This window comes from Kitasatospora sp. NPDC087315 (genome assembly GCF_044744345.1).
Lineage (GTDB): Bacteria > Actinomycetota > Actinomycetes > Streptomycetales > Streptomycetaceae > Kitasatospora.
Genome location: NZ_JBIUYD010000009.1, coordinates 227561 through 284347, shown reverse-complemented (window position 1 = coordinate 284347; position 56787 = coordinate 227561). Strand labels below are relative to the sequence as shown.

Annotated in this window: 49 protein-coding genes (2 of these 49 only partly in view); 34 read left to right on the top strand and 15 right to left on the bottom strand. The window is 73.7% G+C overall.

What is annotated here, in order from left to right:
* Nucleotides 1-781, top strand: the 3' portion of a protein-coding gene (locus ACIO5D_RS15720) for a (2Fe-2S)-binding protein (RefSeq protein ID WP_400795511.1). It extends 155 nt beyond the left edge of the window; 781 of the gene's 936 nt are visible here — the last part of the coding sequence; its start codon lies off the left edge, out of view; it ends in the stop codon at nt 779-781.
* A gap of 225 nt (nt 782-1006) precedes the next feature.
* Entirely contained in the window at nt 1007-2059 is a 1053-nt protein-coding gene (locus tag ACIO5D_RS15715) for a DUF2637 domain-containing protein (protein ID WP_400760661.1), read from the top strand.
* Between the two features lie 40 nt (nt 2060-2099).
* Here the strand turns inward: ACIO5D_RS15715 and ACIO5D_RS15710 are convergent, their stop codons facing one another.
* Nucleotides 2100-4139, bottom strand: coding sequence for a SpoIIE family protein phosphatase (locus tag ACIO5D_RS15710; protein WP_363614904.1), 2040 nt, complete (start codon nt 4137-4139; stop codon nt 2100-2102).
* Here ACIO5D_RS15710 and ACIO5D_RS15705 point away from each other — a divergent pair.
* A complete protein-coding gene (locus ACIO5D_RS15705; protein WP_363614902.1) occupies nt 4129-4464 on the top strand; it encodes a hypothetical protein in 336 nt (111 codons plus the stop codon). The genes ACIO5D_RS15710 and ACIO5D_RS15705 overlap by 11 nt on opposite strands.
* A gap of 218 nt (nt 4465-4682) precedes the next feature.
* Here ACIO5D_RS15705 and ACIO5D_RS15700 read toward each other — a convergent pair whose 3' ends face one another.
* Nucleotides 4683-5222 carry an ATP-binding protein gene (locus ACIO5D_RS15700; RefSeq protein ID WP_363614900.1) on the bottom strand — a complete coding sequence of 180 codons (540 nt, stop codon included), beginning with the start codon at nt 5220-5222 and terminating at the stop codon, nt 4683-4685.
* Nucleotides 5223-5625: 403 nt separating this feature from the next.
* On the opposite strand from ACIO5D_RS15700, the gene ureA reads away from it, so the two are divergent.
* The 4 genes from ureA to ACIO5D_RS15680 all read left to right on the top strand — a co-directional run bounded on the left by ureA (nt 5626) and on the right by ACIO5D_RS15680 (nt 9966).
* Complete coding sequence (gene ureA / locus ACIO5D_RS15695; RefSeq protein WP_400795509.1) at nt 5626-6336, top strand: urease subunit gamma; 711 nt, start codon at nt 5626-5628, stop codon at nt 6334-6336.
* Nucleotides 6337-6406: 70 nt separating this feature from the next.
* Entirely contained in the window at nt 6407-8128 is a 1722-nt protein-coding gene (locus ACIO5D_RS15690) for an urease subunit alpha (protein ID WP_363614897.1), read from the top strand.
* A gap of 28 nt (nt 8129-8156) precedes the next feature.
* A complete protein-coding gene (locus ACIO5D_RS15685) occupies nt 8157-9200 on the top strand; it encodes an agmatine/peptidylarginine deiminase (RefSeq protein WP_400657933.1) in 1044 nt (347 codons plus the stop codon).
* A 115-nt stretch (nt 9201-9315) separates the two neighbouring features.
* The gene (locus tag ACIO5D_RS15680) at nt 9316-9966 is read left to right on the top strand and encodes a TetR family transcriptional regulator C-terminal domain-containing protein (RefSeq protein WP_400795506.1); all 651 of its coding nucleotides are present in this window, start codon (nt 9316-9318) and stop codon (nt 9964-9966) included.
* A 13-nt stretch (nt 9967-9979) separates the two neighbouring features.
* Here ACIO5D_RS15680 and ACIO5D_RS15675 read toward each other — a convergent pair whose 3' ends face one another.
* Nucleotides 9980-11635 (bottom strand): hypothetical protein, encoded by a 1656-nt coding sequence (locus ACIO5D_RS15675; RefSeq protein ID WP_400795503.1) that lies wholly within the window; start codon nt 11633-11635, stop codon nt 9980-9982.
* A gap of 364 nt (nt 11636-11999) precedes the next feature.
* Here ACIO5D_RS15675 and ACIO5D_RS15670 point away from each other — a divergent pair, with 364 nt between their 5' ends.
* The 3 genes from ACIO5D_RS15670 (at nt 12000) to ACIO5D_RS15660 (ending at nt 13993) form a co-directional block, all read left to right on the top strand.
* A complete protein-coding gene (locus ACIO5D_RS15670; RefSeq protein ID WP_400795500.1) occupies nt 12000-12512 on the top strand; it encodes a hypothetical protein in 513 nt (170 codons plus the stop codon).
* 120 nt (nt 12513-12632) lie between these two features.
* A complete protein-coding gene (locus tag ACIO5D_RS15665; protein WP_363614887.1) occupies nt 12633-13298 on the top strand; it encodes a DUF3105 domain-containing protein in 666 nt (221 codons plus the stop codon).
* Nucleotides 13295-13993, top strand: a complete 699-nt coding sequence (locus tag ACIO5D_RS15660) for a DUF305 domain-containing protein (protein ID WP_400657941.1) — start codon at nt 13295-13297, stop codon at nt 13991-13993. The genes ACIO5D_RS15665 and ACIO5D_RS15660 overlap by 4 nt, the downstream gene beginning before the upstream one ends.
* 300 nt (nt 13994-14293) lie before the next feature.
* Here the strand turns inward: ACIO5D_RS15660 and ACIO5D_RS15655 are convergent, their stop codons facing one another.
* Entirely contained in the window at nt 14294-15799 is a 1506-nt protein-coding gene (locus tag ACIO5D_RS15655) for an MFS transporter (protein WP_400657944.1), read from the bottom strand.
* A 100-nt stretch (nt 15800-15899) separates the two neighbouring features.
* Between ACIO5D_RS15655 and ACIO5D_RS15650 the strand changes: the two genes are divergently transcribed.
* Entirely contained in the window at nt 15900-16493 is a 594-nt protein-coding gene (locus ACIO5D_RS15650) for a MarR family winged helix-turn-helix transcriptional regulator (protein ID WP_363609177.1), read from the top strand.
* Nucleotides 16494-16618: 125 nt separating this feature from the next.
* Here the strand turns inward: ACIO5D_RS15650 and ACIO5D_RS15645 are convergent, their stop codons facing one another.
* Nucleotides 16619-17173, bottom strand: coding sequence for a methylated-DNA--[protein]-cysteine S-methyltransferase (locus ACIO5D_RS15645; protein WP_363609179.1), 555 nt, complete (start codon nt 17171-17173; stop codon nt 16619-16621).
* Nucleotides 17170-18690: a DNA-3-methyladenine glycosylase 2 family protein gene (locus ACIO5D_RS15640; protein ID WP_400795497.1), complete on the bottom strand. Its 1521-nt coding sequence runs from the start codon at nt 18688-18690 to the stop codon at nt 17170-17172. Before ACIO5D_RS15640 ends, ACIO5D_RS15645 begins: the two co-directional genes overlap by 4 nt.
* Before the next feature lie 269 nt (nt 18691-18959).
* On the opposite strand from ACIO5D_RS15640, the gene ACIO5D_RS15635 reads away from it, so the two are divergent.
* A complete protein-coding gene (locus ACIO5D_RS15635; RefSeq protein WP_400795494.1) occupies nt 18960-19415 on the top strand; it encodes an ASCH domain-containing protein in 456 nt (151 codons plus the stop codon).
* 149 nt (nt 19416-19564) lie between these two features.
* Here the strand turns inward: ACIO5D_RS15635 and rsgA are convergent, their stop codons facing one another.
* Nucleotides 19565-20689 carry a ribosome small subunit-dependent GTPase A gene (gene rsgA / locus ACIO5D_RS15630; RefSeq protein ID WP_400657953.1) on the bottom strand — a complete coding sequence of 375 codons (1125 nt, stop codon included), beginning with the start codon at nt 20687-20689 and terminating at the stop codon, nt 19565-19567.
* A gap of 304 nt (nt 20690-20993) precedes the next feature.
* A complete protein-coding gene (locus ACIO5D_RS15625; protein WP_363609187.1) occupies nt 20994-22046 on the bottom strand; it encodes a cytochrome c oxidase assembly protein in 1053 nt (350 codons plus the stop codon).
* A 349-nt stretch (nt 22047-22395) separates the two neighbouring features.
* Between ACIO5D_RS15625 and ACIO5D_RS15620 the strand changes: the two genes are divergently transcribed.
* A complete protein-coding gene (locus ACIO5D_RS15620) occupies nt 22396-23814 on the top strand; it encodes an FtsW/RodA/SpoVE family cell cycle protein (RefSeq protein ID WP_400657957.1) in 1419 nt (472 codons plus the stop codon).
* Between the two features lie 34 nt (nt 23815-23848).
* Here ACIO5D_RS15620 and ACIO5D_RS15615 read toward each other — a convergent pair whose 3' ends face one another.
* Nucleotides 23849-25144 (bottom strand): YihY/virulence factor BrkB family protein, encoded by a 1296-nt coding sequence (locus ACIO5D_RS15615; protein WP_363609191.1) that lies wholly within the window; start codon nt 25142-25144, stop codon nt 23849-23851.
* 189 nt (nt 25145-25333) lie between these two features.
* On the opposite strand from ACIO5D_RS15615, the gene ACIO5D_RS15610 reads away from it, so the two are divergent.
* From ACIO5D_RS15610 to ACIO5D_RS15545, 14 genes are all read left to right on the top strand, one after another.
* Nucleotides 25334-25417 carry a putative leader peptide gene (locus ACIO5D_RS15610; protein WP_310593185.1) on the top strand — a complete coding sequence of 28 codons (84 nt, stop codon included), beginning with the start codon at nt 25334-25336 and terminating at the stop codon, nt 25415-25417.
* Between the two features lie 198 nt (nt 25418-25615).
* The gene (locus ACIO5D_RS15605; RefSeq protein ID WP_363609193.1) at nt 25616-27340 is read left to right on the top strand and encodes a nitrite/sulfite reductase; all 1725 of its coding nucleotides are present in this window, start codon (nt 25616-25618) and stop codon (nt 27338-27340) included.
* 34 nt (nt 27341-27374) lie between these two features.
* Nucleotides 27375-27554 carry a hypothetical protein gene (locus ACIO5D_RS15600; RefSeq protein ID WP_363609195.1) on the top strand — a complete coding sequence of 60 codons (180 nt, stop codon included), beginning with the start codon at nt 27375-27377 and terminating at the stop codon, nt 27552-27554.
* Nucleotides 27535-28236: a phosphoadenylyl-sulfate reductase gene (locus ACIO5D_RS15595; protein WP_363609197.1), complete on the top strand. Its 702-nt coding sequence runs from the start codon at nt 27535-27537 to the stop codon at nt 28234-28236. Before ACIO5D_RS15600 ends, ACIO5D_RS15595 begins: the two co-directional genes overlap by 20 nt.
* A 32-nt stretch (nt 28237-28268) precedes the next feature.
* A complete protein-coding gene (gene cysC / locus ACIO5D_RS15590) occupies nt 28269-28892 on the top strand; it encodes an adenylyl-sulfate kinase (RefSeq protein WP_400657962.1) in 624 nt (207 codons plus the stop codon).
* A complete protein-coding gene (gene cysD / locus ACIO5D_RS15585) occupies nt 28889-29836 on the top strand; it encodes a sulfate adenylyltransferase subunit CysD (protein ID WP_363609199.1) in 948 nt (315 codons plus the stop codon). The genes cysC and cysD overlap by 4 nt, the downstream gene beginning before the upstream one ends.
* A gap of 2 nt (nt 29837-29838) precedes the next feature.
* Nucleotides 29839-31155, top strand: coding sequence for a GTP-binding protein (locus ACIO5D_RS15580; RefSeq protein WP_363609201.1), 1317 nt, complete (start codon nt 29839-29841; stop codon nt 31153-31155).
* A gap of 272 nt (nt 31156-31427) precedes the next feature.
* Entirely contained in the window at nt 31428-32600 is a 1173-nt protein-coding gene (locus ACIO5D_RS15575) for an aliphatic sulfonate ABC transporter substrate-binding protein (protein WP_363609203.1), read from the top strand.
* A gap of 192 nt (nt 32601-32792) precedes the next feature.
* Nucleotides 32793-33623 carry an ABC transporter ATP-binding protein gene (locus ACIO5D_RS15570; RefSeq protein WP_400795490.1) on the top strand — a complete coding sequence of 277 codons (831 nt, stop codon included), beginning with the start codon at nt 32793-32795 and terminating at the stop codon, nt 33621-33623.
* Nucleotides 33610-34512: an ABC transporter permease gene (locus ACIO5D_RS15565; protein ID WP_363609205.1), complete on the top strand. Its 903-nt coding sequence runs from the start codon at nt 33610-33612 to the stop codon at nt 34510-34512. Before ACIO5D_RS15570 ends, ACIO5D_RS15565 begins: the two co-directional genes overlap by 14 nt.
* Nucleotides 34513-34523: 11 nt before the next feature.
* Entirely contained in the window at nt 34524-35315 is a 792-nt protein-coding gene (locus ACIO5D_RS15560) for a sirohydrochlorin chelatase (protein WP_400795487.1), read from the top strand.
* Nucleotides 35316-35356: 41 nt separating this feature from the next.
* Nucleotides 35357-35578 carry a hypothetical protein gene (locus tag ACIO5D_RS15555; RefSeq protein WP_400760622.1) on the top strand — a complete coding sequence of 74 codons (222 nt, stop codon included), beginning with the start codon at nt 35357-35359 and terminating at the stop codon, nt 35576-35578.
* Between the two features lie 243 nt (nt 35579-35821).
* Nucleotides 35822-36673 (top strand): helix-turn-helix domain-containing protein, encoded by an 852-nt coding sequence (locus ACIO5D_RS15550; protein WP_400795485.1) that lies wholly within the window; start codon nt 35822-35824, stop codon nt 36671-36673.
* Complete coding sequence (locus ACIO5D_RS15545) at nt 36655-36864, top strand: DUF397 domain-containing protein (RefSeq protein WP_363609213.1); 210 nt, start codon at nt 36655-36657, stop codon at nt 36862-36864. Before ACIO5D_RS15550 ends, ACIO5D_RS15545 begins: the two co-directional genes overlap by 19 nt.
* A 71-nt stretch (nt 36865-36935) precedes the next feature.
* Here ACIO5D_RS15545 and ACIO5D_RS15540 read toward each other — a convergent pair whose 3' ends face one another.
* From ACIO5D_RS15540 to ACIO5D_RS15530, 3 genes are all read right to left on the bottom strand, one after another.
* Nucleotides 36936-38600 carry a DEAD/DEAH box helicase gene (locus ACIO5D_RS15540; RefSeq protein WP_363609215.1) on the bottom strand — a complete coding sequence of 555 codons (1665 nt, stop codon included), beginning with the start codon at nt 38598-38600 and terminating at the stop codon, nt 36936-36938.
* Nucleotides 38601-38757: 157 nt separating this feature from the next.
* Nucleotides 38758-38961 (bottom strand): cold-shock protein, encoded by a 204-nt coding sequence (locus ACIO5D_RS15535; protein WP_363609217.1) that lies wholly within the window; start codon nt 38959-38961, stop codon nt 38758-38760.
* A 298-nt stretch (nt 38962-39259) separates the two neighbouring features.
* Complete coding sequence (locus ACIO5D_RS15530; RefSeq protein ID WP_400657978.1) at nt 39260-41440, bottom strand: MMPL family transporter; 2181 nt, start codon at nt 41438-41440, stop codon at nt 39260-39262.
* A gap of 477 nt (nt 41441-41917) precedes the next feature.
* Between ACIO5D_RS15530 and ACIO5D_RS15525 the strand changes: the two genes are divergently transcribed.
* From ACIO5D_RS15525 to ACIO5D_RS15510, 4 genes are all read left to right on the top strand, one after another.
* Nucleotides 41918-44224, top strand: coding sequence for an MMPL family transporter (locus tag ACIO5D_RS15525; RefSeq protein ID WP_400795540.1), 2307 nt, complete (start codon nt 41918-41920; stop codon nt 44222-44224).
* Nucleotides 44225-44383: 159 nt separating this feature from the next.
* Complete coding sequence (locus ACIO5D_RS15520) at nt 44384-45277, top strand: phosphotransferase enzyme family protein (protein WP_400795483.1); 894 nt, start codon at nt 44384-44386, stop codon at nt 45275-45277.
* Between the two features lie 115 nt (nt 45278-45392).
* A complete protein-coding gene (locus ACIO5D_RS15515; RefSeq protein WP_400795480.1) occupies nt 45393-46481 on the top strand; it encodes a polysaccharide deacetylase family protein in 1089 nt (362 codons plus the stop codon).
* 218 nt (nt 46482-46699) lie between these two features.
* A complete protein-coding gene (locus tag ACIO5D_RS15510; RefSeq protein WP_400795477.1) occupies nt 46700-47443 on the top strand; it encodes a hypothetical protein in 744 nt (247 codons plus the stop codon).
* A 10-nt stretch (nt 47444-47453) separates the two neighbouring features.
* Here ACIO5D_RS15510 and ACIO5D_RS15505 read toward each other — a convergent pair whose 3' ends face one another.
* The 3 genes from ACIO5D_RS15505 to ACIO5D_RS15495 all read right to left on the bottom strand — a co-directional run bounded on the left by ACIO5D_RS15505 (nt 47454) and on the right by ACIO5D_RS15495 (nt 50089).
* A complete protein-coding gene (locus ACIO5D_RS15505) occupies nt 47454-48155 on the bottom strand; it encodes an exonuclease domain-containing protein (protein WP_363609227.1) in 702 nt (233 codons plus the stop codon).
* A 105-nt stretch (nt 48156-48260) separates the two neighbouring features.
* Nucleotides 48261-48743, bottom strand: a complete 483-nt coding sequence (locus ACIO5D_RS15500) for a GNAT family N-acetyltransferase (protein ID WP_400657986.1) — start codon at nt 48741-48743, stop codon at nt 48261-48263.
* A gap of 68 nt (nt 48744-48811) precedes the next feature.
* Nucleotides 48812-50089: an SAV2148 family HEPN domain-containing protein gene (locus tag ACIO5D_RS15495; RefSeq protein WP_363609231.1), complete on the bottom strand. Its 1278-nt coding sequence runs from the start codon at nt 50087-50089 to the stop codon at nt 48812-48814.
* Nucleotides 50090-50517: 428 nt separating this feature from the next.
* On the opposite strand from ACIO5D_RS15495, the gene glgX reads away from it, so the two are divergent.
* The 3 genes from glgX to treZ form a co-directional block, all read left to right on the top strand.
* On the top strand, nt 50518-52635 hold the full coding sequence (gene glgX / locus ACIO5D_RS15490; RefSeq protein ID WP_400795474.1) for a glycogen debranching protein GlgX: 2118 nt from the start codon (nt 50518-50520) through the stop codon (nt 52633-52635).
* Nucleotides 52636-52704: 69 nt separating this feature from the next.
* Nucleotides 52705-55227 carry a malto-oligosyltrehalose synthase gene (treY, locus tag ACIO5D_RS15485; RefSeq protein ID WP_400760609.1) on the top strand — a complete coding sequence of 841 codons (2523 nt, stop codon included), beginning with the start codon at nt 52705-52707 and terminating at the stop codon, nt 55225-55227.
* A protein-coding gene (gene treZ, locus ACIO5D_RS15480; RefSeq protein ID WP_400760607.1) for a malto-oligosyltrehalose trehalohydrolase crosses the window boundary here: on the top strand, nt 55224-56787 show its 5' portion. The gene runs 167 nt beyond the window's last position; 1564 of the gene's 1731 nt are visible here — the first part of the coding sequence; it begins with the start codon at nt 55224-55226; its stop codon lies beyond the right edge, outside the window. The genes treY and treZ overlap by 4 nt, the downstream gene beginning before the upstream one ends.

Below are 56787 nucleotides of genomic sequence, written 5' to 3'. Positions count from 1 at the left end.
CCCGCCGCGCAGCGGCGACGGCTGGGTCTCCGGCGCCGATCTGCTCGCCCGCCCGGAGGCGCTGCGCGAGCTGATCGCCCATGACGCCCGGCAGGGCCTGGCCCGGTACGGCCGCCCGCTGCGCCCGGACGTGGCGGCCGGCTTCGGTCTGCACCGCTTCGTCTGGCCGGTTTCGGTGCTCGCCACCCTGCCGTGGTTCCTGGAGCGCCGGGTGCCGCTGCTCACCCCCGGGGACGTCTCGGTGCGCCGTGGCACCGGCGAGCTGACGGTCCGCCCGGAGGCCTTCCTCTGCCTGCCCGACGACCCCGCCGCCGGCCTGCGCGGCGCCCGGACGGTACCCGACGGGCCCGCGCTGGCCGCCGGGCTCCGGGCGGCCCTGGCCGACCTCCTGACGCCGGTGCTCGCCGCCTTCCGCCCGCAGGTACGGCGCGGCCCGCGCACGCTCTGGGCGATGGCGACGGACGCGGTGGTGGAGGGCCTCTGGTACGTCGGCCGGCTGCTCGGCGAGGAGGAGCGGGCCCGCGCCGAACTCTCCGCGCTGCTCACGCCGGAGCTCCCGGCGTGCGCACCGGGCGCGGGACGCTCGGGTACCGGCGCCCCCGCGCCCTTCACGCCCGGCGCGGGCTTCACCTCCGGAGCGCGCCCCGGCCCTGACGCCCCGAATGCCCAGGACACCCAGGACGCCCGGACCGCCGACCGGACCCGGGCGAGCTGCTGCCTCGTCTACACCGTCCGGCCCGAGGCCATGTGCGGCGGCTGCCCCCGGGTGGCACGGGGTTGACGCAAGGATGACCGAATACGCATCGGGGCAGAGTGCGCCAAGCCCGGAATTCCGGGAAATAACCACCCCAAATTAATGCGACAATGATATTGAATTTGCCCCAGAAATCCCCCTCACCAGCGCATTGAGGGCGAGTCAGTCATTCTCCGGCCGCTTATCCGTCATGATGGTCCCCACCGTCACGGCGGCGGAAAGCGACGCAGGAAAGCGAGGCTGGTCCAGGCGATGAAAATGTCCGACATACCGCTCGGTTGGGCCATCACCGCCGTCGCGGTGCTGCTGGTCACCGCCCTCCTGGTGGCCCTGGCCCGGAACCGGGGCGGCCCCACCACCTCCAGCGGCCCGGATTCCTGGGAGCGGTCCGAGGAACGGCGCCGGCGCAAGGAATCGCTCTACGGCGCCGCCTCGTACACCCTGCTGTTCTGCTGCGCCGCCGTCGCCGCCGCGCTCTCCTTCCACGGACTGGTCGGCTTCGGGATCCAGAACCTCAACCTCTCCGGGGGCTGGGAGTACCTGGTGCCGTTCGGCCTGGACGGCGCGGCGATGTTCTGCTCGGTGCTCGCCGTCCGCGAGGCCAGCCACGGTGACGCCGCGCTCGGCTCGCGCCTGCTGGTCTGGCTGTTCGCCGGCGCCTCCGCCTGGTTCAACTGGGTGCACGCCCCGCGCGGCTTCGGCCACGCCGGCGCCCCGCAGTTCTTCGCGGGGATGTCGCTCTCGGCGGCCGTCCTGTTCGACCGCGCGCTCAAGCAGACCCGCCGGGCCGCCCTGCGCGAGCAGGGTCTCGTCCCGCGCCCGCTGCCGCAGATCCGCATCGTCCGCTGGCTGCGCGCCCCGCGCGAGACCTACGCGGCCTGGTCGCTGATGCTGCTGGAGGGCGTCCGGAGCCTGGACGAGGCGGTCGACGAGGTCCGCGAGGACAAACGGGAGAAGAGCGCCGAGCGCGAGCGCCGCAAGCTGGCCGGCCGCCGCGAGCGGGCCGAGATCAGGGCCATCAACCGCACCAACAGCGTCTGGCGCCAGCGCGGCGGACCGGCCCGGCAGCTGGAGTCCGGCTCGGAGTCCGCCATAGCCGCCGGCCCCTCGACCGACCGGCCCGCCGTCGAGCCACCGGGGCCGGCCGCGGCGCCCGCCGCCGAGGGCACCGTGGTCAAGCCGGGCCTGCCGGCCCGACCTGACCGGCGCACCATCGACCTCACCGTGGAGGAGGACACCGTGGCACTGCCCCGGCTGGACTCGCTGGAGCGCAAGCTGAAGGACCTGGAGCAGCAGTTCGGCTGAGGTCGGCCCGGGGCCTGTCCGACAGGCCCCGGCCCCGGCCTCAGGCCGCGGGCGTCGCGGTGAGCTCGAACCACATCCGCTTGCCGGTGCCCCGCGGCTCCACGCCCCAGCCGTCCGCCAGCGCCTCGACCAGCATCAGCCCGCGGCCGGAGGACGCCTGCTCCCCCGGTGTCCGGCGGGTCGGCCAGAGGTCCGACTCGTCCTCCACCTCGACCCGGAGCCGGGCCCGGCCGCCGTCGGCCGTCGGCTCGCGGTAGAGCCGGGCGGTGAACATCGCATCCCGGTCGGTGTGCCGGATGGCGTTGGTGACCAGCTCGGACGCCAGCAGCTCGGCCGTGTCGACCAGCTCGGCCACACCCCAGCGGCGCAGCGCGTCGCACAGTTCGGCCCGCACCTCGGAGATCCGGGCGAGGTCGGCCTGCCCGATCCGGCGGCGGAGCTGCTGGGCGGCCAGTCCGCCCGCCGGGCCGTCCCAGCGCAGGAGCAGCAGCGCTATGTCGTCCTCGCGCTCGCTGGAGTCGGCGGCCTGGGAGGCGATCCGGTCCGCGAGGTCCTCCAACGGGTCACGGGCGCTCTCCTCCCCGGCCGCGACCGGGCCGGCGAGCGCCCGGGTGAGCCGGGCGATGCCGTCGTCGAGATCCATGCCGCGCGCCTCGACCAGGCCGTCGGTGCAGAGCAGCACCGTCTCGCCCGGGTCCAGGCTGAACCGGGTGACGCGGTACTCCTCGTCCGAGGCGATGCCCAGCGGCAGACCGCCCGCGACCGGCTGGACGGCGGCGGTGCCGTCGGCCCGGCGGACCACCGGGTCGAGGTGGCCGGCCCGGACGGCGTAGACCACGCCGTAGTCGACGTTCACCTCGGCGTAGGTGCAGGTGGCGAAGTGGTCGGTGTCCAGGTCGGCGAGGAAGCGCGAGGCGCGGGCCATCACGGCGGCCGGCGGGTGGCCCTCCGCGGCGTACGCCCGCAGGGCGATCCGCAGCTGGCCCATGATCCCGGCGGCGTGCACGTCGTGCCCCTGGACGTCGCCGATCACCAGGCCGACGTGCCCGCCGGGCAGCGGGACCACGTCGTACCAGTCGCCGCCGATCTGGAGCCCCGAACCGGCGGCCAGATAGCGGACGGCGGTGGTGACGCCGGGCACCGACGGCACGCTGCGCGGCAGCATCACCCGTTGCAGGCCGGCCGCCAGCTCGTGCTCGGCGTCGTGCAGCCGGGCCCGGGCCAGCGACTGGGCGACCAGGCCGCCCAGGGTGGAGAGCAGGGTGCGCTCGTCGGCGTCCAGCTGGCGGTCGTCGTCGAAGCTGACCAGGCAGACGCCGATCGCCCGGCCGCTGGCCACCAGCGGCAGGAACGCCCAGGAGCCGCGGCCGCTCCGGCTGGTCGACTCCCACACCTCCGGGTAGCGCTCGCGGTACTCCTCGCGGCCGGTGACGAAGACCGGCGCGCGGTTGCGCAGCGCCTCGGCCGCCGGGTGGGCGACGGGCAGCACCGAGCGGTCGTAACCGGAGATCTCCCCCGGCCGGTAGCCGGAGGCGCCGAGCACCCGGACCCGGCCCGCCTCGAAGGCGGCCAGCACCAGACCGTCCGGCGGCAGGCCGGGCAGCGGCAGCTCGGTGAAGACCCGGGCGACGTCGCGGACGGTGACGGCCTCGGAGAGCGCGCGGGCGGCCTCCTTGATGAACCGTGAGCGCTCCTCGCGCAGCAGGGCCAGCCGGTCGGCGCGGTCGCGCTTGTGCAGCTCGACGGTGGCGTCCCAGACGAAGCCGACCATCCGTGAGGCGCGGCCGAAGGCGTCCGCGAGCACCCGGCCGCGGAAGCGCACCGCCTTCATCGCCCCGCTCGGCCCGACCGTGCGGTAGTAGGCGCCGCACTGGCCCAGCTCGGCCACCGCGCGCTCGACCCGGCGGCGCACCACGGGGGCGTCCTCGGGGTGCAGCAGGGCCAGGAAGGAGGCGGAGGTGCGGTCGAAGCGGCTCTTGTCCGCGGCGTCCAGGCCGATGATGGCGCAGGCCCGCTGGTCGCCCTCCAGGACGTCGCGGCGGATGTCCCAGTCGAAGGAGCCGATGCCGTTGGCGGCCATCGCCGGCTCCAGCCAGTCCGGCGTGGAGTCCCCGGAGGAGATCGGCAGGCCGCCGGAGAGCATCGGCGCCAGCCGCCCGGCCGCCAGCCCCGGTGCCGTCCGCAGCGCGTGCCTGCGCGCCGCCTGGGCGGGTGGTCTCGCCCGCCCCGACCCGGCCGTGGACGAGCCGGGAGGAAGCGCCGGCCCCGGTGACTCGGGCTCAGTGGGCATGCTGCTCCTGCCGCTGCCGTGGTGGACCGCGCCGACCGTCCGGGCGGGCCGCATGGCGGTGTGGTGGGTGGTGCTGGATCGGACGGTGCCGACGGACGGTGGTCAGTCGAGGTGATGGCTCCCCGCTGCTTCCCGCACGCGGGCACACATTCCCACCATCCTGTCCAATGTTCGGCCGAGCGGCAATGGCAACGGGCCGGAAATCTTCCGCCCGGCCTTCCGTCACGGGCGCCGTTCGGCGGCGAACGACCTGATCTTCCAAGGCCGGCCCCGGCCCACCGGTCCGGGCCGGGCACGGCCGCCGGGGCGCCCGCCCGTCCGGGCCCGCCTCGGTCAGGGCGAGGCCAGCTCGAACCAGGTGACCTTGCCGTCCCCGCGCAGCTGCACCCCCCAGGAGTCGGCCAGCGCCTCGACCAGCAGCAGCCCGCGCCCCGAGGTGGCGTACTCGCCCTCCGGGTCGCGGCGGCGGGGCAGCCGGGTGGTGCCGTCCTGGACCTCGATCCGCAGCCGCAGGTCGGCGCCGAGCGCCGCGTCGAACGCCGCGCCCTGGCCGGTGTGCAGGAGCGCGTTGGTGACCAGCTCGGAGGAGAGCAGCTCGGCCGTGTCGGCCAGCTCGGGCACCCCCCAGATCCGCAGCGCGGACCTCAGCCGGCTGCGCACCGCCCCGACCGCGACCAGGTCGGCCGCCTCCAGCGTCAGATGCAGCCGGCGGTGCAGCGCGCAGCCGGGTGCCGGAGCACTCGGCAGTGCCGGGCCCGCCCGCCCGGTGGTGCCCGGCAGGCCGGACGCCCCGGGCCCGCCCCCCTGGGGCCTCGGCCGAAATGCGTCCCCCGAACTCGTCCGCTGCCGCGGGAATCGCGACTGACCGTCCATCAACACATGCCCCCGCCCTCAATCCGGGCTCCCGCTGCCGGATCCCCTGCCGACCGGGTGGCCCCCTCGTTCTGACCACTCATCCTCATGCCCAGCCTGCGGCGCTTTCAACAGTGTGCGTCCGATCACCTGGGGTGAAAGGGGCACGGGGTGGCCGGCGTGATCCAACTGCCCGGGCCGGACAGGTTTGCGATGCGTACAAGCCATTTTCGAAGCCGGGCCGCGGCCCGCCGCGCCCGCGTACGCCGCCCCCGGCCCGCCGCGGACCCGATGGCGGTGCCCGGCGAGCCGAACGTCCGGGGACGGGCAACGCTGGACAGGGCGGCCGGGTCCGGGTTCAATGACCCGAGATGTTTGAACGCCGTTCTAACGTCATTCCCCCGGCGATCGCGAGCGAGGAACCGTGCGACTGACCCCCACCGAGCGGGACCGGCTGCTGATCTTCACAGCAGCCGAGCTGGCCCGCGCCCGCCGCGCCCGGGGCGTACGCCTCAACATCCCGGAGGCGCACGCCCTGATCGCGGACACCGTCTGCGAGGCCGCCCGGGACGGCCGGCGCCTCGCCGAGGCGATCGAGGCCGGGCGCTCCGTGCTCGGCGCCGAGGACGTGCTGCCCGGTGTGGCGGACGTGGTCACCGTGGTCCAGGTCGAGGCGGTCTTCGAGGACGGCACCCGGCTGGCCGTGGTCAACGACCCGTTCAAGGGCGCGGGATCGCTCGACCACGAGGCCCCCGGCGGCACGCTGCTCGGTGACGGCGCGGGCTACGACCCGGTCGAGGAGACGGTGCTGCTGCCCGTCCACAACACCTCCGCGGTGCCGATCTCGGTCACCTCGCACTTCCACTTCTTCGAGTCCAACCCGCGCCTGGCCTTCGACCGCGCCGCCGCCTACGGCACCCGTCTGGCGGTACCGGCCGGCTCCTCGGTCCGCTTCGACCCGGGTGCCACCGTGGAGGTCGGCCTCGTCCCGATCGCCGGCGAGCGGGTCGCGATCGGCTTCGCCGGCCTGGTCGACGGCCCGCTGGACGCGCCCGGCGCGAAGGAGGCCGCCCTGGCGAAGGCGCGCGCCACCGGCTACCTGACCGGCTTCGACGACGCCGAGGTGCAGTCGTGAGCGGACGGAGCCGACAGATGGACACGGCCGCCGCGGGGACGCGGGCCGACGAGCGAAGCGAGGCCGGAGCATGAGTGCCATCACCCCCCACGACTACATCTCGGTGCACGGCCCGCGGGCCGGGGACCGGGTCCGGCTCGGGGACTCCGGACTGATCGTCCGGGTGGAGTCGGACTCGCAGGCGCCGGGTGAGGAGTTCCTGGCCGGCTTCGGCAAGACCGCCCGCGACGGCCTGCACCTCAAGGCCGCCGCCGTCCGCGACACCTGCGACGTCGTGATCAGCAACGTCCTGGTCATCGACGCCGTCCAGGGCATCCGCAAGACCTCCATCGGCCTGATCGACGGCCGGATCGCCTCCATCGGCCGGGCCGGCAACCCCGACACCCTGGACGGCGTCGACGTGGTCGTCGGCACCGGGACCACGATCGTCTCCGGCGAGGGCCTGATCGCCACCGCCGGCGCCGTCGACACCCATGTCCACCTGCTCTCGCCGCGGATCATGGAGGCCTCGCTGGCCTCCGGCGTGACCACGATCATCGGCCAGGAGTTCGGCCCGGTCTGGGGCGTCGGCGTCAACTCGCCCTGGGCGCTGCGGCACGCGTTCAACGCCTTCGACGCCTGGCCGGTCAACATCGGCTTCCTGGGCCGGGGCTCGTCCTCCGACGCGGCGCCGCTGGTCGAGGCGCTGGCCGAGGGCGGCGCCTCCGGCTTCAAGGTCCACGAGGACATGGGCGCCCACACCCGTGCGCTGGACACCGCGCTGCGGGTCGCCGAGGAGTACGACGTCCAGGTCGCCCTGCACACCGACGGCCTCAACGAGTGCCTCTCCGTCGAGGACACGCTGAAGGTGCTGGAGGGCCGGACCATCCACGCCTTCCACATCGAGGGCTGCGGCGGCGGACACGTCCCCAACGTGCTGAAGATGGCCGGTGTGGAGAACGTCATCGGCTCCTCCACCAACCCCACCCTGCCGTTCGGCCGTGACGCCCTCGGCGAGCACTTCGGCATGATCGTCTCCGCCCACGACCTCAAGGTCGACCTCCCCGGTGACGCCGCGATGGCCCGCGACCGGATCCGCGCCGGCACGATGGGCGCCGAGGACGTCCTCCACGACCTCGGTGTCATCGGCATCACCTCCTCCGACGCCCAGGGCATGGGCCGCGCCGGCGAGACCGTCCGCCGCACCTTCGCCATGGCCGGCAAGATGAAGGCCGAGCTCGGCCCGCTCGACGGCACCGGCTCCTACGGCACCACCGACGGCGGCGACGACAACGAGCGCGTGCTCCGCTACATCGCGAAGCTCACCATCAACCCGGCGATCGCCCACGGCCTGGCCCACGAGGTCGGCTCCATCGAGATCGGCAAGCTCGCCGACATCGTGCTCTGGCGCCCCGACCACTTCGGTGCCAAGCCGCAGCTCGTCCTGAAGGCCGGCTTCCCCGCCTACGGCGTGGTCGGCGACCCCAACGCCTCCACCGACCGCTGCGAACCCCTCGTCCTCGGCCCCCAGTTCGGCGCCCACGGCGCGACCGCCGCCGACCTCTCCGTCGCCTTCGTCGCCCAGGCCGCCGCCGACGGCGCGTACCTGGACCGCCCGGCCGACGGCATGCCCACCCGGCGGCGCCGGGTCGGCGTCCGGAACACCCGTGGCATCGGCCCGCGCGACATGGTGCGCAACGCCCGGATCGGCGACGTCCAGGTCACCGAGACCGGGCTGGTCTCCCTCGACGGCTCCCCGCTGCGCTCCGAGCCCGCCGACAGCGTCTCGCTCAGCCGCCTGTACTTCCTCTGAACGCCCTCACCCGCCTTAGGACTTGACGATGACCCCGACCCCCGCCTCGCTCGGCTACCGGATGCCCGCCGAGTGGCACCCGCACGACCGCACCTGGATGGCGTTCCCGACCGCCAACCCGACCTTCGACAGCCCGGAGCACCTGCACGCCGGCCGCGAGGCCTGGGCCCGGGTGGCCAACACCATCGTCCGGTACGAGCCGGTGACCCTGGTCGTCAACACCGGTGAGACCGAGGAGGCGCGCAAGTACGTCGCCCCCGAGGTCGAGATCGTCGAGCGCCCGCTGGACGACGCCTGGATGCGCGACATCGGCCCGTCCTTCCTGATCGACGACAGGGGCTCGGTCGCCGCCACCGACTGGATCTTCAACGGCTGGGGCGCGCAGTCCTGGGCCCGCTGGGACAACGACCAGCACATCGCCGAGCACATCGGCGAACTGACGGGTGTTCAGCGGTTCGCCTCCCGGCTGATCAACGAGGGCGGCGGCATCCACGTCGACGGCGAGGGCACCGTGCTCGTCACCGAGACCGTCCAGCTCGGCGAGGGCCGCAACGCCGACTGGACCAAGGAGGAGGTCGAGGCCGAGCTGCACGCCTTCCTCGGCACCACCAAGGCGATCTGGCTGCCGCGCGGACTCACCCGCGACTACGACGAGTTCGGCACCCGGGGCCACATCGACATCGTCGCCTCCTTCGTCCGCCCCGGCGTCGTGGTCGCGCACGTCCAGCCGGACCCGTCCCACCCCGACCACGAGGTCTGCCAGGAGCTGGTGGCGGTCCTGCGCGCCGCCACCGACGCCCAGGGCCGGCCGCTGGAGGTCGTCGAACTGCCCGCCCCCACCGTCCTGCTGGACGAGGAGGGCGAGCCGGTCGACTACTCCTACATCAACCACTACGTGGCCAACGGCGCCGTGATCCTCTGCGGCTTCGACGACCCCCGTGACCAGGAGGCCGCCGCCGTCCTGGGCCGGGCCTATCCCGGCCGCACGGTCGAACTGGTCGACGCCCGCGAGATCTTCGCCAACGGCGGCGGCATCCACTGCATCACGCAGCAGCAGCCGAAGGCCGTCTGACCCGACTGCCCCGACTGGGCCCTGTCCGGCCGATCCTGCCGGACAGGGCCCGCACGGCATGCCCCCACAACACAGGTACGACGCAGGCACGGCACGGCACAGAGGAGACGAGCAGATGACGGAGCCCCGCCCGCGCCGGCCGGCGCGCCCCCGCGAGGAGGTCTTCGCCACCGCGCGGGCGGCGATCGCCGAGCACGGGCTCGCCAGACTCACCATGGCGGGCCTGGGCAGACAGCTCCAGATGAGCGCCGGACACCTCCTCTACTACTTCGGCAGCAAGGACCAGCTGCTGCTGGAGACCCTGCGCTGGAGCGAGGAGCAGCTCGGCACCCGCCGCCACGCCGCCCTGACCGACGGCGTCCCGACCGACGGCGCCCTGACCGACGGCATCCGGCCCGGCGCCGGACCGGACGTCTGGGCGCGGCTCGGCGAGTACGTCCGGCTCTACCTGCCCGAGGGGCCGGGCGACCCGCGCTGGATCCTCTGGGTGGAGGTGTGGGGCCGCTCCCCCGCCAGCGAGGAACTCCGGCAGGGGCAGCTGGAGATCGAGGCCCCGTGGCAGGCGGACCTGGTCGTCCTGATCGAGAACGGCACCGCCGCAGGCCACTTCGCGCCCGGCCCGGCCGTTGAGCGCGCCTTCCAGATCCGCGCCCTGCTGGACGGTCTCGCCGTCCCGCTCGCCCTCGGGCTGCCCGGCGCGCGCCGCACCAAGGCGCTGCACCTGGCGGATTCGGCCTGCCGGGCCCTGCTGGGGGCGGCCAACTGACCGCTCGCCCCGCTCACTCCGTCCAGATCGCGGCCGCCGTGCGGTCGTCGGCGTACCCCTTGGCGCGGACCTGCACCTGGCGGAGGAAGTCCACGGTGCCCGGCGGGTGGGGGTGGGCCCAGTGGGCGGCGAGGAAGTGGGCGACGGCCGGTTCGTCGGCGATCGGACGCGCCAGGCCCGGGCTGCAGAGCAGCAGGATGTCACCCGGGGTGGCCGGGACCATCCGGAAGCGGAACGGGCGCGGCTCCGGCACCGGGGCGTCGGGCAGCGGCGGCTGGCCGTCCGGGTGGTGCAGCAGACGGGCCGCGTAGGCGTCGATCCAGTGGCCCGAGCGCAGCAGGAACAGCCCGCCGGGACCGACCCCGAACGCCGCCCGGTAGGTGGCCGCCGGGTCGAGCGAGAGCAGCAGACAGTGCAGCGAGGCGGGGGACGGCGCGTCGTCGCCCGCCGCCCGGGGCGCGAGCGCGCGCAGCGGGGCGGCGGCGCTGGTGGCCAGCCGCTGGAGGCCGTACCGGAGCCGGTCGCGGGCGCCGTCCCGGAGGTCGGCGGCAAGCCCGGACCGGCTGCGGCCGATCGCGGCGGCGAGCTGGCGGCAGGCCTCGGCGGTAGCCGTGGCGACGGCCTCCGGGGCGGCGTCGGTGGCGGTGCCGGTCCCGGGCTCGGCGCTCGGGGCGGTCGCGGACTCGGTGGCGGAGCGGTCGAAGCTGCCGACGGCCGCGAGCAGCAGTCCGTCGGGGCCGTCGCCGAACCTGGTGACCAGCAGGGTGTCGCGGCGCGGCTCGCCCCGGTGGCGGGCGGAGTCGCCCCGGACGGAGACGGCGCGCAGCGTGGCGGAGGCGTACTGGGCGCCCTCCAGCGCGGTGTCCGGCACGACGGCGGCCAGCGTGCCGGGGGCCGTCTCCGGGACGGCGGTCGGCTCCGGCCCGTACGTGGGCGGGCGCTCACCGACGTGCGGCACGACGGGCCCGGCGCCGGGGCGCGGCGAGCGGGGGGTGGGGCGGGGGGTGGGGGCCTCGGGCGCGGGGGCCTCGGGGGCCGCCGCCTCGGGGGCGGGTGGCCGGACGGCCGGGGCGGGTTCGGGTTCGGGCTTCGTCAGGACCGGGGCGGGCTCCGACGCGGGCTCGGGCTCCGGCTTCTGGGCAACCGGCACCGGCTCCGGCTTCTGGAGAACAGGCTCGGGCTCGGGTACGGCCTCGGGCTCCGCCGCCGGTACCGGAGCGTCCGCCGGCTCCTCGGCCCGCGCGTCGGCCGCCCAGGACGGGGCCGGGAACCTGTGGGTCTCCTCCGCTGCGGGCTGCTGGCCGATCACCCCGGCCGCGGTGTCGAACCAGTCGTCGATGCTGTCCCGCGCCGGTCCCTCGTCCCCCGTCGGCGCCACCTCCGACAGCGGCGCCGCTTCGGCCGGCTCCTCGGCCGCCGGGGGCTCGGCCGGCTCCGGCGCTGCCGGCACCTCCGCCACCGGGGTGTCCGCCGCCGGAACCGCCGGCTCGCCCGTCCGCTGCCGGCCGATCAACCCGGCCGCCGTCTCGAACCAGTCGTCGACGCTGCCCTCCCCCGACACGGCGTCCGGGGTGTCGGGAAGGGTGCCCGCCGGGCCTTGGTAGACCGCATCCCACCAGCCGTCCTCCGACCGCTGCTGCTGCTTCGCGGGTGCACCCTGATTGCTCATCTGGCGGCTCCTGGTCGGTCCGTGGTCGCGCCGCCCCCGGCGGGGCCGGACTCGACGTCATTCTCCCCAAGTGCAACGACGCTGTCCGGGTTTCGGCGACAACCGGACACGGACACGCACTGATCGGATGATCCCGGCCACCGGGTCGGTCCCCGGGTTCGCCCCCGGTTCCGCCGCCGTTCCATTCGTGCTTACCGGAACCGTCCCGAGCAGGGCGTTTCCGGGACGTTCCGGTCCGTCGGCCGCCGAAAATGGCCCCGGAGCAGGGGCATCGGTTCACCCGTTCGGCTGATTAAATGTGCGCATGACCGCGTCGGCCCCCAGATCACCCCGACCGGGGAGGGCCGCACTCACGGGCCACCCGGTGGGTGCGCTGTGGATCCTGCTGCTGGTCGGGCTGCTCACCTCACTGCCGTGCGCGGGGCAGGCCCAGGCGGTCACGGGCCACCGCCACGCCTCTTCGCAGGTGGCCGCCGCGGCCACGACCGCCCTGACCACCACCCTCGCCGGTCCGGCCGCCGGGGCGGCGGGGGCGCCCGGCGTACGCCAGGCCCGCGCGGGCGGGCCCGACCGGCAGTCCGCCGCCCCGCACACCGGCCCCGCCCACCGGACCGCCGACCGTCCGGACGCCGGGGGCCACCGCCACTGGACCTGGTGCTCGGCCGACGGCGAGCTGCCGCAGCGCAACAACGGCTGCTCCAGCCACCCGTACTGCGCCCAGGACGCCCAGCTGCCCAACCCGCCGCCGCAGCCGCAGCCCGCGGTGGCGCCCCGGACGGAGGCGGCCGAGACGCTGCCCCGGCTGCCCCGCGCCGGGCTTCTGGTCGGCCCGCACCCGGCGCCCGACCTGCACGAACTCCAGGTACACCGGTCCTGAGCGGAGCCCACCGCCTGGTCCCCCGCGGCTTTCGCCGACGGCGGTGACCGGCGGGTCCGCCCTTCCGCTCTCTCTTCAGACCGCCGTGCCCACAGCGCGCGGCGGGGACAAGGACAACCCATGGGTTCCGCCTCCAAGCAGTCCAACAAGCCGACCGGCAAGCAGGCCGGCCTCGACCGCCGCGCCCGGATCGCCGAGCTGCGCGCCGTCGAGGAGCGCCGCGACCGCAGGAACAAGATCGTCGCGTCGGTGGTCGCCGGTGTCCTGGTGGTCGGCGCGATCGCCACCGGCACCTGGGTCGTGGTGGACGCCAACCAGGACAAGAAGGCCAAGCAGGCCGCCGCCGCCGCGCCGATCGACGGCGTGCAGACCTTCGGCGACCTCAGCCGCAACCACGTCAAGGACAAGGTCACCTACCCACAGACCCCGCCGGTCGGCGGCGACCACAACGCGATCTGGCTGGACTGCATGGGCCACGTCTACGACCAGCCGGTCGAGAACGAGCGCGCCGTCCACTCGCTGGAGCACGGCGCGGTCTGGGTGACGTACAACGGCAAGGCCACGCCGGAGGACCTCAAGACGCTCTCCGACAAGGTGAAGACCACCCCGTACTCGCTGATGAGCCCGTACCCGGACGAGAAGGGCACCATCACCCTCAGTGCCTGGAGCACCCAGCTGATCGTGGAGAGCGCCAGCGACCCCCGGGTGAACGAGTTCTTCACCAAGTACGTCCAGGGCCAGCAGACCCAGGAGCCCGGCGCCTCCTGCACCATGGGGGCGATGTGACCGCCGAGGCGTCCGAGGCCCCGGCCGAGGACGACGGGGCCCCGGCGGCGAGCCGCCGGAGGCTCTGGTGGCCGGCCGCGCTGGCCGCCGCCCTGGCGCTGGCACTCGGCGTGCCCGCCCTGGTGGCGAGCGGGACGTCGGCCTCCGGCTCGTCCTCCCTGACCGCGCCGGCGACCGACTCGCCCGAGGCCGGGTTCGCCCGCGACATGGCGACCCACCACCAGCAGGCCGTGGACCTGTCGTTCATCGTCCGGGACCGGACGGCCGACGAGCCCGTCCGCACCCTGGCCTTCGACATCATCAACACCCAGGCCAACCAGCGCGGGATGATGATGGGCTGGCTCGACCAGTGGGGGCTCTCCCAGCACTCACCGGCCAAGCCGATGGTGTGGATGGCGATGGACCACGGCTACCAGGCGCACGACGGCTCGCTGATGCCGGGCATGGCCACCAACACCCAGCTGGCGAAGCTGCGCACGCTCAGCGGGCGCGACGCCGAGGTGTTCTACCTGCAGCTGATGCTGGAACACCACAAGGGCGGGGTCGAGATGGCCCAGGGCTATGTGGACCTGGCGAAGAACGACACCGAGAAGCGGCTCGCCCAGTCCATGGTGGTCGGGCAGACCTCGGAGATCCAGCTGATCACCGACATGCTCAAGGAGCGCGACGCCGCCCCCGGCGTCCCGGCCTCCTGAACGGCTCGCCCCACCCGGCCGGGGGGGGGGGGGGGGGCGCCCCCCCCCCCCCCCCCCCCCCCGGCCGTTCGCCGCAGCGCGCGGGTCAGGCCCGGCGGACGGTGACCAGGCAGTGCGGGGGCTGGTGGCGCGGTTCGAGTGGCAGGCCGCCCAGATCGGTGGAACGCGTCATCCCGTTGTGGTGGACGACGGCGTTGGCCCCTGAACCCCACGGCCAGGTGCGTCCGGGCAGCGTGCGGCGGCGGAACGGGCAGCCGGTGGATCCTGCGGTTCCGCGCGTGGCGCCGATGGGGCGGAGGGCTACAAGGTGTCCGACCGGGAGCGGGCGACCGGGCGACCGGCCGGGGCGGGGCGCCGGGCCGGGCGGGTCAGGGCGACCGCGAGGGCCGCGACGACGGCGAGCCCGATCAGCACCGTCCGACCGCCGGACGCCGTGCCCGCCAGGTGGACACCGAGCACGGGCAGGGCGGTGCCGAGCGCCGTACCCAGGCTGCGCGCCATGTTGACCATGCCGCCGCCGACCGCCGAGCACCCCGCCGGTATCGCCCGCATCACCAGGGCGTTGTTGGCGGGCAGCAGCAGGCCCAGCCCGTACCCGGTGACCAGCAGCGGCGCGGCCGCCGCCGTGCCGGTGGCCGGAACCAGCGCGAACAGCAGCAGCCCGGCACCCGCGGCGGACGCGCCGAAGCGGCAGCGGGTGACGTCCGACCAGCCCCGGGGCAGCAGACCGCCGCCGACGGTCGCGGCCACCACGAACGCGGCCGGCAGCAGGGTGATCACCAGGCCCGCCCGGCCCACCGGCACACCCGACCCGGTGAGCAGTACCGGGCCCAGCACCAGCGGACAGAACAGCAGCAGGTACCCGATCAGCGCGACCAGCAGGCCGGACCGCACACCCGGGGTGTTGACCAGCCCGGGTGCGAGGATCGGCCGGGCGGCCCGCCGCTCCTGCCGGACCAGCCCGAGGGCGAGCAGCACGGCGGCGAGCAGCAGCACGGCCACCGCCCAGCCGGGCAGCGGCAGGCCGGAGGCGGCGGAGAGGGCGAGCAGCAGCGCGGTGGACGCGCCGGTGAGCAGCAGCAGCCCGGGCAGGTCGAACGGGCCGCCCGAGGTCACGCCCGCGGCGCCGCCGGGCCAAGCGGTGCCGATCCGCGCGGTACCGACCGGAGCGGCGCGGTCGGGGTGGGTGCGCGGCAGCAGGTACCAGCCGGCCAGGATGCCGAGCAGGCCGATCGGCACGTTGATCCAGAACACCCACCGCCAGGAGGCGTGCTCCACCAGCAGCCCGCCGAGGCTCGGGCCGAGCGCCAGGCCGAGCCCCTGGGCGGCGGCCTGGATGCCCAGCGCACGCCGCATCGCCCGCTCGGGGACACCGCGTGCCACCAGGGCGACGCTGTTGGCCTGCATCATCGCGCCGCCGACCGCCTGGACGGCCCGGCAGGCCACCAGGATCCAGAGACCGCCGGCGAACCCGGCACCGAGCGAGGCCAGGGCGAAGACACCGAAGCCGCCGAGGTACACGGTCTTGCGGCCGACCAGGTCGGAGAGCCAGCCGATCGGCGCCAACAGGGCCACCAGCACCAGCAGATAGGCCAGCGCGACCCACTCGACGGCGGCGAAGCCGGCTCCGAAGTGTCGTCCGAGCTCCGGAAAGACCAGCGCGGTGACGCTGGCGGTCAGCTGTCCCAGGAACGCGCCCAGGCAGACGGTGGCGACGGCCAGCCAGTGGGCGTGCCGCCAGCCGGCGACACCACGCGGCCGGGGCCGCTCGGTGAGCAGCCGGCTCGCAAGGGCGGTGGCGTTCATACAGCGAAATATATCGGATACAGATATGTTCTTTCTACGAGCTATTCGGTATGCGATCAGAACGCCGGGAAGGCCGCCACCAGGCGCTACGCTGTCCGCCATGCCGTCGTCACCGCCCGTTCCCGATCCCGCCGCCGGACCCCGGACCGAGGGCGGGACCTGTCCGGACGTCCTGGACCCGGCGGACCCCGGCGGCCCCACAGACCCGGCAGACCCCACGGACCCCGGCGGCGGCCCGGCGAACGAGCGCGCCCGGCGGCTCACCGACGTGGTCACCCGGCTGCGCCGCGCACTGCGCAGCAGCATCCGGACCGACTACCCGTGGGAGTCCCTGCCGATGGCGCAGGTCGAACTCCTCCAGACGCTCGCCGCCGCACCCCTGCGGGTCGGCGAACTGGCCGCCCGCCAGCGGCTCGCCCCGAACACCGTCAGCGGCCTGGTCGGCAAGCTGCTGGAGGCCGGGTTCGTGGACCGCCAGGCCGATCCCGGCGACCGCCGCACCGCCCGGATCGCCCTCACCGAGGCCGGTCAGCGACAGCTGGACGACTGGCAGCGCGCCCACGAACGCCGCATCGCCACCGCCCTCGGCACCCTCTCCCCCGCCGACCGGGAGGCCGTCATGCAGGCACTCCCGGCGCTCGAACACCTCGCCCGCGCCCTCGCCGAGCCCGGCGCCGGCGCCCCGCCCGAATAATCCGCTGTCGCCCGGCGCCGCACCGCGGCTACGGATCGAGCCCTGGACGGACGGCGATCCTGCGGCTGCCGCACCGGGTCAACACCCCGGAGACGAGGCGGCACGTCGGCGGCCCGGTCGTACCGTCAGAACAGCACCCCGTGCTCCGGCTCACCGTTGCCGGGCTGACCGTTGCCCGGCGCGCCGCTCTCCAGCTGGAGCAGCCAGCGCTTGTTCTCCACCCCGGCGGCGAAGCCGGTGAGGGTGCCGTTGGCGCCGATGACGCGGTGGCAGGGGCGGACGACGAGCAGCGGGTTGGCGCCGACCGCGCCGCCGACGGCGCGCACGGCCCGGGGTGAGAGGCCCGCCGCCTCGGCGAGCTGGCCGTAGGTGACCGTCTCGCCGTAGGGGATGTCGTCGAGGGCGTCCCAGATCCGGCGGCGGAACTCGGTGCCGACGGGGGCGAGCGGCAGGTCGAAGGTGGTGCGCTCGCCGGCGAAGTAGGCGGTGAGCTGTTCGACGGCCCGGGCGAGGGCGTCCGGGTCGTGGACCCAGTCGTCGGCGGGTTCGGCGAGCGCGTACTTCTGCCCGGGGGCGGTGACGGTGGCCAGCGCGGCCGGTCCGCCGTCCTCCGGCCGGACCCCGCTCAGCAGCAGGGGCCCGAACGGGCTGTCCATGGTGGTGAAGACGGTGGTGCTCATGCGCGGGTGTTCTCCGTTCCAGTGCTGATATCGCTCGCGGCGCCCGCCCAGAGCCGGTGCACGGCGTACGAGCGCCAGGGTGCCCAGGCCTCGGCGGCGCGGGCGGCGGACTTCGGGTCGCCGGGGGCGCCGAGCCGGGTGAGGCCGTGGCGGATGCCGACGTCACTCGGCAGGAAGACATCGGGGTCGGCGAGGGCCCGCATCCGCAGATAGCCGACGGTCCACGGGCCGATGCCGGGCAGGGCGAGCAGCTGGGCCGCCGCCTCCGCGCGGTCCACGCCTCCGTCGAGCCGGACGGCGCCCTCGGCGAGGGCCGCGCAGAGGCCGGTGAGCGCCCGGCGGCGGGCGGCGGGCATCGCGAAGTCCTCGGGGTCGGCCACCGCCAGGGCGCCGGCGGTCGGGAAGAGCAGCCGCAGTCCGCCGTCGGGTTCGGGCAGCTCGGTGCCGTACTTCCCGGCGAGCCGGCCGGCCAGGGTGCGGGCCGCGCCGACGGTGATCTGCTGGCCGAGCACGGCGCGGACGGCCAGCTCGTGCGGGTCCACATGGCCGGGCGAGCGCAGGCCGGGGCGGGCCCGGACCAGCGCGCCGAGCACCGGGTCGGTGCCGAGCTGCTCGTCCACCGCGTCCGGGTCGGCGTCCAGGTCGAACAGGATCCGCAGGCGCTGCACGGCGGTCGGCAGGTCACGGAGGTCGGCGAGGAAGAGCCGGCAGTCCAGCCAGCCGCGGGTGCGCGGGTGCTCGGCCGCGAGGCCGTCCACCTCGGCGATGCCGTGGCCGTACGGGAGCGCGAGAGTGCGGCGATAGGTGCGGACGCCGGGCCGGGCGCCGGGGACGACCTCCTCCACGCCGGGGACGGCACGCAGGGCGAGGAAGTCGATCAGGTGGTCGCTGTCGACCGCCCCGCGGTAGGCGAGGCGCAGGGTCAGGCCGCCGGCCGGGGTCGCGGTGCGCCGCCCGGCGGTCACCTCGGCGCGCAGCCCGCTGGGCGTGCGGTCGTAGACCTCGCGGACGGTGTCGTTGAACTGCCGCACCGAGGCGAAGCCGGCCGCGAAGGCGATCTCGGTGACGGGCAGCTCGGTGGTCTGGAGCAGCAGCCGGGCGGTCTGGGCCCGGCGGGCGCGGGCCAGGGCGATCGGCCCGGCGCCGAGTTCGGCGCTGAGCTGGCGCTGGAGCTGGCGGGAGCTGTAGCCGAGGCGCTGGGCGAGGCCGGCGACGCCTTCCCGGTCCACGATGCCGTCGCCGATCAGCCGCATCGCGCGGCCGACCAGGTCGGCCCGGTGGTTCCACTCCGGCGAGCCGGGCACCGAGTCGGGGCGGCAGCGGCGGCAGGCGCGGAAGCCGGCGCCCTGGGCGGCGGCGGCGCTGGGGTAGAAGGTGCAGTTGGCGCGTTTGGGGGTCACGGCGGGGCAGCTCGGTCGGCAGTAGATGCCGGTCGAGGTGACGGCCGTGAAGAAGACGCCGTCGAAGCGGGCGTCCCGGCTGTCCACGGCTCGGTACCGGATGTCGTCGTCGATCACGCTCTCCAGTCTGCGGCACCGGAGGCCCCTCGACTGGCGGGAATCGGACATGGGCGTCGCGGACCCGGACCGGCTGCGGACCGGCTGCGGACGGGCCGCGGGCAGGGTACGGGCGGGGCGGAAAACCACGAGCCGTGCGGGCCGGCCCGCGACTACCCTGACGGGGCCCTTCAACCCCCGGCCCGGCCAGGCCCCGCCCGGCCCGAACGGTGCCCGGCCCCAGTGCCCGATGCCCGATGGCCGATGGCCGACGCCCGACAGGAGCCCCCATGAACGCGCAGCCGTACACCGGTCCGGACGACCCCAGGGTGGCCGCCCTGGACGTGGAGAAGTTCGCCTTCCCCGGGCCGCTGCGCGACCGGTTGGTCGCGGCGATCCTGAGCGGCGCCAAGACCAGCACCACCGGGCTGCTCGCCGAGTACGAGCACGAGGGCGAGCCGCTGCGGCAGGCGGGCGCGCACGGGGCGGTGATCGATTCGGACGGGCGGCCGGTGGCCGTGATCGAGCTCACCGACGTCCGGGTCGTCGCGCTGGCCGGGGTCGGTCTGCGGCACGCCGTGGACGAGGGCGAGGGCTACACCACGGTCGCCGACTGGCGGGCCGGCCACGAGCGCTTCTGGCACAGCCCCGAACTGCGGGCCGCCCTGGACGACCCGGACTTCGCCGTGGACGACACCACGCCCGTCGTGCTGGAGCGCTTCCGCGTGGTGGCCGACCTGCGCTGACCCGTGCCGCAGGCGCAGGCCCGGGTGGGCCTGCGCCGCAGGGGCCGGGCAGGCCGCCGACGGGCCGACCTGCCCCTGCTGGTGGCGCCTGGCCGCCCGGCACCCCGCCGCAGGGGGCCGGGTGATCGCGAACGGCTGCCCGGCCGGCCTCACCTCTTCACGGGACCTCCCGCGGCCCGCACCGACTTGGAGATGGCCTTCCACTTCTTCAGCCGGGCGGAGGCCAGCCGGGCGTCCGAGCGGGAGGCGATCCACTCGTTCTCGCGCTGGAGCTTGAGATAGCTGTCCATCCGGCGCTGCGGCAGGGTGCCGTCCTCCAGCGCGGCCCGCACCGCGCAGCCGGGCTCGGTGTGGTGGCCGCAGTCGTGGAAGCGGCACTCCTCGGCCAGCTCCGCGATGTCGGCGAAGGCCATCGCCACCCCCTCGCCGCCATAGAGGCCGACCTCACGCAGGCCGGGCGTGTCGATCAGTACCCCGCCGCCGGGCAGCGGGATCAGCTCGCGGGTGGTCGTGGTGTGACGGCCCTTCTGGTCGGCCGCGCGGGCCTGCTGGACGGCCATCACCTCGGCGCCGGCCAGCACATTGGTCAAGGTGGACTTGCCCACGCCGGACTGGCCGATCAGCGCGGTGGTGCCGGGCGTGCAGGCGCGCAGCACGTCCACCCCCTCGCCCGTCCCGGCGCTGACGGTCAGCACCGTCACACCGGGCGCGATGCCCTCGACGTCGGCGCGGATGAAATCGGCGTCGTCGACCAGGTCGGCCTTGGTGAGCACGACCAGCGGCTCGGCGCCGGACTCCCAGGCCAGGGCGAGGAAGCGCTCGATCCGGCCGAGGTCCGGTTCGGCGGCGAGCGAGGCGGCGATCAGGACGGTGTCCACGTTGGCGGCCAGCACCTGGCCGTCGGACCGCTTGCCGGCGACCTTGCGGATGATCGCGGTGGAGCGCGGCAGCAGCGCGGCGACGGTGGGCATCGGCGCGGCCGCCAGGTCCACCGCCGCCCAGTCGCCGGTGCAGGGGCAGTTGATCATATCGGCGTCGCCGACCGGCCGGGTGTCGGCCCGGACGGTGCGCAGCTCACCCGTCCCGGGATCGGTCAGCACGGCGTCGCACTGGCCGCGGTCGACCCGGACGATCCGGGCAGGGGTCAGCCCGGCCTCGGCGAGCGGCGCGAAGAGCTCGTCGAGCGCGGACGTCCAGCCGTAGCCGGACAGCGGGGTGCCGGAGGAGTCGGAGAAGTCGGAGAAGGTGACGGATTCGGAGGCAGCGTTGAACAACGCAGTGGGCCCTTCGGGAGGAACGTGATCCCGGCGGGCTGCGGCTGCGTGAGACGAGGAGTCGGGCGTCTCGGGTGCGTCAGCCGGCGGCCGGGAGGGGGAGGTGGTCTATGCGAGCGCTGCCCAGGGCAGCCGTGACGGCAGTGACAGCCACGAGGCTCACCTCCTGTTTCTCTCCTTGGGCCGCGACAACGGCCCCGAATCGGACTGGTCACACCGTAGCCAACGCCTCCGAGGCCGCCAACCGATTTTTGACCTGCGGTTTTCGACGGCCGCCGCACCGGCGCGGCCGCCCGGACAAGCCCTACGACGGACCGCCGAAACGGTGCCGCAGGCCGGGGTCGTCCAGCCACCAGGGCCGCATGCCCTGCTCCTCCTCGGCCGGCCCGCCCGCCGCCTTCGCCTCGGCGGCCGCCGCCTCGAAGCGGGCGTCCAGCGCCGCGTCCACCGCGGCGTTCTCCTCCCGCCCCTGCACGATCATGCGGCGGACCAGCGCGACCAGGAACGGCAGCCCGACCAGGTCCCCGAGCACCCAGAGCACGTTGCCGCCCCAGGTCTGGTCCTGTGCCGGGCTCGGCCCCCACGGCCGGCCGAGCGCCTCGTAGTAGTGCCCGGCGACCAGATGGCCGCCGTAGATCAGCACCAGGCCGAGCGCCGCGTCGAAGATCACCTCGGCGAAGGTGATGAACAGCCCGACCAGGTGCGGGTACTCGTGCCCGACCGGGTCGATCTGCAGTCGCGGCCAGAAGTACGCCAGGCCGAGCGCGACCAGCACGAGGTGCAGGGCGGCGTTTCCCAGCCCGCTGGCCAGCGACTCCTGGTACCAGGGGGTGAAGTAGAGCAGCCACGGCGGGGCCATCAGCAGCGCGGTCGACACGGCCGGGAACATCAGCACCTTGGACGGGCGGCCGCGCAGCGCCCGCAGGATCCGCTCCCGGCGGGCCGGGGGCGAGGAGCGCACCAGCAGCGAGACCGGTGCCCCCAGCGCCAGCAGCAGCGGGACCAGCATCAGCAGCAGCACCACCTGCACGGCCCGGTCGGTGAACAGCACCCGCTCGTACACCCCGAGGCCGGAACAGGTGGCCCAGACCCAGAGCAGCAGCCCGCCGAGGAAGGCCGCGGTCCGGGTCGGCTGCCAGCCCTCACCCGACACCGCGCCCGTACCGGCACCCGCACCCGCACCCGCACCCGCACGCGTGACGGTCCGCACCGCGTACAGGTACCAGCCGCCGAGCAGCACCGCGAGGGTGAGCACCAGCGGCTCGGCCGTCCACGAGGTCGCCAGGTCGGCCCACTGCCAGGGCGGCGGTCCGTGGTAGCCGATCGCCTGTACCGAGCCGTCCATCCGTCCGTTCACCCCGTCCTCGCTCCACCGCGACCGCGCCGCCGTCACCGCCCGCCGTCAGCGCACGGCCGTCAACCCGCGGCCGTCACCCGGGCGGGCGACGGCGCCCGGCCATGATGGCCGATCCCGAGTGGATCACCACCGCCAGGGTCCCCCGGACGGGCGAATCCCGGCGCAGGCCCACGGCCACCCACGGCCACCCGGCTCCCGGCCGACGGCCCAGGGCTACGGCCCGGAACCGGGCCCGCAGGACCGGCCCACCGGGGCCGGCCCCGAAAACCGCAACCGCCCGGCCACCGCCTTCGTCTGGGAGGATGCACCGCGGCATTCCGGCCACGGGGGTGGACAAGGGGACAACAGGGTGCGAAGCAGTGCACGCGGCGAGGGCCGCCGGCTGGCCGCGCGCCACCGCAACATCGAGCTCGGCCTGCTGGCCCTCGCGGTGGTGGTCTGTCTCGCCGGACACGTCGACGCCGACCTGGCGATGACCGGGAAGCTGCCGCCCGGCCTGCTGGTGCACGGCGGCGGCCTGGGTCTGCTGGTCCTGGCCGCCCATCTGGCGGTCCGCCGGTTCGCCCCGTACGCGGACCCGCTGATCCTGCCGCTCGCGGTGCTGCTGAACGGGCTCGGGCTGCTGCTGCTCGACCGGCTCGACAAGTCGTACGCGGCCGTGCACGCGGCCAAGGGCGACTACCAGAAGCTGCCGACCGCGCCGTCCCAGCTGACCTGGGTGGTGATCGCGGTGGTGGCGGCCGTCGCGCTGATCGTGACGATCCGGCACCACCGGTTCTTCCAGCGCTACGTCTACCTGATCATGGCGGGCGCGCTGGTCCTGCTGGCCGCTCCCGCGTTCTTCCCGGGCGACAGCTTCGGGGCCAAGCGCTGGATCCGGGTGGCCGGGCTCTCGTTCGAGCCGGACGAGTTCGTCAAGGTCGCCATCACCGTCTTCTTCGCCGGCTATCTGATGGCCTCCCGGGACGCGCTGGCGCTGGCCGGCCGCAAGGTCTGGGGACTGACCCTGCCGCGCGGCCGGCACGCCGGGCCGGTGCTGGCGATCTGGGTGGCCAGCCTGCTGGTGCTGGTCTTCGAGCGCGACCTCGGCACCTCGCTGATCTTCTTCGGTGTCTTCGTGGTGATGCTGTACGTGGCGACCGAGCGCACCAGCTGGATGGTGCTCGGCCTGCTGATGGCCGTCGGGGGCGCGGCCGTGGTCGGCACCCTGGAGCCGCATGTGCACGGCCGGGTGGAGGCCTGGCTGCACCCGCTGGACATCTACCTGCCGGTCCACGACAAGGCGCTGGTCTCCGACCAGCCCGCCGAGGCGCTGTTCAGCCTGGCCACCGGACATCTGACCGGGACGGGGCTCGGCGAGGGCCGGCCCTGGCTGATCGGCTTCGCCGGGCGCAGCGACTTCATCTTCACCACCATCGGCGAGGAGCTGGGCCTGACCGGGGTGACGGCGGTGCTGCTGGTCTACGGGCTGCTGGTGCAGCGCGGGCTGCGGACGGCGGTCGGGCTCTCCGACCCGTTCGGCAAGCTGCTGGCGACCGGGCTGTCCGCGGCGCTGGCGCTCCAGGTGTTCGTGGTGGTGGGCGGGGTCAGCGGGCTGATCCCGCTGACCGGCAAGGCGCTGCCGTTCCTGGCGGCCGGCGGCTCGTCGATGGTGGCGAACTGGCTGATGATCGCCCTGCTGGTCAAGCTGAGCGACTCGGCCGGCCGGACCGCCCTGGAGCCGCCACCGGTGTCGAACCTGGTGACGGCGGCGGTGCCGGCGGTCTAACGGCCCGACGGCCCGGCGGAGACGCCCTACCGCGCTACCGCTGCTCCCACGGCGGCCGGGGCGGATAGCTGGGCAGGGTGCGGTCGGGCGGCGGCGCGGTGGGCCGGTCGCTGTCCGGCGGGGGCGGGGTGGGCCGGTGGTGCGGGCCGCCGCGCGCGGTGATCCGGCCGCGGACGTTGTCGGCGGCCAGCACGTCGGCCCAGCGCTCGGGGTACTCGGAGGGCACGTCGACGTCGTCGCCCTCGTCCTCGTAGTACTCCTCCTCGGCGCCCTCGGCGAGGCCGAGTTCACGGGCCCGGCGGGCCCGCTCGACGGCGCGGCGGGCGGCGACCTCGCGGACCACCGCGGCGGCGGCCTCCTCGTTGGCGCGCTCGTTCTCGGCGCGGGCGTCGGCGGTCTCCAGGGTGGGCCAGCGCCGGTCTATGGCGGCGTTCATGGCGGCGCCGATGAGCACCGCGAGCGCGACCACGAAGATCCACAGCAGCACGGCCACCGGCGCGGCCAGCGAGCCGTACACCGAGGGGCCCTCGACCGAGCTGACCAGGTAGAGGCGCAGGGCCACGCTGCAGAACACCAGGACGACCAGGGCCACCAGCGCACCGGGGATGTCCTCCCGCCAGGGCGTGGAGACCGGCACGGCGAGGTGGTAGAGCGTGGTGAGGAAGACGATCAGCAGCAGGATGGCGAACGGCCAGTAGGCGGCGTTGACCAGTGTCGCGATGTCGGGGACGGCGTTCAGCACCAGCCCCGGGCCGGCCAGCAGCAGCGGCAGCACCAGGGAGCCTATGACCAGGGCGCCGAGATAGAGGCCGAGCGACATCAGCCGGGTCTTGACGATGCCGCGCTTGCCGTCGAGCCCGTACATCACGGTGATGGTGTCGATGAAGATGTACAGCGCCCGGGAGCCGGACCAGAGCGAGAGCAGGAAGCCGATCGAGATCAGGTCTGGCCTGGTGTGGTCGAAGACGTCGTTCAGCAGGGGGACCACGACCTGCTTGATCGACGAGTCCGACAGGACCGTCCCGGCCGCCTTGACGATGTCCTGCTTCAGCCTGTCGATGGTGCCCGCGCCGAGGAACTCGTCCAGGTAGCCGAGGGTGCCGGCGAGGCAGAGCAGCAGGGGCGGGATCGAGAGCAGGGTGAAGAACGCCGCCTCGGCCGCCAGGCCGGTGACCCGGTACTCGACACAGGTGTTGGTGGTGTCCTTGACCAGCCCCCAGGCCGTACTGCGCCAGGTGGCCTGCTTCCTGACCCCCCGCCGGGAGCCCTTTCCCCGACGACGGGAGGGCCGCTCGGGGTTCGGTCTCGTCGTTTCGCCTGCTGGTTGCACAGGGCTAACGGTATCGGGCCGGAACCGGTCCGTTGATCTCCGTGTCGCGGTACCGGCGCGAGGGCCCGCGCCGGGGGCGGAATCCGACGAGCGGCGGGAACGCTCCAGCATCTCGACATACGAAACCTTTACGTCCATTATACGGACGTTAGTGGACCGCGAGTCGTGCTCCGTGCGAATCTCTTGTCCATGCCTAGCGCCGGAACCACCCTAGTTGGTCGACTCCACGTCGATCTCCTTCGCGTGTCCAGCGCCATCTGTCCGGTGACCTGAGCCTTACCCCGCCGCCACCCACCGCCCCCGGCGCCACCTCTCGCCATCCCCGCCGAAGCGGATGCGCAGGCGCCCGCCCGGCCACGGCCACTGCTCCCCCGGTCCTGAGAAACCCGCAGGTCACAGCAGCAGCGCACGGCCGAGCACGCCCAGCGACCCACCCGGCGTCAGAGCCACCTGCCTCCGAAGGACTTCACCATGGCCACCACTCCCGAGACCGCCGAGCCCACGGCCGACAGCGCCGGCGCGCGCCGCCCCGCGGCGGCTCGCAAGGTGACCCGCCACCGCGGCGAGGGCCAGTGGGGCATGGGCCACTTCACGCCGCTGAACGCCAACGAACAGTTCAAAAAGGACGACGACGGTCTCAACGTACGGACACGTATTGAGACGATCTACGCGAAGCGCGGCTTCGACTCGATCGACCCCGCCGATCTGCGCGGCCGGATGCGCTGGTGGGGTCTCTACACCCAGCGCAAGGAGGGCATCGACGGCGGCAAGACCGCGATCCTGGACCCGCACGAGCTCGACGCCGAGTACTTCATGCTCCGCGTCCGCATCGACGGCGGCCGGCTCACCGTCGCCCAGCTGAAGGCGATCGCCGAGGTCTCCGAGCAGTACGGCCGCAACACCGCCGACCTGACCGACCGGCAGAACATCCAGTACCACTGGATCAGGATCGAGGACGTCCCCGCGATCTGGCAGAAGCTGGAGGCCGTCGGCCTCTCCACCACCGAGGCCTGCGGCGACACCCCGCGCGTCATCCTCGGCTCCCCGGTGGCCGGCATCGCCGAGAACGAGATCATCGACGGCACCTCCGCCATCGAGGAGATCCAGCGCCGTTTCATCGGCAACCCGGACTTCTCCAACCTGCCGCGCAAGTTCAAGTCCGCCGTCTCCGGCTCCCCGCTGCTGGACGTCGCGCACGAGATCAACGACGTCGCCTTCGTCGGCGTCGTCCACCCCGAGCACGGCCCCGGCTTCGACCTCTGGGTCGGCGGCGGGCTCTCCACCAACCCCAAGCTCGGCGTGCGCCTGGGCGCCTGGGTCCCGCTGGACGAGGTCGCGGACGTCTACGGCGGCGTCATCGGCATCTTCCGCGACTACGGCTACCGCCGGCTGCGCAACCGCGCCCGGCTGAAGTTCCTGGTCGCCGACTGGGGCGTGGAGAAGTTCCGCCAGGTCCTGGAGGACGAGTACCTCAAGTACCGGCTCGTCGACGGCCCGGCGCCGAGCGAGCCCAGCGGCCGCTGGCGCGACCACGTCGGCGTGCACCGGCAGCAGGACGGCCGCTACTACGTCGGCTTCGCGCCGCGCGTCGGCCGGGTCGACGGCCGACTGCTCGGCCGGATCGCCGACCTCGCCGCCGAGCACGGCAGCGACCGGCTGCGCACCACCGCCGAGCAGAAGATGATCGTCCTCGACATCGCCGAGGACCGGGTCGAGTCGCTGGTGGCCGGTCTGGAGGCGCTGGACCTGCGGGTCACCCCGTCGCCGTTCCGCCGCGGCACCATGGCCTGCACCGGCATCGAGTACTGCAAGCTCGCCATCGTCGAGACCAAGGAGCGCGGCCGCACGCTCATCGACGAGCTGGAGAAGCGCCTGCCGGACTTCGAGGAGCCGCTGACCATCAACATCAACGGCTGCCCCAACGCCTGCGCCCGCATCCAGGTCGCCGACATCGGCCTCAAGGGCCAGCTGGTCACCGACGAGAACGGCGAGCAGGTCGAGGGCTACCAGGTGCACCTGGGCGGCGCGCTGGGCCTGGAGGCCGGCTTCGGCCGCAAGGTCCGCGGGCTCAAGGTCACCAAGGACGGCCTGCCCGACTACGTCGAGCGCGTTCTGACCCGCTACCAGGCCGACCGCGCCGAGGGCGAGCGCTTCGCCCAGTGGGCGGCCCGGGCCGGCGAGGAGCAGCTCTCGTGAACGAGCGAAGCGGACGAGCCGGCGAGGTGGGCGCATGAGTGAGCGAGCGGCACCGTTCTTCTGCCCGTACTGCGGCGACGAGGACCTGCGGCCCTCCGAGGCCGGGCACGGCGCCTGGGAGTGCCACGCCTGCCGCCGGGCCTTCCAGCTGAAGTTCCTCGGCCTGCTGTCGACGACCAACGGGGGTGGGCCGCATGACCGGCACGACGCCTGACCACGAGGCGCTCGCCGTCCGGGCCGCCCGCGAGCTGGAGGAGGCGACCCCGCAGGAGATCCTGGCCTGGGCCGCCGACACCTTCGGCAAGCGGTTCTGCGTCACCTCCTCCATGGAGGACGCGGTCGTGGCCCACCTCGCCTCCTCGGTCCTCCCCGGCGTGGACGTGGTGTTCCTCGACACCGGCTACCACTTCCCGGAGACCATCGGCACCCGGGACGCGGTGGCGGCGGTGATGCCGGTCAACGTCATCACCCTCAAGCCGCTGCAGACCGTGGCCGAGCAGGACGCCCGGTACGGGCCCGCCCTGCACGACCGCGACCCCGACCTGTGCTGCGCGCTGCGGAAGGTCGAGCCGCTCAACCGCGGCCTCGGCGGCTACGACGCCTGGGCCACCGGGCTGCGCCGCGACGAGTCGCCCAGCCGGGCGAACACCCCCGTGGTCGCCTGGGACGCCAAGCGCCGCAAGGTCAAGCTCGCCCCGATCGCCCGCTGGACGCAGGAGGACGTGGACGCCTACGTCAACGCCAACGGCGTCCTGCTCAACCCGCTGCTGTGGGAGGGCTACACGTCCGTCGGCTGCGCGCCGCTGTCCTGCACCCGCAAGCCCGCCGAGGGCGAGGACGCCCGGGCCGGCCGCTGGTCGGGATCCGGCAAGACCGAGTGCGGCATCCACCTCTGATCCACCGTCAACACCCCTATGGAGACTTCACCGTGACGACAGCCCCTGTGTCCATCAGCGGCTCCGCCGCGGGCCCGGCCGCCGACGGAGCCGCAGGGACGGCCCGCGCGGCCGCCCCCCGCGAGCGCGGCGCCACCGTGTGGCTGACCGGGCTGCCGAGCGCCGGCAAGACCACGCTCGCCTTCGCCCTGGCCGAGCGGCTGCGCGCCGAGGGCCACCGGGTCGAGGTCCTGGACGGCGACGAGATCCGCGAGTTCCTCTCCAAGGGCCTCGGTTTCACCCGCGAGGACCGCCACACCAACGTCACCCGGATCGGCTTCGTGGCCGAGAAGCTCGCCGCCCACGGCGTCAAGGTGCTCGCCCCGGTCATCGCCCCGTACGCGGACTCCCGCACCGCCGTCCGCGAGCGGCACGCCGCGGCCGGCACCGAGTTCCTGGAGATCCACGTCGCCACCCCGGTGGAACTCTGCGCCGAGCGCGACGTCAAGGGGCTGTACGCGAAGCAGGCGGCCGGCGAGATCTCCGGCCTGACCGGTGTCGACGACCCGTACGAGGCCCCGGAGAACCCGGAGTTGCGCCTCCAGACCCAGGGCCGCGAGGTGGCCGACTCCGCCGCCGAGCTGCACGCCTTCCTGACCGAGAGGGGCCTCGCATGACCACCGCGACCGACAGCCCGGTCCACACCGACGACGGTTCGAAGAACCCCTTCGCGCTGTCCCACCTGGACGCGCTGGAAGCGGAGTCGGTGCACATCTTCCGCGAGGTCGCGGGGGAGTTCGAGCGCCCGGTGATCCTCTTCTCGGGCGGCAAGGACTCCATCGTCATGCTGCACCTGGCGCTGAAGGCGTTCCGGCCGGCCGCGATCCCGTTCTCGCTGCTGCACGTCGACACCGGCCACAACTTCCCCGAGGTGATCGCCTACCGCGACCGCGTCGCGGCCCGGCACTCCCTGCGCCTGCACGTCGCCCACGTCCAGGACTTCATCGACGACGGCCGCCTGCGCGAGCGCCCCGACGGCACCCGCAACCCGCTCCAGACCGTCCCGCTGCTCGACGCCATCGAGTCCCACAAGTTCGACGCCGTCTTCGGCGGCGGCCGCCGCGACGAGGAGAAGGCCCGCGCCAAGGAGCGCGTCTTCTCCCTGCGCGACGAGTTCGGCGCCTGGGACCCGCGCCGCCAGCGCCCCGAGCTCTGGTCGCTCTACAACGGCCGCCACGCGCCCGGCGAGCACGTCCGCGTCTTCCCGCTCTCCAACTGGACCGAGCTGGACGTCTGGCAGTACATCGAGCGCGAGAACATCGAACTCCCCGAGATCTACTACGCCCACGAGCGCGACGTCTTCTCCCGTTCCGGCATGTGGCTCACCGCCGGCGACTGGGGCGGCCCCAAGGACCACGAACCCGTCGAGCGGCGCCTGATCCGCTACCGCACCGTCGGCGACATGTCCTGCACCGGAGCCGTCGACTCCGACGCCGTCACCATCGCCGACGTCATCGCCGAGATCGCCGCCAGCCGCCTCACCGAACGCGGCGCCACCCGCGCCGACGACAAGCTCTCCGAGGCAGCGATGGAAGACCGCAAGCGCGAGGGGTACTTCTAACCATGACCACCGCAACCGCCACCGCCCTGCTGCGCTTCGCCACCGCGGGATCGGTCGACGACGGCAAGTCCACCCTGGTCGGCCGACTGCTGCACGACTCCAAGTCCGTGCTGGCCGACCAGCTGGAGGCCGTCGAGCGCGCCTCCCTGAGCCGCGGCCAGGACGCGCCCGACCTCGCGCTGCTCACCGACGGCCTGCGCGCCGAGCGCGAGCAGGGCATCACCATCGACGTCGCCTACCGCTACTTCGCCACCCCCCGGCGGCGGTTCATCCTCGCCGACACCCCCGGGCACGTGCAGTACACCCGGAACATGGTGACCGGAGCCTCCACCGCCGAACTCGCGGTCGTGCTGGTCGACGCCCGCAACGGCGTGGTCGAGCAGACCCGCCGGCACGCCGCCGTCGCGGCGCTGCTGCGGGTGCCGCACGTCGTGCTGGCCGTCAACAAGATGGACCTCGTCGACTACGCGGAGCCCGTCTTCGCCCGCATCGCCGAGGAGTTCACCGTCTACGCCGCCTCGCTGGGCGTCAAGGACGTGGTCGCCGTCCCGATCTCCGCGCTCGCCGGGGACAACGTGGTCGAGCCGTCCGCCCACATGGACTGGTACGGCGGCCCGACCCTGCTGGAGCACCTGGAGACGGTGCCCGTCGGCAGCGACCCGAGCGCCGAACCGGTCCGCTTCCCGGTCCAGTACGTGATCCGCCCGCAGACCGAGGAGCACCCCGACTACCGCGGCTACGCCGGGCAGTTGGCCTCCGGTGTGCTGCGGGTCGGCGACGCGGTGACGGTGCTGCCCTCGGGCCACACCACCACCGTCGCGGGCATCGACGCGCTCGGCACCGAGACCGACGTCGCCTGGGCCCCCCAGTCGGTCACCGTCCGGCTCGCCGACGACATCGACATCTCGCGCGGCGACCTGATCGCGGCCGGCCCGGCCCCGGTGCCCACCAAGGACATCGAGGCCACCGTCAGCCACCTCAGCGAGCGCCCGCTGCGCGCCGGTGACAAGGTGCTGCTCAAGCACACCACCCGCACCGTCCGGGCGCTGGTCAAGGACATCACCTACCGCATCGACATCGACACGCTCGAACGGCGCTCCGGCGCCGAGGGGCTGAACGTCAACGACCTCGGCCACGTGGTGCTCCGCACCGCCGAGCCGCTGGCCCTCGACGCCTACTCCGACAACCGCCGGACCGGCTCGTTCCTGCTGATCGACCCGGCCGACGGCACCACCCTCACCGCCGGCATGGCGGGCGAGGCGTTCGACACCGTACGCACCGACGCACCCGACGCATCCAACGAGGAGGACTGGGTCTGATGCCCAGCGAGGCGTTCTCGGGCATGGACAAGGAAGGCGGCCGCATCGGCAGCGGCGTCCTCGGCAGTGGCCAGGGCGGCCTGACCCGATGTGCGGGCCGACAGGGCTGACTGGCAGCCCTGTCACCGGGCCCCGCCGCCGCTGTCCCGCCCCACAGCCGGTACAGCGACGCGGGCCCGGCTTGCCCGGCATCCCGATGCCGCAAGCACCACTGCCCGACTTCCGCCCCGAGACCGCCTCCTGACGGTCCGTCTGTGAACAGGACTCCGCCCATGGCACCGAACCAGGCACTCCCGCACAGCCCGCTTCCCCATAGGCCCGCACGCCCGGCCGCCGGTCGGATCAGACGCTCCGCCGCGGCCGCCATAGCCGGCCTCACCGCCGTGGCCCTGCTCTCGGCCTGCGGCTACGGTTCGAAGAGCGAGGACAAGAAGTCCGGCTCCGCGGCCCCCGCCGCCGGTTCCGCCTCCGGTGCGAAGCTCTCCGCCGACACGGTCAAGATCGGCTACTTCGCCAACCTGACCCACGGCACCCCGCTGGTCGGGCTCCAGGAGGGCATCTTCCAGAAGGAGCTGGGCGCCACCCAGATCAAGACCCAGGTCTTCAACGCCGGCCCGTCCGAGATCGAGGCGCTCAACGCCGGCTCCATCGACATCGGCTGGATCGGCCCCTCCCCCGCGATCAACGGCTACACCCAGTCCAACGGCGAGTCGCTGAAGATCATCGGCGGTTCGGCCTCCGGCGGCGTCAAGCTGGTGGTCAACCCCGACAAGATCTCCTCCCTGGACGACCTCAAGGGCAAGAAGATCGCCACCCCGCAGGCGGGCAACACCCAGGACGTGGCGCTGCTCAACTACCTGGCCGGCAAGGGCTACAAGGTGGACGCCAAGACCGGCGCCGGTGACGTCTCGGTGGTCCGCTCGGACAACAAGGTCACCCCGGACGCCTACAAGCAGGGCTCGATCGACGGCGCCTGGGCGCCCGAGCCCACCGCGTCCAAGCTGGTCACCCTCGGCGCGAAGGTCCTGCTCAACGAGAAGGACATCTGGCCGGACAAGAAGTTCGTGATCACCAACATCATCGTCTCGCAGAAGTTCCTCAAGGAGCACCCGGACGTGGTCGAGGCCGTGCTGCGCGGCTCGGTGAACACCAACGCCTTCATCAAGGCCAACCCGGACAAGGCCAAGGCCGACGCCAACGAGGCCATCAAGAAGGAGGCCGGCAGCGCGCTGGACGCGGCCATCCTCGACCCGGCCTGGCAGGACATCGACTTCCTGGACGACCCGCTGGCCAACACCCTCCAGGCCGAGGCCGACCACGCCGTCACCGCGGGCCTGCTCAAGAAGCCGAACCTGAACGGCATCTACGACCTCACCCTGCTCAACAAGGTGCTCGCGGCCCAGGGCCAGAGCGCCGTGGCGGACGCCGGACTCGGCACCAAGTAGCGCGGCCCGCCCCACCCGCGGCCGGCCGCGTCACACCCGTGGCGCGCCGCCGCGCTCCAAGCTCCGCGGTCCGGACCCCGCCCGCCCGGTCGATGCCCAATCGATGCCCGCAAGCACGGGACGGGCGGGGCCGGACCCCGGCCCCGCGTCGCCAGCCTCTCCCTCCCTGCCCGCCAACGGCAGGAGGGGCCCATGACCACTCATGCAGGAGGTGCCCGGATGTCCCCGGCACTGACCACCTCGGAAGACGCCACCGGCGTCGACGCCCGCGGCGGCTCGCCCGCCGTCCGGATCTCGCACGTGCACAAGTCCTTCGGCCGCGCAGGCTCGGAGACCCCCGTCCTGGACGACATCACGCTCGATGTCGCGCCGGGAGAGTTCGTCACGCTGCTCGGAGCCTCGGGCTGCGGCAAGTCCACCCTGCTCAACCTGGTCGCCGGACTCGACAAGCCCACCGCGGGCTCGATCGAGGTGGCCGGGGGTCGCCCCGCGCTGATGTTCCAGGAGCACGCGCTGTTCCCCTGGCTCACGGCCGGCAAGAACATCGAACTGGCCCTGCGGCTCAACGGCGTGGCCCGCCCCGAACGCAAGGCCGAGGCCGAGCGGCTGCTCGAACTCGTCCGCCTCGGCGGCTCGTACGGCAGGCGCGTGCACGAGCTCTCCGGCGGCATGCGCCAGCGCGTGGCGATGGCCCGCGCGCTCGCCCAGGGCGGCTCGGTGCTGCTGATGGACGAACCGTTCGCCGCGCTCGACGCCATCACCCGGGACGTCCTGCACGACGAGATCACCCGGATCTGGGCCGAGCGGCAGCTCTCCGTCCTGTTCGTCACCCACAACGTGCGGGAGGCCGTCCGGCTCGCCCAGCGCGTGGTGCTGCTCTCCTCCCGTCCCGGCCGGGTCGCCCGTGAGTGGCGGATCGACCTGCCACAGCCGCGCCGGATCGAGTCCGCCGGCGTCGCCGACCTGTCCATCGAGATCACCGAAGAACTGCGTGGGGAGATCCGTCGCCATGGCCAGCACTGACACCACCCCGGTCCTGGACAAGGCCGCGCCCACCGACTCGGCCGACGTCGGGGCCGGCCTGGACGCGCTGGACTCCGTCACCGCGCAGCGCAGTTCGCTCGGCGAGGTGCTCCGGCAGAAGGCGCTGCCGCCGCTGCTCGGCGTGGTGCTGGTGCTCGCCCTCTGGCAGGGCGCCTACAGCCTGCACCTCACCCCCTCGTACAAGCTGCCCAGCCCGGCCGACGTCCTGGGGGCCGCAGGGGACCTCTGGACGGAAGGCACGCTGTTCTCGATCATCTGGACCAGCGTCTGGCGCGGCCTGTCCGGCTTCGTGGTCGCCGTCGTCATCGGCACCCCGATCGGCCTGGTGGTCGCCCGGGTCAAGCCGGTGCGGGCCGCCCTCGGGCCGGTGCTCTCCGGTCTGCAGTCGCTGCCGTCGGTCGCCTGGGTGCCGGCCGCCGTCATCTGGCTCGGCATCAACGACTCGATGATGTACGCGGTGATCCTGCTCGGCGCCGTCCCGTCCATCGCCAACGGGCTGGTGTCCGGCATCGACCAGGTGCCGCCGCTGTTCCTGCGGGCCGGACGGACCATCGGCGCCACCGGCCTGGCCGGGGCCAGGCACATCCTGCTGCCGGCCGCGCTGCCCGGCTACCTGGCCGGCCTCAAGCAGGGCTGGGCGTTCTCCTGGCGCTCCCTGATGGCGGCCGAACTCGTCGCCTCCTCCCCCGACCTGGGCCTGGGCCTGGGCCGGTACCTGGAGAACCAGCGGGAGTTCTCCGACATGGCCGGGGTGCTGCTCGGTATCATCCTCATCCTGTTCGTCGGGATCGCCATCGAGCTGCTGGTGTTCACCCCGATCGAGCGCCGGGTGCTGCGCAACCGCGGCCTGCTGGCCGCCGTCAAGTAAGGCCGCTCCGCATGCTCCGCAGGAACGAAGGCCGGCTGTCCGCCGCCACCGCACCGGTGGTGGCGGGCGGCCCCGCCCTGCTGCTGATCGCCCACGGCAGCCGCGACCCCCGGCACGCCGCGACGGTGGCCGCGCTGGTCGGGCAGGTCCGCGCCCTGCGGCCCGGTCTGGAGGTGGCCACCGCCTACCTGGACCACTGCGCGCCGCGCATCCCGCAGGTGGTCGCCCGCCTCACCGCCGCCGTGGCCGTGCCGCTGCTGCTCAACCGCGCCTTCCACGCCAAGCACGACATCCCCGCCGCCCTGCGCGCGGCCGGCGCCGCCCTGCCCGTGGCGGACGTGCTCGGCCCCTCGCCGCTGCTGCTCGCCGCCCTGGACCGCCGCCTCGCCGAGGCCGGGCTGGACGTCTCCTCCGCCGCCGTCCGGGCCCGCACCGGTGTCGTCCTCGCCGCCGCGGGCTCCTCCGACCCGGCCGCCGACGCCGCCACCCGGGCGGTGGCCGCCGAGTGGCGCCGCACCCGCGGCTGGGCCGCCGCCGAGGTCGCCTACGCCTCCGCCGCCGGGCCCCGCGTCCCCGACGCCGTCGCCGCCCTGCGCGCCGCGGGCGCCCGGCAGGTCGCCGTCGCGCCGTACCTGCTCGCCCCCGGCCTCCTCCCGGACCGCATCGCGACCGCCGCCGAGGACGCCGGCGCCGACCTCCTGGCCGGCGTCCTGGGCCCCGCCCCCGAGGTCGCCCGCCTCCTCCTGACCCGCTACGACGCCGCCCGCCCGGCCACCCTCGCCGCCCCGGCCCGCACCGCCTGAGCCACCCACAGCGACGGGTACGGGGTCGGTAGCCTCGTGACATGAGTGTCGCCCACGACCGCCAACCCGAACTCCCCGACCTCATCGGGCGACTGAATGCCGGGCAGGCCGAGGAGATCCGCCGTCACACACTCCGCCCGACAGGTGAGGGCGAGACCCCGCCACGCCACCGGCTGAGCTTCACCGGGACAGGCGTCAGCGCCAACCCCAACCTCGCCGCCGAGGCCAAGCGGATCATCCGGACGGAACTGCGCGAGGCCTAGACCACGAGCGACACCCTCGCGCGAACGGCCGAACCGGCCGAGACCCGAGGCCCCGAGGCTGATCTTCCGGCTGGAGACAACGACCCCATCTTGGGAATCCTGCGATCCATCACCATGTTCCAACCGCCACAGGTAGCTCTGTGCTCATGAACTCTCACAATCCGTACCCACGACGGACCTTGCTGGCGTACGATCGGCCTCATCTCCTGACAGGAGACTGACGCCTTCCCAGGTTGGTGAACCATGGTGAATCGAAAGCAACTTGATCCGTCATCAAGCCACTGGGCGCCTTTCGGCGTGCAACTTCGCAGGTCACGCGAGGCTGCGGGGCTGACGCAGGCAGAGTTGGCCAGGAAGGTCGGTTACGACCCCTCGTACGTCTCCTACACCGAACTTGCATCCCGCGAGGCGCCCAGCGAGCAGTTCGCGCGCAAGGTCGACGAAGTACTGAACACAGGCGGCACGCTGGTGCTGATGTGGTTCCAGCACAAGCACACGGCCCTGCTGGAGGGCTTCCCCGAGTACGCCGCGCAGGAAGCGAAGGCGGCCAAGATAAGAGTGTTCGAACTCGGTTTGGTCCCCGGCTTGTTCCAGACGCCGGACTATGCAGCCGCCATCGCGGCCGCAGCCGTGCAACGCGGGAGCATCACCTCGGCTCAGGCGGCTCAACGTGCGGCCTTTCTCTCCGCTCGCCAGCAGTTGTTCGAGCGCACAAAGCCACCGCTCGTCCACGCGGTGCTGGATGAGAGCTGTCTTCGGCGGCAGGTCGGCGGACCGGAAGTCATGGTCGAGCAGTTCCGGCACCTTGAAGCCCTGGCAGAACGCCCGAACGTCATCCTCCAGGTCGCGCCGTTCGGCCTGGGCGAACGAGCCCCGTTCATGATGGCCGTCTACCTGCTGACACTCCCCACCGGGACCATGCTCGGCTACACGGAATCCCATCAACGAGGCCTGCTGGAGCGCGAAAGGGACACCGTCATCGCGTGGGACAGGGACTACGATCGGCTGCAGGTTGAGGCACTGTCGAGGGCCGATTCCCTTGCCATGATCCGCGCCGTCCGGGAGGAACCATCCCCATGTCCAGCACTGACCTGACCCGCGCACACTGGATCAAGTCCAGCTACAGCAGCAACGGCGGCGCATGCGTCGAGGTCGCGCCGGGGTTCGCCGGCCTCATGCCCGTCCGCGACTCCAAGGACCCGGCCGGCCCCGCTCTGATCTTCCCGGCCGACGCCTGGCAGTCCTTCGTGGCGGCCGTCCAGGATGGCGAGTTCGGCACGGTCTGACCGTTGCCCACAGGAGTGCAGAACGGCCCGGCACCCCTCGTCAGGGGTGCCGGGCCGTTGGTCAGGTGGCGTCAGTCCGACTTGCGGCGCTGGCGGCCGGTGCCGTAGTTGGAGCCGGACTTGGTGCCGGAGCCGGGCTTGGCGCGGCCGGAGGAGCGGCCGATGAAGCCGGCCGCCTGGCGGGAGCCGCCGCCGCCCTGGCCGCCGCCGGCCGCGCCCATGCGCTGCTTGGGGCGGGGGCGGCGGGGGTTGCCGTTCATGTCGACGTCGGTCGGCAGGCCGGAGCGCTTGGCGGGGCGGCGGCGCGGGGCGCCGGCCTTCCCGTCCGCGGCGGCGGCCGGCTGGGTGACGACCGGGACGGCCACCGTGACCGGCACGCCGCTGGGGGTGCGGGCGCCGGTGATGCGGCTGAGCTCGGCGTCGCCGGGGCGGATCTTGGTGGTGGTCGGGCGGATGCCGGCCACCGTCATCAGCCGGCTGACCTCGCGGCGCTGCTCGGGCAGGACCAGGGTGACGACCGTGCCGGACTCGCCGGCCCGGGCGGTGCGGCCGCCGCGGTGCAGGTAGTCCTTGTGGTCGATCGGCGGATCGACGTTGACGACCAGGTCGAGGCCGTCGATGTGGATGCCGCGGGCGGCGACGTTGGTGGCGATCAGCGCGGTGACGTGGCCGTCGCGGAACTGGTCGAGCACCCGGTTGCGCTGCGGCTGGGACTTGCCGCCGTGCAGGGCGGCCGCCTTCACGCCGTTGGCCAGCAGCTGCTTGGCGAGGCGGTCGGCGCCGTGCTTGGTGTGCACGAACATGATCAGGCGCCCCTCGCGGGAGGCGATGTGCGCGGTGGCGGACGCCTTGTCGGACGCGTCCAGCTGGAGCACGTGGTGGTCCATGGTGGTCACCGCGCCGGCCGACGGGTCGACCGAGTGGGTCACCGGGTCGGTCAGGAAGCGCCGCACCAGGCGGTCCACGTTGCGGTCCAGGGTGGCGGAGAACAGCATCCGCTGCCCGCCCTCGGCGACCTGCTCCAGCAGCTTGGTGACCTGCGGCAGGAAGCCCATGTCGGCCATCTGGTCGGCCTCGTCGAGGACCGTGATGGCGACGTGGTCCAGCCGGACGTCGCCGCGGTTGATCAGGTCGTCCAGCCGGCCCGGGGTGGCGACCAGGACCTCGGCGCCGCGGCGCACGGCGTTGGCCTGCCGGGTGATCGACATGCCGCCGACGACGGTGGCGATCCGCAGGTTGACCGCGGTGGCGTAGGGGGTGAGCGCGTCGGTCACCTGCTGGGCCAGCTCGCGGGTGGGTACCAGGACGAGCGCCAGCGGGTACCGGGCGTCGGCGCGACGGCCGGCCGTGCGGGCGAGCAGCGGCAGGCCGAAGGCGAGGGTCTTGCCGGAGCCGGTGCGGCCGCGGCCGAGCACGTCGCGGCCGGCCATGGAGTCCGGCAGGGTGGCGGCCTGGATCGGGAACGGCTCGATGACACCCTCACGGGTGAGCGCGCTCAGGATGCCCTTGGGCAGCTCCAGCTCGGCGAAGCTCGCCACCGGCGGGCGGGGCGGGGTGCCCTCGACCACGGTGAAGTCGGCGGGCTCGGCGGCGCGCGGGGCACTCTTGCGGGGTGCGCCGTTGCGGGGGGCGCCGCCACGGGTGCCGGCGCTGCGCGGTGCGCCCGCGCCGGTGTTGCGGCTGCGGGGCTTACGGTTGCGGTCGCCCTCGCGGGGCGAGCGGGCAGGGGTGGTCACGGAGTCTCCGTCCGGTCGTCTGGCACCCCGGGATCGGGGCGGTTCGGCCGTCGGGAGTCAGGTGCCGCCCCGGCCGTTCGGCGGCATGGGCGAGGGCCCGCACCGTGCGGTACGGGCCCTCGCTGCGCGAGATCGCGAGTCAGCTCTGTGGCTGGACTCAGATGACGCGGATGTGCTCGGCCTGCGGGCCCTTCTGGCCCTGCGTGACGTCGAACTCGACCTTCTGGCCCTCGACGAGCTCACGGAAGCCCTGCGCCTCGATGTTCGAGTAGTGGGCGAACACGTCGGCGCCGCCACCGTCCTGCTCGATGAAGCCGAAGCCCTTTTCGCTGTTGAACCACTTCACGGTGCCGGTAGCCATAACCGTCTCCTCTAAAAACTGGGGCATCGGAACCCGCACCTCGCGGGCCCCAAAGTAGCCGCGATCCCCATCCGGAGACTGAAACACCGGACAAAACAAATGCGCCTGTTGGTTGGAACCAGCAGGCGCACACACACGTTCATGGGAACCAAAACTGCAACTGGTTCGACTGTAGCACGACGACACCCCGAGTGACCGGGGCTTTTTTGCCCAGCACGTCACGTTTGCCGGCCGGGGAAAGGGGGCAGGCGGCACCCCCCGAAGAGAGTACCGCCCGCCCCTGGCCGACTACGAACGGTCAGTGCCGTCCGGCCGGTTCCGGTACGTCGTGCGCGCCGGCGAGCGGCGCCGGGCCGGAACCGTGGCCGACGGTGTCGCCGTGGCCGGGCCACCAGGCGCGGTGGCCGAGCAGCGCGGTGAGCGCCGGGGTGAAGAACATCGACATCACGAAGGCCGAGACGATGATGCCGATGGCGATCGAGAAGCCCATCTCGCTGAGCATGGTGTTGCCCGCGAGCAGCATGGTGGCGAAGGTCGCCGCCAGGATGAACCCGGCCGCGGCCACCGTCGGACCACCGTGGCGGATCGCCTGACCGGCCGCCTCGCGCGGGCTGCGGCCCTCCCGGGCCTCCTCCCGCAGGCGGGCGATCATCAGGATGTTGTAGTCGGTGCCGATCGCCACCACGAACAGGTAGATGAAGATCGGCAGCATGAACATCAGTCCCGCCTCGCCCTTCATGTCCTGGAAGACCAGCTTGGTGGCGCCGAGGGTGGCGCCGAAGCCGAGGCCGACCGAGGCCATCAGGTACCAGGGGGCGACCACGCTGCGCAGCAGCAGGCCGAGGATGATCATGATCAGCAGGGCGGCGACCGGGAAGACCAGCGTGTAGTCGTGCACCATCGCCGTGTTGATGTCCTTGTACACGGAGCTGGTGCCGGCGACGTACGCCTTGGTGCCGGCCGGGGCCTTGTCGTGAGCGACATCACGGACCGCGCCGATGGTGTCGATGGCCGCGTTGCTGGCCGACTCGTCCTTCAGCACCACGGTGATGTCGGCGGTGAGGCCGTCCGCGCTGATGTTGCGCGCCGGGTCGGCCAGGACAGCGCCGCTGACGCCGTCGACCTTGCCGAGCTCCGCCACGTAGCCCTGGAGGCCGGCGGCGTCGAGCTTGGTGCCGTTCTGGCTGGAGACGTAGACGTGGGCGGGGTCGGCGGCGCCGGCCGAGTACGCCTTGATCATCGTGTCCTGGACGACCATCGACTCCTTGGTCTTCGGCATGGAGCTGCCGGCCAGGTCGAAGGTGCCCTTGTAGCCGAGGGCGGCGAGCGCCAGACCGACCATCACCAGACCGGAGACCAGGGCGGCCATGGCCGGGCGGCGGCTGACGCCGCGGCCGATCGCGGCGAAGCGGGCGCTGGAGGGCTCGCGCTGCCAGGCCTTGGACGGCCAGAACAGCACCCGCTCCGGGATCAGGCAGAGGATCGCCGGCACCAGGGTGACCGAGGCGACCGCGGTGACCGCCACGGCGATGGCCAGCGAGGGGCCGAGCGCCTTGAACATGCCGAGGCTGGAGAGGACGAGCACCGCGAAGGCGACCACGACGGCGCCGGCCGCGGAGGCGATCGCCTCGCCGACCCGGCCGACGGCGTTGGCCACGGCCTCCTTGCGGGTGTCCCCGGCCCGCAGCCGTTCGCGGTAGCGGAACATCAGGAACAGGAAGTAGTCGGTACCGACGCCGTACAGCACCACGATCAGGATCGCGGACATCGAGTTGTCGGCCTTGAGGCCGAACAGCTTGCTGGCGTCGGCGATCAGCCCGTTGGCGACCATCGAGTAGATGGCCACCGAGATGACCGGCAGCAGCGCGATGATCGGGCTGCGGAAGATGATCCCCAGCGTGAGCAGGATGATCACGATGGTGCCGACGCCGATCAGCATCTCCGCCGTCTTGCCGGAGTCCTTCTGGTCCAGGGCGCTCGCGGCCGGGCCGCCGACCTGGAACTTCAGGGCGCTGCCGGAAGCGAGCGAAGTCCCCTCCTCGCGCAGCTTCTTGGCGGCGTCGCTGTACTCGTCGGTCTGCATCTTCGACTTGTCGATGGCGACCATCGACATGGCGTACTTGCCGTCCTTGGAGACGGACTCGTCACTGACCGGGAGGACCTTCTGGACCAGCGGGATGTTCTTGTCGGTCAGGCCCTGCACGACCTTGGCCATGGTGGCCTTGTCCGCTTCGTCCAGCTTGCCGCCGTCGGTACGCTCGAAGAGCAGCAGCGCCGACGGCGAGACGGCGGACGGGAAGGCCTTCTCCTGGACCTGCATGGCCTGGATGGACTCGTAGTGCTTGGGCAGGAACGCCGACTCGTCCGTGTTGGCGGTCAGCTTGGGCGCCGTCCCGATGATCGCGATGGCCGCGACCATCCACGCCGCGATCACCCACCAGGCGTAGCGGACGACGAATTGTCCTATTCGGTGGAACATGCTCGTGATGCCTCCTGGGCATGACTCACCGCAGCCCTGAGGGACGGGACGTCGGGCGACGGCAGGACCGGCGGGGAACGCGGAGCCCCCTTGCCGGTCGGCAGGTAAGTGTTCAGAGGACATCATCCTACGAGAACTTGCTTGCCGCCCGGCAAGCAGCCCCCGTGGCCGACCCCCCTCAGGGTCGCCGAACGGCGAGCCCCGACCATCTTCACCCGCCGGACGACCCCCGTACCTCGTACTCGGGGTGGAGACCGCTCCCCCTCAGGGTGGACTTCCCTCCCCCACCCCGAGGGAGGAGACATCAGGGTAGGGGGGTAGGGATAACCCCACCCCTCCCCCGAGGAAACCCCCAGGAAGAACTCCCCCGCCAGCCGGATACCTGGTCAACGGCCTTTTCCCTACTGTCGATTGCGACGCCGGGCGCACCGCCCGCGACCTGATCCCGCCGGGGTGGCCACCGCCGCTCACCCGGCGATGACCGCCGCTCTCCCTGGGGGAAATCCCGTGAAGACCAAGCTCGGCATGGCTGCCTCGATGGGCGCCTGGAGCGCCCGGAACAGAAAGACAGCCGTCTTCGGCTGGCTGCTCTTCGTCGTCCTCGCCACCTTCCTCGGCGGCCTGCACGGCAGCGAGAAGGTCACCGACTCCGAGTCGATGCCGGGACAGGTCGCCCGCGCCGCCAAGATCCTCGACGAGGCAGGCCTCAAGCCCCCCGCCAGTGAGACCGTCCTCGTCCAGAGCACCGCGCTGACCGCCGACGCCCCGACCTTCCGAACCGCCGTCGACCAGGTGGTGAGCGCCGTCAACGGCACCGGCAAGGCCGAAGGTGTCCAATCCCCGTACGACACCAAGGCTGTCTCCGCGGACGGGCACTCGGCGCTCGTCCAGTTCACCGTCAAGGGCGAGCGCAAGGAGGCCGTCGAGAACGTCCCGGCCATCATGGACGCCGTCGCCCAGGTGCAGAAGCAGCACCCGGACCTGACCGTGGTCGAGCTGGGCGACGCCAGCTCCAACAAGTGGATCCAGGACCAGTTCTCCGACGACTTCGCCCGCGCCGAGTGGACCGCCGTGCCGCTCGCGCTCGGCATCCTGCTGATCGCCTTCGGCGCGCTGGTCGCCGCCGTGCTGCCGGTGGTGCTGGCCATCACCGCCTTCGTCGCGGCCGGCGGGCTGGTCGCGCTGAGCAGCGGCTTCCTGCACACCAGCGACAACGCCAGCTCGGTGATGCTGCTGGTCGGCCTCGCGGTCGGCGTCGACTACTGCCTCTTCTACCTGCGCCGCGAGCGCGAGGAGCGGGCCGCCGGGCGCGACCTGGAGACCGCGCTGAAGATCGCCGCCGCCACCAGCGGCCGGGCCGTCCTGGTCTCCGGTGTCACCGTCGTGGTCGCCATGGCCGGCATGTTCCTCACCGGCATCGCCGAGTTCCAGGCCATGTCCTACGCCACCATCGTGGTCGTGATCACCGCCGTGCTGGGCTCGCTGACCGTCCTGCCCGCGCTGCTGTCGATGCTCGGCGACAAGGTCGAGAAGGGCCGCGTCCCGCTGCTGGCCCGGCTGCGCCGCCCGGACGCCGCCGCGACCGGCGGCCGGGTCTGGAACGCCGTCCTCACCCCCGTGCTGCGCCACCCGCTGGCCGCCACCGTGCTCGCCGGGGCGCTCCTGGTCGGCCTCGCCGCGCCGATGCTGACCATGCACACCGCCAACCTCACCTTCCAGCAGCAGCTGCCCAAGGGCAACGAACTGGTCACCACCTCGGAGAAGATCGAGGCCGCCTTCCCCGGCAGCCCCGCCCCCGCCACCGTGGTGATCAAGGCCACCGACATCACCTCCCCGGCGATGACCGCCGCGATCGCCGACCTCAGGACCAGGGCCCTGGCCAGCGGCCGGATGCACGGCCCGATCGAGGTCGCCGTGCACCCCGAGAAGAACATCGCCACCGTCGACATCCCGCTGCAGGGCAGCGGCAACGACACCGCCAGCAACGACGCGCTGAAGACGTTGCGCGGCGAGATCGTGCCCGCCACCGTGCTCAAGGTGCCCGGCACCGAGGCCCCGGTCACCGGCCGCACCGCCGGCTCCTACGACTTCAACGCGAAGATGACCGGCTCGATGCCGCTGGTCTTCGGCTTCGTGGTGCTCTTCGCCTTCCTGCTGATGCTGACCTCGTTCCGCTCGCTGGCCGTCGCCGCCACCGCCGTGGTGCTCAACCTGCTCTCGGTCGGCGCCGCGTACGGGGTGCTGACGCTGGTCTTCCAGCACGGGGTGGGCGCCTCGCTGCTGGGCACCGCCGGGGTCGGCGCGGTCGAGTCCTGGGTGCCGCTCTTCCTCTTCGTGATCCTCTTCGGCCTCTCGATGGACTACCACGTCTTCGTGGTCTCCCGGATCAAGGAGGGCCGCGACCGCGGCCTGCCGACCCGGACGGCCATCGCGCACGGCATCCGTTCCACGGCCGGGGTGGTCACCAGCGCCGCGGTGATCATGGTGGCGGTGTTCGGGGTCTTCGGCACCCTCTCCATGCAGGCGATGAAGCAGATGGGCGTCGGCCTGGCGGTAGCGGTGCTGATCGACGCGACCGTGATCCGCGCGGTGCTGCTGCCCTCGGTGATGACCCTGCTCGGCGAGCGCAACTGGTACCTGCCGTCCTGGCTGCGCTGGCTGCCCGAGCTCTCGCACGGCGAGAGCTTCCCGCCGGTCGATGCCGGCCAGGTTTCGCAGGGCACCGTCCCCGCCCCCGCCGGCGCCCCGGCGGAGGGGGCGCGGCACCGCCGGATCGAGGTCTGACACCACCACCGGCACCACACCACCACCGGAACCACCGGCTCCTCCGCTCCACGGCCGGGCCCCGCGTCACGCGGGGCCCGGCCCTCGTGCGTCATGATGATCACCGTCCCCCACCCCCGGCCGAGCCGCTCGGCCACCCCGAGGAACGGAGCCGCGTCCATGATCCCCTTCGACGAGGGCCGCGCCCGGCTGCTGCTCGCCCACGCCTGCGAGTCCGCCGGCCTGCCCGGCCCGGGCAACGCCCGGCTGCTGGCGCTCGGCGAGAACGCCGTCTTCGACCTCGGCGACCCGGCCGTGGTCGCCAAGGTCGGCCGCGGCCCCGAGCTCTACGACCGGGCCCACCACGAGCTGGCCGTCGCCGACTGGCTGGCCGGGCAGGGCATCCCGGTGGTCCGCCCGTACGACGCCGTCGAGCCCGAGCCGCAGCTCGCCCACGGGCACCCCGTCACCTTCTGGCACCGGCTCGCGCCCGCCGAGCGGCCCGCCCGCCCCGCCGACCTCGCCCCGCTGCTGCGCGCCCTGCACCGGCTGCCGCTGCCGCCCTTCCCGCTGGCCCGGCGCGACCTGCTGGCCCCGGTCGAACGCTGGCTGGCCTCGGCCGAGGGGCACGTCGACCCCGTCGACGTCGCCTTCCTGCGCCACCGCCGGGACGCCTTCACCGCCGCCCTGCCGGACCTGACCCCACATCTGACGCCGGGGCTGATCCACGGCGACGCACTGCCGCGCAACGTCCACGTCGGCCCGGACGGCCCGGTCCTGCTCGACCTGGAGAACGTCTCGCACGACCTGCGCGAGCACGACCTGGTGGTGCTCGCGCTCAGCCACGACCGGTACGGCGTACCGGGTGAGGACTACCGGGCGTTCACCGAGGGGTACGGCTGGGACGTCCGCGAGTGGCCCGGCTTCGCGGTGCTGCGCGGGGCCCGCGAGACGGCCAGCGCCTCCTGGGTGGCGCAGCAGGCGCCGGGCAATCCGGCCGCGCTCGCCGAGTTCCGCCGCCGGGTGGACTCGCTGCGCGAGGGGGCGACGGACGTGCGCTGGTACCCGTTCTGACCGGACGGGGACGGACGGGGACGCAACCGGGAGGCCTGGCACCGGCGTCCCACCGGAGAGTCGCCCTGCCCTGACCGAGGGATCGCGCCGCCTCACCATCTCAGGAGCCGCCGCCATGCCTGAGCACGCCACCCCGCCACGACCGTCGTCGAGCCCCTCCGTCCCGCCGAGGCCGCCGCGTCCGTCGTGTCCGTCGGTCCGGCGCCGTCGCCCGCTGATCACGGGCTGCCTCGCGGTGGCCGCCTCGCTGGCCCTGGCGGCCTGCGGCACGGCCAACGGGGCGCTCCAGCCGCAGCCGGGCACCGGCGCGCCGTCGGTGCCCGGCGCACCGTCCGGTGGGCCGCCCGGCGGTCCGTCCGTCGTCCCGGCGCCGGGCTCGGACGGCGTGCCGGTCTCCCCGGACTCCGCCCCCACCCCGCCCGGCCGGCCGGTCGGCACCCCGAAGCCGTCCGCGCCCAGGCCCGTGACGGGCGCCGCCACACCGCCGACCGCGTCGAAGCCGCCGGTCCGGACGCCCTCGCAGCCCCCGACGACGCCGGCCGCCCCGCCGGCCACCGGGGCCCAGACCCCGCCCGCGCAGCCCGCTCCGCCCGCGAGCGGTGGATCCGCCGCGGTCGTCCGCTCCACCGCCTCCGGCGGACGGACCGTGGCGCTCACCTTCGACGACGGCCCGGGCCCCGCCACCGGCCAGGTCCTGGACCTGCTCGCGCAGTACGGCGTCAAGGCGACGTTCTGCCAGATCGGCCGGCAGGCCGCGGCCGACCCCGCGATGGTCAGGCGTGTCCTGGCGGCCGGCCACCGGCTCTGCGACCACACCGTGCACCACCCGCAGCCGTTCGCCGCGCTCCCGCACGACAAGGCCGTGTACGAGATCTCCGCCGCCAAGGACATGATCGTCCGGGCCGGCGGGCCGGGCACCGGGGTCGGCTGGTTCCGCGCCCCCGGCGGCGGGTTCAACGCCGACAACGAGCGCATCTCCGCCGACCTGGGCATGCGGCCGCTCGGCTGGTCCGTGGACCCGCGCGACTGGTCCCGCCCTGGCGTCGCCTCGATCGTCTCCACCGTGCGGAGCCAGCTGAAGCCCGGCGGCGTGATCCTGCTGCACGACGGCGGCGGCGACCGCAGCCAAACCGTGGCCGCGCTGCGGCAGTTGATCCCCTGGCTGATCGCCCAGGGCTACCGCTTCGACTTCCCGGCGAGCTGAACTCCCCTATCTCCGACACCTGGACCCGCTGCACCCGGGCACCGCCCGGGTCACCTTCCCCACGCCCGGCCCCGCCGACGCCGCCCCCGACCGCGATGGCGACCCGCGGCTGGTCGACGAGCTGGAGCGGCTGTCCGCCCTGCACCGCGAAGGCGCCCTGGACGCCGCCGAGTTCACCCTCTCCAAGGCCCGGGCCCTCGGGCGCGACCCGGCTGAGCGTGCGTGATAGCGTCGATCTCTTCTCCGGCACGCCGGACGAGGTCCCCCCGCAGGTGATCGTGACCGACCCCGACCAGCGGCTCCGCACCGCGCTCGACGCGCTGGACGCCGCCTTCGCACCGTTCTCCGACCAGCCGTTCGACGTGGGCGGCTGCGCCTACTGCTACCCCGACGCCGGGCTCGCGGCGCTCGCCGGGCCCGCCCGGCTGGTGCCCGAGGAGCTGATCCCGTCCGTCTCCGCCAAATCGATCGGCCACTGGGACGACGGTCCGGGCCTGTACCGAAAAATGACGCCCCGAATCGTCCGGGCGCTGGCCACCGGCCGGCTGCACGTCGACCACGGCCTGATCGCCTCCCGGCTGCTCGAAGCCGGCTGGCGCGACTGGCCGGGCCCCGAGCGGGAGGCGCTGGACGCGGTCTGGTCGGCCTGGTGGCGGGCGACCCTGCACCGGCACCCCGGCGTCGCCCCCGTCACCGACGTGCTGGAGACGATCGCCGTCAGTACCGGCTCCCTGGCACCGTGGCTCGGCATCTGGGCCGCGACCCGCACCGAGGCGGCGGAGCGCCACCTCTCCGACGCCATGGCCGGCTGGCTGTCCTACGGGCAGCTCTCCGGGCTCCGGCTCGGCTTCTACGACGAGCTGGACGCCACGGCCGAGTTGCTGCCCTGGCTGCTCTCCCTGGGCGAGGACCGGATCGGCGCCGCCCAGCTGTACGAGGTGGAGAAGATCGCGTACAGCTGAGCCGAGGGGCTCAGCGCAGCGGCCAGCGGGGGTCGATGACGGCCTGCGGGTCCTTGGCGCGGCGCAGCCAGGCCTGGAGGCCCTCCGCCCAGTCGTGGTGCCAGCCGATCTGGAGGTCGTGCAGCTCGGCCAGCGGGACGTCGCCGACCTGGCCGGGGTAGCGCTCGGCGAGGGCGACGGCGACCCGGACGGCGGCCAGCGCGTCGCTGCCGGCCTCGTGCGCGTCGGTCAGCTCCACGCCGTACACCTCGCAGACCCGCTGGAGGGTGCGGGAGCCCTTGCGGTACTTGTCCACGGCCCGGTCGATGACCAGCGCGTCCAGCACCGGCGCGACCGGGCCGCCGAGCCGCTCGGCGAGCGGCGCCAGGCCGTGGCGACGCAGTTCGGCGTCGAGCAGCGAGAGGTCGAAGGGCGCGTTGAAGGCGACCACCGGGCGGCCGGCGGCGAGCCGTTCGCACAGCGCCGCGGCTATCTCGTCCACCGCTTCCTTGGCCGGGCGGCCCTTGCTCCGGGCCAGGTCGTCGCCGATGCCGTGGATCGCCTCGGCCTCGGCGGGGATCGGGACACCGGGGTCGAGCAGCCAGCCGGTGGCGCTCAGCCGGCGGGCTCCGACGGTGTCCACGAGGGCGGCCGTGACGATGCGGGACGCGGCCGGGTCCGTACCCGTGGTCTCCAGGTCGAAGCCGACCAGTGGCTGCTGCCACCAGCTCATAGGGGTGTGTCCTTCCGTCCGGTTGGTCGAAGCAGCCCCTATCATCGCCCGCCCCACCGACAATGCCGCCGCTGGGGCGGGCGGGCCCGGCCCAGCGGCCCCCTGCTACGCGGCGGCCGCCTCGCGCGACCCGGCCGGGCGGACCAGGCGGACGTCGACCGGGTCCTCGGACTCCAGGGCGAAGCCGTGGCGTTCGTAGAGGCGGCGGGCGGCGCTGCCCCGGAGCACGTCGAGCCGGACGGGCTCGCCCGCGGCGTCGGCGGCGGCCAGGACGGTGCGCAGGACGGCGGAGCCGAGGCCGCGGCCCTGGTGGTGCGGGGCGAGGTAGAAGTGCTCCAGCAGCCGGCCGCCCTGCTCGGCGGGGCGGACGGTGACGCAGCCCGCGAACTCGCCGTCCACCAGGACGATCGAGGTGTAGCGGGTGGAGAAGGAGTCCCGCAGGCGCCGGCGGACCCGGTCCTCGTCGTAGCGGCCGAGCCGTTCGAGGTCGGGGCGCATCACCACGGCGCGGAGTTCGGCGACGGGTTCGACGTCGGCGGCCTCGGCGGTGCGCAGGGTCCAGGCGGGGGCGTCGGCGGGGCTGTTCATGGCCGTAGTCTCCCAGCCGCCTCATGGCCGTAGCACCCCAGCCGTCCGGCCGCCCCGGCGAACGGGTGTCAGGACACCGGCCGGGAGTCCGCCCAGACGCCCTCGAACTCCTCGCGGTAGACCTCCAGCAGCCCGGCCTCGGTGCCGCCCGGCTGCTGGCCGGCGCCGCCGCGCAGCACCAGGGCGGGCGACTCCATGCCCCGGGCCCGCCGCAGGTAGGGCTGGACGACGCCGAGGTCGCGGGTCTGGCGGCGGCCGCCGCCGCTCTGGCCGGCCGGGCGCGGACCCTCGACCAGGTAGGCGGTGAACCGCGGGGTCTCGTCGAAGACCCGGATCTCGAAGCCGCCCTGGTCGCGCAGCCGGGCCCGGACCCGGCGGACGTGCATGATGTTCATCTCGATCGAGCGGGCCAGCTCGCCGCGGCCGAGGCCCAGCTCGCGCTCGCGGCGGCGGACCGCGCTGCTGGCCGGGTTGAGGAAGAGCAGCCGGACCCGGCAGCCGTCGGTGGCCAGGCGCACCAGGCGCTTGCCGGTGTAGTTCTGGCAGAGCATGCCGAGGCCGATGCCGAGCGCGTCCAGCCGCCGGGCGCCGTCCAGCAGGTCCTCCACCGGCAGGTCGCGCTGGAGCCGGACCCGGTCGGCGTGCACCGCGACCACGTCCGCGTAGCGGCCGGCCACCAGGGACTCGACCACGTCGGCCGGGACGCCGCCGGCGCCGCCGTCGAGCACCGCGAGCAGCCGGGCGGCGGCGCGTTCGGTCTGGGCGAGGACGGTCTGGGTGAGGACGCGGTTGCGGGAGACCACGTGCCGGGCGACCTCCAGTTCGTCCAGGGCCAGCTCGATCTCCCGCCGGTCGGCGAGGTACGGCTCGAAGCAGGGCCAGTGCTGGACCATCAGTTCGCGCAGCTGGGGCAGGGTGAGGAAGACCAGCGGGTCGTCGTCGGCCGGGTCGAGCAGATAGCCCTTGCGGCGGCTGACCTCGCGGACCGCGCCGGCCCGGTGGGCCCACTCCTCGCCGGCCGGTCCGGCCGCGGCCGTCACCCAGTCCTCGCCGTGGGCGGGGGCGTAGATGGGGTGGAGCACCTCGTCGACGAGCGAGCGCAGCCGCTGTTCGACCAGGTTGAGCCAGACGTACGCGCGCCCGGCGAGCCGGACCCGCTGGTAGGCGTCCTCCCACTCGGCGCCGGACCAGGCCAGGGCGGGGATCTCGACCGGGCCGCCCTGGGCCGGGACGACGGCGCGGCCGGTCAGGGTGGGGCGCATGACGACGGTCGGCGCCTCGCTGCGGGTGCTGCCACGGTCGGGGCCACCGGGCCCACCGCCACGGCCGCCGGCGGGGAACACCATGCGCCACCTCACCTGGTTCCTGCTGGAGCCCCGCTTCCGCCGGTTCTGCCGGAAGGCTCTGCTGATCGTTTCTTCTGATGGATCGCCACGGACACGAAGCGGCCGGACGATCAAGAGTACTGCCCGCCGCGAGCGGCCCGCAGCCGGTTGACCGACGGGCCCGCCCCGCCACGCCCAGCCGCGCCCGGCCGCGCCCCGGCGGCCCCGGGGGCACCCGCCGATCACCCGCCGGACACCCGTTCGGGCGAACACAGGGCAAATGGTCCCGCCGCCGGGCGAAGCGTCGGGGAGTATGCGGACTGTGCCGTCCAGCGCGGCACGCGACCGCCGCACATGCCCGGCCGCCCGGCCGGGAAGAGAGCAACCGAGCCCGGAGCACGATCGGACTGCACGTCAGTTTCCGTTGACTACAGGGGAGTTGAGGACTCATGCAGGTCTGGCCAGGGGCGCCCTACCCCCTCGGTGCCACCTTCGACGGGGCCGGCACCAACTTCGCGGTGTTCTCGGAGAGCGCCGACCGGATCGAGCTCTGCCTGCTCGACGCGAACGGCTCGGAGACGGCCGTGGAGCTGCGGGAGACCGACGCCTTCGTCCGGCACGCCTACCTCCCGGGCGTCCAGCCCGGCCAGCGCTACGGATTCCGCGTCCACGGCCCGCACAACCCGGGCCTCGGCCAGCGGCACAACAGCGCCAAGCTGCTGCTGGACCCGTACGCCAAGGCCATGAGCGGGCACATCGGCTGGGACGAGGCCGTCTACGGCTACCACTTCGGCGCGCCGGAGCGCCGCAACGACCTGGACTCCGCCCCGCACACCATGCACTCCGTGGTGATCAACCCGTACTTCGACTGGGGCACCGACCGCCCGCCGCGCACCGACTACCACCGCACGGTGGTCTACGAGGCCCATGTGAAGGGGCTGACCAAGCTCCACCCGGGCATCCCCGAGGAGATCCGGGGGACGTACGCGGGCCTGGCCCACCCGGCCGTGATCGAGCACCTGGCCAAGCTCGGCGTCACCGCGATCGAGCTGATGCCGGTGCACCAGTTCGTCCGCGACCACCGGCTGCGCGACCTGGGCCTGGCCAACTACTGGGGGTACAACACCATCGGCTTCTTCGCCCCGCACTCCTCCTACTCCTCCACCGGGGACCGCGGCCAGCAGGTGCAGGAGTTCAAGTCGATGGTGAAGGCCCTGCACGCGGCCGGCATCGAGGTGATCCTGGACGTCGTCTACAACCACACCTCCGAGGGCAACCACCTCGGCCCCACCCTCTCGCTGCGCGGCCTGGACAACGTCTCCTACTACCGGCTCGCCCGGGACCAGCGGTTCTACGAGGACACCACCGGCACCGGCAACAGCCTGCTGATGCGCAGCCCGCACGTGCTCCAGCTGATCATGGACTCGCTGCGCTACTGGGTCACCGAGATGCACGTGGACGGCTTCCGCTTCGACCTCGCCGCCACCCTGGCCCGGCAGTTCCACGAGGTGGACCGGCTCTCCTCCTTCTTCGACCTGGTCCAGCAGGACCCGGTGGTCTCCCAGGCCAAGCTGATCGCCGAGCCCTGGGACCTCGGCGAGGGCGGCTACCAGGTCGGCAACTTCCCCCCGCTGTGGACGGAGTGGAACGGCATGTACCGGGACACCGTCCGCGACCTGTGGCGCGGCGAGAACGCCACGCTCGCCGAGTTCGGCTCCCGGCTCACCGGCTCCTCCGACCTCTACCAGGACGACGGCCGCCGCCCGATCGCCTCCATCAACTTCGTCACCTGCCACGACGGCTTCACCCTGCGCGACCTGGTCTCCTACAACGAGAAGCACAACGAGGCCAACGGCGAGGACAACCGGGACGGCGAATCCTTCAACCGCTCCTGGAACTGCGGCGCCGAGGGCCCCTGCACCGACCCCGCCGTCGAGGAGCTGCGCGCCCGCCAGCAGCGGAACCTGATCGCCACCCTGATGCTCTCCCAGGGCGTGCCGATGCTCTCGCACGGCGACGAACTCGGCCGCACCCAGCAGGGCAACAACAACGCCTACTGCCAGGACAACGAGCTGTCCTGGATGCACTGGCCACAGGGCGACGGCCCGGAGGCCCGGCTGCTGGAGTTCACCCAGGGCATGATCTGGCTCCGCCGCGACCACCCCGTCTTCCGCCGCCGCCGCTTCTTCCACGGCCGCCCGGTCTCCGGGACGCACGACGACCTCACCGACATCGCCTGGTTCACCCCCAGCGGGGAGGAGATGACCAAGCGCAACTGGGGCGCCAACTACGCCAAGTCGCTCACCGTCTTCCTCAACGGCTACGCCATCTCCGAGCCGGACCGGCGCGGCGGGCGGATCGTGGACGACTCCTTCCTGCTGATGTTCAACGCCCATTTCGAGCCGCTGGAGTTCACCGTCCCGGCCGACCACGGGCAGGAGTGGCAGGTCGTGGTCGACACCGCCCAGCCCCGGCTGCCCGCCCCCGGCGCCGGTGCCCGGGTCAAGGCCGGGGACGTGCTCTGGCTCACCGACCGCTCGCTGATGGTGCTGCAACGGCCCGCCTGAGCAGGTGGTTCACCTGTTCGGATCAGCAACGGGTCTTGACGGCGGGCTCGCCCGGGTAGTCATGGACACATGACCTACGCCGCCGAGCCCGCGCAGCCACGCCCGGCCGCCGTACCGTCCACCGCGGCCGCCCCGGGGCCCGCCGCCCCCACCGCCAGCTACCGGCTCCAGCTCCAGCCCGGCTTCACCCTCCGGGACGCCACCGCCGCCGTCCCCTACCTCGCCGCCCTCGGCGTCTCGCACCTGCACCTCTCCCCCCTGCTGACGGCCGCCCCCGGCTCCACCCACGGCTACGACACCGTCGACCACGGCCGGATCAGCGAGCAGCTCGGCGGCGAGGCCGCCCTGCGCGCGCTGGCCGCCGAGGCCCACCGGCACGGCCTGCGGCTGATCGCCGACGTGGTGCCCAACCACATGGCCGTCCCCGTCCCCGAACGGCTCAACCAGCCGCTCTGGCACGTCCTGCGGGACGGCCCCGACTCGCCGTACGCCCGCTGGTTCGACATCGACTGGGCGGCCCAGCCGGGGCCGGCCGACGACCCCGGCCGCGGCCGGGTCCTGCTGCCGCTGCTCGGCGGCCGGCTCGGCACCGTCCTCGACGAGTTCACCGTCGACGGCGAGGTGCTGCGCTACCACGACCACGCCTTCCCGCTCCGGCCCGGCACCGCCGGCCTCCCGCTCGACCAGCTGCTCGCCCGGCAGTGGTACCGGCTCGCCTGGTGGCGCCTCGCCCGCACCGAGCTGAACTACCGGCGGTTCTTCACCGTCAACGAGCTGATCGCCGTCCGGGTCGAGGTGCCCGAGGTGTTCGAGGCGACGCACGGCCTGCTGCTGCGGCTGCACGCCGACGGCGTCCTGGACGGCTTCCGGATCGACCACCCGGACGGCCTCGCCGACCCGCGCGGCTATCTGAACCGCTTCGCCGAGGCCACCGGCGGGGCGTACACCGTGGTCGAGAAGATCCTCACCGGCGACGAACGGCTCCCCGCGGACTGGCCGTGCGCCGGCACCACCGGGTACGACGCGCTGCGCCGGATCGACGGCGTGCTCACCGACCACGCGGGCGCCTGCCGGCTGGCGGGGGCGTACGAGGCCTTCGTCAGCGGTGTGCCCGGCGGCGGCGAGCCGTGCGCCGACCCGCACCCGGCCGTCGCCGCCGCCCGGCGCGGCCGGTCCGACATGACCGGCCCGAACGGCGAGCTGGCGGCCGAGCTTGAGCGGCTGGTCCGGATCGCCCTCCGGATCGGCGCCGACGAGCCCGCGTACGCCGACCACGCGCCCTGGCGGCTGCGGGCCGCGCTCCGGCGGGTGCTCACCGGCTACCCCGCGTACCGCCCGTACGCGCGGCCCGGCGAGCCGGTGCCGGAGGCCTCCGCCCGACAGCTGCGGGCCGCGCTGGACGGGGCCGGGGCGGCGGACGGGGCCGGGGACGCCACGGACGCCCTGGTCGCGGACCTGGCGCTGGGGCGGCTCGGCGGCGGGCCGGCCAAGGAGGAGTTCTGCGCCCGCTTCGGGCAGACCGCCGCCGCCGTCGCCGCCAAGGGCGTCGAGGACACCGCCTTCTACCGGTGGAACGCCCTGCTGAGCCTCAACGAGGTCGGCGGCGAACCGGCCAGGCCCGGGCTCCCGCCCGGCGCCTTCCACGACTGGTGCCGGTACATCGAGGCGCACTGGCCGCACACCATGACGGCGCTCTCCACCCACGACACCAAACGCAGCGCCGACGCCCGGGCCCGGCTCGCCGTCCTCGCCGAGCAGCCGGACCGCTGGGCCGCCGAGGCCGCCGCCTGGTCCGCAGCCGCGGGCCCCGGCGGTGACCCGGACAGCGACTGGACGCTCTGGCAGACCCTGGTCGCCGCCTGGCCGATCGACCCGGACCGGCTGGTCACCGCCCTGCTCAAGGCCGCCCGCGAGGCCAAGCTGCGCACCTCCTGGACGGCCCCCGACGCCCGCTTCGAGCGGGCCCTCGCCGACCGCGCCCGCGCCGTCTACGGCAACCCCGGGCTGCTCCCCCGGATCGAGGGGTACGGGCACACGCTCGCGCCGTACGCCCGGGCCAACACCCTCTCCGCCGCGCTGCTGCACCTGACCGTGCCCGGGGTGCCGGACCTCTACCAGGGCGGCGAGGAGCCGCTGTACACGCTGGTGGACCCGGACAACCGGGGCGTGGTGGACCTCGGCGCGCTCGCCGTCCGGCTCACCGACTCCGCCACGGCCAGGACCGGGGACCTCGCGCGGGAGAAACTGCACCTCACCGCGGCCGCGCTCCACCTGCGGCGCGAGCGGCCGCTCGGCGCCTACCGGCCGCTGACCGCCACCGGCCGCGCCGCCGGCCATCTGCTCGCCTTCGCGCGCGGGGACGACGTGGTCACGGCGGTCACCCGGCTGCCGTACGGCCTCGAACGGGCGGGCGGCTGGCGGGACACGGCGCTGGAGCTGCCGCCGGGCCGGACCGGGAGCGGCGGACCGGGGGCGGACGCGGTGTGGACGGACGAGCTGACCGGGCGGGCTTACCCAGGGGGCGCGGTGCCGGTGGCCGAGCTGCTGGCCGCCTGCCCGGTGGCGCTGCTGACCCGGAGGGGCCGCGGGTGAGGACGTACGAGGTGTGGGCCCCGGCGGCCGCCGAACGGGTCGAGGTGGAGGTCGGCGGCGAGCGGCACGCGCTGGCCCGGGACGGCGCCCGGCCCGGCTGGTGGCACGGCGGGGCACCCACCGGGGACTACGCGTTCCGCCTGGACGGCGGCCCGCCGCTGCCCGACCCGCGCTCGCCCCGGCAGCCGTACGGGCCGGACGGGCCCAGCCGCCCGGTGGACCACGCCGCGTTCAGCTGGTCGCGGACCGGCTGGCGCGGCCGTCCGCTGCCCGGCGCCGTCCTGTACGAGCTGCACATCGGTACCTTCACCGCCGCCGGCACCTTCCAGGCCGCCGCCGAACGCCTGGACCACCTGGTCGAGTTGGGCGTCGACTTCGTCGAACTGATGCCGGTCTGCCCGTTCCCCGGCCGGCACGGCTGGGGCTACGACGGGGTCTCGCCCTGGGCCGTGCACGAGCCCTACGGCGGCCCGGAGGGGCTGAAGCGCTTCGTGGACGCCGCCCACCGCAAGGGCCTCGGCGTCGTCCTGGACGTGGTGCACAACCACCTCGGCCCGTCCGGCAACCACCTTCCCCGCTTCGGCCCGTACTTCACCGACCGGCACCACACCCCGTGGGGCTCGGCGGTCAACCTGGACGCCCCCGGCTCGGACGAGGTGCGCGACTATCTGATCGGCAGCGCGCTGGCCTGGCTGCGCGACTACCGGATCGACGGCCTGCGGCTGGACGCGGTGCACGCCCTCGCCGACGACCGCGCCGTCCACTTCCTGGAACAACTCTCCGGCGCGGTCGACCGGTTGGCCGTCGCCACCAACCGCCCGCTGTTCCTCGTCGCCGAGTCCGACCTCAACTCCCCCCGCACCACGGCCCCGCGCGAGGCCGGCGGCCAGGGCCTCACCGCCCAGTGGAGCGACGACTTCCACCACGCCCTGCACAGCGCGCTCACCGGTGAATCCCAGGGCTACTACGGCGACTTCGCGCGCGCGCCGCTGGCCGCCGTCGCCAAAACGCTCACCCGCGGCTTCTTCCACGACGGCGGCCGGTCCTCGTTCCGCGGCCGCGGCCACGGCCGCCCGTTCCCGCCGGCCGGCGGACACCGGCTGCTCGGCTACCTGCAGACCCACGACCAGGTCGGCAACCGGGCGCTCGGCGACCGGATCTCGGCCGGCCTCGGCCCCGGACCGCTCGCCGCCGGGGCCGCGCTGGTGCTCACCTCGCCGTTCACCCCGATGCTGTTCATGGGCGAGGAGTGGGGCGCGACCACCCCCTGGCAGTACTTCACCGACCACACCGACCCGGACCTCGCGGAGGCCGTCCGGCAGGGCCGGCGGCGGGAGTTCACCGAGCACGGCTGGCAGGCCGGGGAGGTGCCGGACCCGCAGGAGCCGGCCACCGTACTGCGCTCCGTCCTCGACTGGACCGAACCCCGGCGCGCCCCGCACGCCGGGCTGCTCGCCTGGTACCGCACGCTGATCCGGCTGCGGCGCGCCCGGCCGGAGCTGTCCGACCCGGACCTCGCCGGCGTCCGGGTGGAGTACGACGAGGCCGCCCGCTGGCTGG

What these genes read in the sequence shown, in the direction of transcription:
- ACIO5D_RS15715 (WP_400760661.1), top strand. Translation starts at nt 1,007, where the DNA reads ATGAAAATGTCCGACATACCGCTCGGTTGGGCCATCACCGCCGTCGCG.
- ACIO5D_RS15710 (WP_363614904.1), bottom strand. Translation starts at nt 4,139, where the DNA reads ATGGCCGCCAACGGCATCGGCTCCTTCGACTGGGACATCCGCCGCGAC.
- ACIO5D_RS15700 (WP_363614900.1), bottom strand. Translation starts at nt 5,222, where the DNA reads ATGGACGGTCAGTCGCGATTCCCGCGGCAGCGGACGAGTTCGGGGGAC.
- ACIO5D_RS15690 (WP_363614897.1), top strand. Translation starts at nt 6,407, where the DNA reads ATGAGTGCCATCACCCCCCACGACTACATCTCGGTGCACGGCCCGCGG.
- ACIO5D_RS15685 (WP_400657933.1), top strand. Translation starts at nt 8,157, where the DNA reads ATGACCCCGACCCCCGCCTCGCTCGGCTACCGGATGCCCGCCGAGTGG.
- ACIO5D_RS15680 (WP_400795506.1), top strand. Translation starts at nt 9,316, where the DNA reads ATGACGGAGCCCCGCCCGCGCCGGCCGGCGCGCCCCCGCGAGGAGGTC.
- ACIO5D_RS15675 (WP_400795503.1), bottom strand. Translation starts at nt 11,635, where the DNA reads ATGAGCAATCAGGGTGCACCCGCGAAGCAGCAGCAGCGGTCGGAGGAC.
- ACIO5D_RS15665 (WP_363614887.1), top strand. Translation starts at nt 12,633, where the DNA reads ATGGGTTCCGCCTCCAAGCAGTCCAACAAGCCGACCGGCAAGCAGGCC.
- ACIO5D_RS15655 (WP_400657944.1), bottom strand. Translation starts at nt 15,799, where the DNA reads ATGAACGCCACCGCCCTTGCGAGCCGGCTGCTCACCGAGCGGCCCCGG.
- ACIO5D_RS15650 (WP_363609177.1), top strand. Translation starts at nt 15,900, where the DNA reads ATGCCGTCGTCACCGCCCGTTCCCGATCCCGCCGCCGGACCCCGGACC.
- ACIO5D_RS15645 (WP_363609179.1), bottom strand. Translation starts at nt 17,173, where the DNA reads ATGAGCACCACCGTCTTCACCACCATGGACAGCCCGTTCGGGCCCCTG.
- ACIO5D_RS15635 (WP_400795494.1), top strand. Translation starts at nt 18,960, where the DNA reads ATGAACGCGCAGCCGTACACCGGTCCGGACGACCCCAGGGTGGCCGCC.
- ACIO5D_RS15610 (WP_310593185.1), top strand. Translation starts at nt 25,334, where the DNA reads ATGCCTAGCGCCGGAACCACCCTAGTTGGTCGACTCCACGTCGATCTC.
- ACIO5D_RS15605 (WP_363609193.1), top strand. Translation starts at nt 25,616, where the DNA reads ATGGCCACCACTCCCGAGACCGCCGAGCCCACGGCCGACAGCGCCGGC.
- ACIO5D_RS15600 (WP_363609195.1), top strand. Translation starts at nt 27,375, where the DNA reads ATGAGTGAGCGAGCGGCACCGTTCTTCTGCCCGTACTGCGGCGACGAG.
- ACIO5D_RS15595 (WP_363609197.1), top strand. Translation starts at nt 27,535, where the DNA reads ATGACCGGCACGACGCCTGACCACGAGGCGCTCGCCGTCCGGGCCGCC.
- cysD (WP_363609199.1), top strand. Translation starts at nt 28,889, where the DNA reads ATGACCACCGCGACCGACAGCCCGGTCCACACCGACGACGGTTCGAAG.
- ACIO5D_RS15580 (WP_363609201.1), top strand. Translation starts at nt 29,839, where the DNA reads ATGACCACCGCAACCGCCACCGCCCTGCTGCGCTTCGCCACCGCGGGA.
- ACIO5D_RS15575 (WP_363609203.1), top strand. Translation starts at nt 31,428, where the DNA reads ATGGCACCGAACCAGGCACTCCCGCACAGCCCGCTTCCCCATAGGCCC.
- ACIO5D_RS15570 (WP_400795490.1), top strand. Translation starts at nt 32,793, where the DNA reads ATGACCACTCATGCAGGAGGTGCCCGGATGTCCCCGGCACTGACCACC.
- ACIO5D_RS15565 (WP_363609205.1), top strand. Translation starts at nt 33,610, where the DNA reads ATGGCCAGCACTGACACCACCCCGGTCCTGGACAAGGCCGCGCCCACC.
- ACIO5D_RS15560 (WP_400795487.1), top strand. Translation starts at nt 34,524, where the DNA reads ATGCTCCGCAGGAACGAAGGCCGGCTGTCCGCCGCCACCGCACCGGTG.
- ACIO5D_RS15555 (WP_400760622.1), top strand. Translation starts at nt 35,357, where the DNA reads ATGAGTGTCGCCCACGACCGCCAACCCGAACTCCCCGACCTCATCGGG.
- ACIO5D_RS15550 (WP_400795485.1), top strand. Translation starts at nt 35,822, where the DNA reads ATGGTGAATCGAAAGCAACTTGATCCGTCATCAAGCCACTGGGCGCCT.
- ACIO5D_RS15545 (WP_363609213.1), top strand. Translation starts at nt 36,655, where the DNA reads ATGTCCAGCACTGACCTGACCCGCGCACACTGGATCAAGTCCAGCTAC.
- ACIO5D_RS15535 (WP_363609217.1), bottom strand. Translation starts at nt 38,961, where the DNA reads ATGGCTACCGGCACCGTGAAGTGGTTCAACAGCGAAAAGGGCTTCGGC.
- ACIO5D_RS15530 (WP_400657978.1), bottom strand. Translation starts at nt 41,440, where the DNA reads ATGTTCCACCGAATAGGACAATTCGTCGTCCGCTACGCCTGGTGGGTG.
- ACIO5D_RS15525 (WP_400795540.1), top strand. Translation starts at nt 41,918, where the DNA reads ATGACCGCCGCTCTCCCTGGGGGAAATCCCGTGAAGACCAAGCTCGGC.
- ACIO5D_RS15520 (WP_400795483.1), top strand. Translation starts at nt 44,384, where the DNA reads ATGATCCCCTTCGACGAGGGCCGCGCCCGGCTGCTGCTCGCCCACGCC.
- ACIO5D_RS15515 (WP_400795480.1), top strand. Translation starts at nt 45,393, where the DNA reads ATGCCTGAGCACGCCACCCCGCCACGACCGTCGTCGAGCCCCTCCGTC.
- ACIO5D_RS15505 (WP_363609227.1), bottom strand. Translation starts at nt 48,155, where the DNA reads ATGAGCTGGTGGCAGCAGCCACTGGTCGGCTTCGACCTGGAGACCACG.
- ACIO5D_RS15500 (WP_400657986.1), bottom strand. Translation starts at nt 48,743, where the DNA reads ATGAACAGCCCCGCCGACGCCCCCGCCTGGACCCTGCGCACCGCCGAG.
- ACIO5D_RS15495 (WP_363609231.1), bottom strand. Translation starts at nt 50,089, where the DNA reads ATGGTGTTCCCCGCCGGCGGCCGTGGCGGTGGGCCCGGTGGCCCCGAC.
- glgX (WP_400795474.1), top strand. Translation starts at nt 50,518, where the DNA reads ATGCAGGTCTGGCCAGGGGCGCCCTACCCCCTCGGTGCCACCTTCGAC.
- treY (WP_400760609.1), top strand. Translation starts at nt 52,705, where the DNA reads ATGACCTACGCCGCCGAGCCCGCGCAGCCACGCCCGGCCGCCGTACCG.